We start from the raw sequence: 54,435 nt of genomic DNA, 5'->3' as shown, positions 1-54,435 counted from the left end.
GCGGTTCGCCCAGAACGCGAAAAGCGCGGCTGTGCGCCCCGCCCGGGGTCGATTCTTCCTGCCAGCGCCACAATTCGTCCTGGCGCACCACCTCACCATCGGCCTCGTTGCGGCCATGGCAGGTCGATCCCGCACAGCTGCCCACGCCCATATGCGTGCCGCGCGCGGCAGCGCTCGCCGCCTGCGCCTCAAGCCGCTCAGCGGCTGCGAAATTCGCGATGAAGAAAGCGCCGATCGCCACGGCAAGACAGGTCACGCCCGCAATCGCGGCACGGATTCCACCCAAGCGTTGAACGGCCAAGAGCCATGTATTGTGCATCGTCGCTTTTACCCCCGGCTCCATGCGGAACCGGCCCCCGATAGACTAACGATGCGACCCCTTAGTCTTGTCTTGCGGTCTCTTATCGCCGGTTCGTCCAGCAGTTTCAAGGCAATCCTTCAGGCGCCGCCGCAAAAATCTGTGGCCATCGGCAAGCCTCGCTCTCCCCCCGCACTGCTTGTCGCAGCGCAGCATCTTTGCCATGGTGATCCGCAGATCAGGGAGGACGTGAATGACGCTCGGCTTGGGATTCGCAAATGGCGCATGGCTCGGGCATCTGTCGTTCATGATCCTGGCGATCGCGCTGATCGCTCCGCCCATGCCGTGGATGCGAGTCGGCATCGTGCTCTCTGCCCTGGCCGGGCTCGGCTACGCGCTGGGGTTTGCCAATGATCTGGGCCTGGCGCTGTGGTTCCTCGTGCTTCTGGTCATCGGCGCATCGATGCTGCTGCGCTATCTGATGGCGGAGCGCGGTTCGCGCTTTTCTGCCGAGGAAGAGGCGCTGCGGGCGAGCTTCATGGGCGACATGACCCGCGCTGGCGCCCGCCATCTGATGGACCAGGGCAACTGGATCACCGGCCGGGCCGGCGAAGTGCTGATCAACGAGGGCGAGGCGATCAGCCATTTGTTCTATCTCCATGACGGCCAGGCAGAGATCACGCTGCACGGCGCACATGTCGGCAGCGTCACCAGCGGCGACCTGATCGGCGATGCGACCGCATTGAGCGGAGAGCCTGCGACCGGCACGGTCATGCTTGCCACCGATAGCCGGTTCTGGTGCGTCTCCGCGCCCAAGCTGCGCCAGTATCTCGAGCTTCACCCGGACGCGCGCACGGTGATCGAGCGCCAGATCAACCAGGCGCTCGAGGGCAAGCTGCGGGCTGCGAATGCGGCGCTGGCGGGGGGCTAAAACGCCGCTCCGGTCGCAGAATAGCTGTCGTCACCCCCGCGAACGCGGGGGTCCCGCTAAGCCGCAAGCCGCTCGCCGAAGCGGGATTCCCGCGTTCGCGAGAATGACGGGAAATGCGGGATGAAACTGGGGCCTATTGCTGCGGTTCGAGCACCTGGCCGATCACGTGGACCATGCCGTTGCTGGCAGCCAGATCCGCCTGCTGGATCGAGCCGACATCGCCGCTGGCATCGGACAGCCGCACCTGATCGAGCTCGATCGAGGCGTTGATCTTCTCGCCCTGCAACGTGGTCAGCTCGATGCTGCCGCCCTTGTCGCCAATCTGCTTGCGCAGGTCCGCAGCCGTGAGGCGACCGGGGATGATGTGATAGTTGAGCATCGCTGCCAGCCTCGCCTTGTTTTCGGGCAGCAGCAGGTCGGCAAGCGCATCGACACCCAGCTTGTCGAACGCCCCGTTGTCGGGAGCAAAGAGCGTCATCGGCTTGTCTGCCGCCAGCGCCGCGCTCAGCTCGGCCGCCTTGATCGCACGAGCAAGCGTCGAAAGGTCTGGATTGCGCAGCACGACCTCATCGACGCGAAGGATAGCATCAGGCTCGTCTGCAGCCGCTTCCTTGACCTCGAGGCTGGCAGGATCGACCCGCTTGACCGGATCGCCACCGCCATCATGGCTGCCACAGCCCGCGACCATCAGGGTGAGCGCGGAAAGGGATGCTGTGGCAATCAAACGCATGTCGTTCTCCAGAATATCGCGTGCGGTCAGGCGTCGTCCGTCTTGTCCATGAAGACGAAGTCGCGCTCCATGCTGAGCATATGGGCACCGCCATCGACGAAAAGCAACTGGCCGGTGATCGCAGGCTCCTGCGCCAGATAACGCACCGCGCGCGCAATGTCTCCCGGCGCGGACAGACGATGGAGCGGCATGCGCGCGGCGAGCCGCTGCATCTGCGCATCGTCATAATCGCTGGTGGCGAGCGTCAGCCCTGGCGCCACGCCATTGACCCGCGCCTTTGCGCCGAAAGCCCGCGCCAGCGTGCGGATCGATTCGGCCAGCGCCTGCTTGGACAGCGTGTAGCTCAACTGGTCGCCATTGGGGTTGCGCACGCGCTGGTCGATGATCTGGACGATCGCCGGGGTCACGCCCTCGCCCGCTGCCGCAACCACCGCGCGGGTCAGCAGCATGGGCGCGAACAGGTTCACCGCGAAATGATCGGCCAGCATCTGCGCCGACATGCTCTGCCAGTCGTCATATTCGAACAGCGAGGCATTGTTGACCAGCAGGTCGGGCGCGCGGCCGAAATGCGCGATCACCCGCTCGACAAGCCGTTGCGAGGCATCGCAATCGGCCAGATCGGCGGAGAAACCGTGCCACTCGGTTTCCTGCTCTGCCAGGGTCTCGGCGAGCTCGGGTTCCGGCGTCAGGTCGCTGCGACCGTGCAGCGCCAGCGCATAGCCCGCGCGCGCCAGCTCCATCGCGATGGCCGCACCCACCCGGCGAAAGCCGCCGGTGACGAGCGCCAGCGGGGCCGGGTTGCCGCTCACCGGCGGGTCCGGGTGAGCGTGATGCCGATCGATTCGCCCGCTTCGGCGATCGCCAGCTTGATGATCTTGACCTTCAGCCGCCGGATGCGCGGGTCCTGCAGGAACAGCGTCTCGATGACATGATCGGCCACCGCCTCGATCAGCGTGAAATGCACGCCTTCGGGCAGGGCCGTCGAGGCGGCGTGCTTGAGGTCCATGTAATTCTTTGACGCGCTGAGCGGCGTGTTGGGCGCATAATGGTCCTCGGCGAGCATCTCCGCCCAGATGGTGAAGCGCAGCGGCTGGGGCAGCTTGGTCTCTTCCGAATAGATGCCGGTCAGAACGTTGACGTCGAAATCGGCGACCTCGAGGATCAGGCTATCGGGTTGGGTGTCGGTCAAATGCTGGGCCTGTTCTAGTATATCTTCATCGTCACCCCCGCGAACGCGGGGGTCCCGCTTGTTTCTTTCCGTCGCAGCAGAAGCGGGATTCCCGCGTTCGCGGGAATGGCGAGGGGAATTTCACCTTTCCCGCGCGTTGGCAAATTGCGCAGCGCAGCGCAAGTGTTTCAACCGTTGGACCAGCGCGCGAAGATCGCCGTCGGCAGCAACCGCCCGCCCGATTGCTCGCGCACCGCCAGTTCGCCGATCTCGATCCGGCCCGGCAGATCAGCGAAATGCGCCGCTAGCAGCTCGCCCAGCGCCAGCGCCGACATGCGCACCGCATAGACCGTCAAGAACAGGCACGACGAGCGCTCATCGAGCAGCCTGCGGCAATCGGCGATCAGCGCGGGCAGATGCTCTTCCAGCTTCCATACCTCGCCTTCGGGTCCGCGCCCGAATTTGGGTGGGTCGAGCAGGATCGCGTCATAGCGCTTGCCCCGGCGCACCTCGCGCGCGGCGAACTTGACGCAATCATCGACCAACCACCGCACCGGCAGGTCTTCCATGCCCGAAAGCGCGGCATTGGCGCGCGCCGCCGCGACCGATTTCTTCGATGCATCGACATGGGTGAGCTCCGCCCCGGCCGCCGCCATCGCCAGCGTGCCCACGCCGGTATAGCCGAAAAGGTTGAGCGCCCTGGCCCGCTCCTCGCCCTTATGGGCAGCGATATGCCCGCGCAGCCAGCGCCACACCGGGTCCATGTCCGGGAAGAAACCCAGATGCCGGAACGGGGTGTTGAGCGCGGTCAGCCGCACCTCTTCCCAGGCGAGCGGCCAGCCCTCGCGCGGAACACTGGCTTCCAGCTGCCAGCGCCCGCCGCCATCCTCGTCCGATCCGGGGATGAACGCGCCATCGGCGTCCCAATCGGCAAGGCTGGTCGGCCACATCGCCTGCGGCTCTGGCCGGATGAAGCGGTACGGCCCGTAAGCCTCGAACTTGCGCCCGCCGCCGCTGTCGATCAGCGTATAGTCGGCGCGCGGCTCGCCGATCATCAGCAGCGGTTGCGGGTCAAGCTCGGCCATGCGCGCGCGTCAGCCCTTGGCCGGGACCGCGCGCTCGGCGATATAGTCGCGCACCGTGATATAGTCGCCGGGCAGCTTGTCGAATTTCTCGGCACGCTCGAACAGGTCGCCGACCCGCGCGGGCAGGCGCGGGCGCAGGCCGGTCGCACGCTCCACCGCATCGCGGAACTTGCTGGGGTGCGCGGTGGCGAGCGTGACGCAGGGGATCGCGCGGTCGATCGTGCCGGCATCCTGCAGGCGGTGGGCAGCGCCCAGGCCGATCGCGGTGTGCGGATCGATCATCTGCCCGGCCTCGTCCCAGGCGCGGCGCATGGCGATGCCCATTTCCTCCGGGTCAATTCGCGCGCTCGAGAACAAGGCCTCGGCACCCGCGCGCATCTCGGGCGAGAGCTGCATCGCCTTGCTGGCTTCAAAGCCCTTCATCCGTGCGGCGGTCAGCGCGCCGTCGCGGCCTTCGAGATCGAACAGCAACCGCTCGAAATTCGAGCTGACCTGGATGTCCATCGAAGGGGCGGCGGTCGGCGTGACGCTGCCGGCGGAATAATCGCCCACGCTGATCGCACGGTGGAGGATGTCGTTGACATTGGTCGCGACGATCAGCCGCGCAACCGGCAGACCCATCTGGGCAGCCACATAGCCCGCGAACACATCGCCGAAATTGCCGGTCGGTACCGAAAAGGCGACCGGGCGGTGCGGGGCGCCCAGCTGCAAAGCGGCGGCGAAATAATAGACGATCTGCGCCATCAGCCGCGCCCAGTTGATCGAATTGACCGCCGATAGCGTGAACCGTCCGGCAAAATCCGGATCACCGAACATGCGCTTCACCATTGCCTGGGCATCGTCGAAGCTGCCATCGATCGCGATATTGTGCACGTTCGGTGCCAGCACCGTGGTCATCTGCCGCCGCTGCACGTCGGACACGCGGCCATCGGGGTGGAGCATGAAGATATCGACATTCTCGCGCCCCGCCACCGCGTCGATGGCCGCAGAGCCGGTATCGCCCGAGGTCGCGCCGACAATGGTCAGATGCGTGTCGCGGTTCGACAGGAAACGTTCGAACAGATGGCCGAGCAGCTGCAGCGCGACGTCCTTGAACGCCCGCGTGGGACCATGGAACAGTTCGAGCAGCCAGTTGCTCTCATCGACCTGGGCGAGCGGGGTGACCGCCTTGTGCGAAAAGCGCCCATAGGCCGCTTCGCACAGGCCGCGCAGCTCGTCCTCGGTCAGGCTGCCAGCGACAAAGGGCGTCATGATCCGCACCGCCAGCTCGACATAGGACAGCCCGGCCATGGCTGCGATCTCGGCATGCGTGAATTTGGGCCAGGCACGCGGCACGTACAGCCCGCCATCGCTTGCCAAACCTGCCAGCGTCACGCCCTCGAAATCGAGCGTCGCGGCTTCCCCCCTGGTGCTGATATAGTCCATGGGGTGGACCCGTTAGCGGTCCCTGCCCTTGCGCGCAACCTGCACGTTATGGCAGCCAGGCGATGATCAGTCCTCTTCCGGGCTCTCGTAGAACATCAGCACCGCCGGACCCTCGGGCGTTTCGATCAGGCCGTGCTCGACGAAACCGGCGTTGATATAGGCGTTGCGCGCCCGCTGATTTTCCGGATCAGGATCGATGCACAGCACGCGAACCCCTTGCGCATTGAGCTGCTTGGCCAGCATCGCCAGCAGCTTCGCGCCATGCCCCTTGCCGATCAGCGACGGCACGCCGATGAAGCAATCGACCGCACGCGCCCCCTGCGGCAGGTCCTGCAGGTGCTTTTGCGGCCAGGCATGAACCTCGAAATGCTGGATATAGGCGATCGGATGGCCATCGAGCATGCCGATCAGCTGGACCATGTCCGGATTGTCCATATCCTCCATGATCAGCGCAAGCTCGTGCTTGGGATCGCCCCACCATTGCTCGACCTCGGGGGTCTTGAGCCATTGCTCGATCAGCGGCAGGTCCGAATGGGTGACCCGGTGAAAGCCGTAATAATGTCCGCCCTGCATGGTCTCTCCTTGCGGCGTCATGCGGACGATGGGGATCGCGTCCGCCTTGCGACTGCCAGACCATATATAACGGCAGCAATGCCCGCGAATAAAAACCATTGTACGGCATAGGCCCAATGGTTGTTCGGAATATCCTCTGGCGAAGGCTTCTGAACGGCCTGCAGACCGGCGACCGGCGGTGCGGCGACGAGGCGGATCAGCGCGCTGCTGTCGGGCGCGATCATTCCGCTGACCTGCCCTCCCTTCCAGTCCGGGCTGTCAGGGCGCTGCGACCAGCCCGCTACCACCTGCGCCCCCGGCCCTTCGGCGCCGGTGCGGCACGAGGCGATATGCACCCAACCCGATGCGCCCGACGCGCTGCGCCCGCTTGAGGACCGCCAGTCCACCACTTCGAGGCAATTGACGCTGGAGGTGCGGTAGAGCGGCAGCGCTTGCGGATCAGGCACTGCCGGCCAGACGACCGGAGGCCTGTCCGCAGCGGTCCGGTACTCGGCAAGCAGCGCCTCTTTCCACGCCATGCGCTGGAGCTGCCAGACGCCGAGGCCGATCATGATGGCAATCGCGATGCCGACGATCAGCGTCGGCCAGAATGGCAGGCGCTTCATGGCCGGGTCTCGCCGCTGGTGTCGATGCGCCCTTCGCGCACCTCGGCGCGCGCCTCGTGGATCAGCATCGCCGCCTTGGACACCCGCAAGGACAGGATCACCAGCGCGAAGGTCAGCGGCACCCAGAGCAGGATATGCACCCAGAAGGGCGGGCTCGCCTGGACCTGCAGAACCACGGCAAAGGCGGAGACCAATGCGCCGATGACGAGAATCAGGAACGCTGCGGGGCCATCGCCGACATTATAGGAGGTGAAATCCTGCCCGCAGGCGCGACAGCGCGGGGCGTAGCGAACCCACCCGGCAAACAGCGTGCGCGCGCCGCAGGACGGGCACTCGCCGGTGAGCGCGGCCTGGATCAGCGGCGTTTGCGAGGCCGTGCCCTCAGGCACGTCCCATACACCAGGGGTCGGGGTTCCAGTCCACCGGCGGCGTCGCCAAGCCCGGATGCGGGAACTGGTGCTTGAAGGTGAAGGCGTGCGGACTGGGACCGAAACGGTCGATCCGCCACAATGCGGCCAGCCCTTCATCGACGCTGGGAACATGCCCGGCGGGCACCCACCAGAGCGCCTGATAGGCGCTGTCCATGCGCTCGATCCATTCGCGCCGCCGCGCCATCACCGGCGTGTGCGCGCTACGATAGACGAATTCGAACAGGCTCGCCGGATCGCGCCAGACCGACATGTTGACCACGAAACGCAGATCGGGGGTCGGTTGCAGGTCCACGGCATTGCCGCTGTCGCTCTGCAACCGCCAGATATAGCCGTCCGACTGTTCGGCAATGGCATTGATGCCGTCGAGCATCCCCATGAAACCGGCGACCGCCGGGTCATCGGGATGCGCGATCAGCCTGGCGACATTGATCTGGGCGATATGCCAGCCGGGCTGATCGGTCATCTCGTCCACTCGCGATTATCAGTGGGTTGCAGCGCCCCAGCCACCCCAGACATAGATGACCAGGAAGAGGAACAGCCACACCACGTCGACAAAGTGCCAGTACCAGGCAGCGGCTTCGAAACCGAAATGCTGCTTGGGGGTGAAGTGGCCCTTATAGGCGCGGACCAGGCAGACGATCAGGAAGATCGTGCCGACCAGCACGTGGAAACCGTGGAAACCGGTCGCCATGTAGAAGGACGAACCATAGTTCAGGTCCTTGAACGGGAACGGTGCGACCGAATATTCATAGGCCTGCACGCAGCTGAACACGACGCCCAGGATGATCGTGAGCCACAGGCCCTTGATCAGGCCGTCGCGGTCGCCGTTGATCAGCGAGTGGTGCGCCCAGGTTACCGTGGTGCCCGAGCAGAGCAGGATCAGCGTGTTGAGCAGCGGGAGTTCGAAGGCGTTGAGCACTTCGACGCCCTTAGGCGGCCACACGCCGCCGATCACGTCTGCGGTCGAGGGGAAGAGCGAGAAATCGAACCACGCCCAGAACCAGCCGACGAAGAACATCACTTCGGAGGCAATGAACAGGATCATGCCATAGCGCAGGTGAAGCTGCACCACCGGGGTGTGGTCGCCGGCATGGGCTTCCTTCACCACCTGCGCCCACCAGCCATACATCGTGCCGATCACACCGGCGGTGCCGGCGTAAAAGACGATGCCGGAGGTATCCATGCTGTGCATCCACAGGATGGCGCCCACCGCCATGACGAGTGCCGCCATCGATCCGGCGAACGGCCAGATGCTGGGGGGAAGAATATGATAATCGTGGTTCTTTGTTCCGGCCATCTCTCTGGTCCCCGTCGTCCCTTAACGTCTTGAACTAAGCCCTTAACTGCCCTTTTTCGCCTGGTCCAGCGGGTAAAAGGTGTAGCTGAGGGTAATCTCTTCGATATCCTTGGTGTCCGGATCGGTCAGGATCGCGGGATCCACATAATAGATCACCGGCATCCGCACCGTCTGCCCAGGCTCCAGCGTCTGCTCGGTAAAGCAGAAGCACTGCACCTTGGCGAAATAGCGGCCGGCCTGGGTCGGCGTGACGTTGAACGTCGCGGTCCCGGTCACCGGCTTGCTGGAAAGGTTGGTCGCGGTGAACGCGGCCATGTCGCGCGCGCCGATCGTGATCTTCTCGGTCGTGTTCTCGGGCTTGAAGCGCCAGGGCAATGCCGACGACACGTTCGAATCGAAACGGATGGTGATCGGCTTGTTGGTCACCGCAATCTTGTCGGCGGCCGCTTCGCTGACCTTCATCGTCGTACCGCCAAAGCCCGTCGCCTCGCAGAAGATGCGATAGAGCGGCACGGCTGCATAGCCGAGGCCCAGCATCCCGATGGCAAGGCCCAAAGCGATGATGCCTGCGCGCCGGTTGCGGCGTGCAACATCGGGGCTGATCGCGGCGCTGCTCATCCCCACACCCCGATCTTCACGATGGTGATGACATAGAAGAGCACGCACAGGGCGACCAGGATTCCCGCCATGAACAGCGCACGGCTGCGCTGGCGCGCCCGCAATTGCGCGAGCACTTCCGGATCGTTGAAATCAGGCGCGGGGCGATCGGTCATGCCGCAATCGCCGGAACCACCGCGCGGTCAACGACCACGGCGGCGAAGATCAGGAACAGATAGACGATCGAATAGGCGAACAGCTGCTTTTCGGGCTTGAGCGCATCGCCCTCGCCTGCGGTGCGAAAACCGACACGCGCGGCGAGCGCGACGAAGATCGCCGACAGCACGAAGGCGCCGATGCCATAGGTCCAGCCGACCAGGCCGAGCGCGGCGGGCGCCATCACCGTCGCCAGCAGCACCAGCGAATAGCCGAACACCTGATGCCGCGTCGATTTTTCGCCCGCGACATTGGGCATCATCGGAATGCCAACGCGCGCATAGTCCATCTTCACGAACAGCGCGAGCGCCCAGAAATGCGGCGGCGTCCAGAAGAAGATGATCGAGAACAGCAGGATCGGCAGCATGGTGACATCGCCGGTCACCGCCGCCCAGCCGATTACCGGCGGGAATGCCCCTGCCCCACCACCGATCACGATGTTCTGCGGCGTATTGGGCTTGAGCCAGATCGTGTAGATCACGGCATAATAGAAGACCGAGAAGGCAAGGATCGCAGCCGCCAGCCAGTTGACCGCCAGCCCCATGATCACGACCGAAAAGCCCGAAAGCGCCAGGCCGAACTGCAGCGCCGCCTCGCGGTCCATGCGGCCGGCGGGGATCGGACGGTTGGCGGTGCGCTTCATCAGCGCATCGAGATCGGATTCGTAATATTGGTTGAGCGCGGCAGCCCCGCCTGCCCCCATCGCGATGCAGAGGATCGCGACAAAGCCGATGACCGGGTGGATGCTGCCGGGCGCTGCGAGCAGACCGCACAGCCCGGTGAACACCACCAGGCGGATCACGCCCGGCTTGGTCAGCGCCCAGAAATCGCGCCAGTGCGCAGGCATGAGCACACCCGGCTGGGCGGTCATGGCGGCGCTCTGGCCCTGAACTGGCGATACAGCTTCGGTCATGCTCATGTCACTACCCATATGGCAAACCCCTCGCCGTCAGGCCGAGGGGTGCCGGGCCGGATGGGACGCTGTCCCGGTCCGGCCCTGTCAGCGGTGCAACGCTGCTGCGGTCACTTGATGACGGGCAGCGTTTCGAACTGGTGGAACGGCGGCGGGCTGGACAGGGTCCATTCCAGCGTCGTGGCACCTTCGCCCCAGTAGTTGCCCTCGGCACGACGGCCAGCAACCAGCGCATAGGCGATGTTGATGAAGAAGATCAGCATGCCGGCGGCCATGATGGCGTAACCCAGCGAGGCGATCTCGTTCCAATAGGCAAAGGCTTCCGGATAGTCGGGGTAGCGACGCGGCATGCCCTGACGGCCCAGGAAGTGCATCGGGAAGAACAGCACGTTCACGCCGATGAAGAACACCCAGAAGTGCAGGTGGCCGAGCGCTTCGCTATAGTGACGGCCGCTCATCTTCGGGAACCAGTAGTAGAAACCGGCGAAGATCGAGAACACCGCACCCAGCGAGAGCACATAGTGGAAGTGCGCGACCACATAATAGGTGTCGTGCAGGTTGTCGTCGACGCCGCCATTGGCGAGCACGACGCCGGTCACGCCACCAACCGTGAACATGAAGATGAAGCCGAGCGCCCAGACCATCGGGGTCTTGAAGGTGAGCGAACCGCCCCACATCGTCGCGATCCACGAGAAGATCTTGATGCCGGTGGGCACCGCGATGACCATGGTGGCAGCGGTGAAGTACATCTTCATGTTGACCGACAGACCGACGGTGAACATGTGGTGCGCCCACACCACGAAGCCGACGACGCCGATGGCGACCATGGCATAAGCCATGCCGAGATAACCGAACACGGGCTTCTTCGAGAAGGTGGCGATGATGTGGCTGATCATGCCGAAACCAGGCAGGATCATGATGTACACTTCGGGGTGACCGAAGAACCAGAACAGGTGCTGGTACAGGACCGGGTCACCACCGCCAGCGGCGTTGAAGAAGGCCGAGCCGAAATTGCGGTCGGTGAGCAGCATGGTGATGGCAGCGGCCAGAACCGGCAGCGAGAGAAGCAGCAGGAACGCAGTGACCAGCATCGACCACACGAACAGCGGCATCTTGTTGAGCGTCATGCCCGGAGCGCGCATGTTGAAGATCGTGGTGATGAAGTTGATCGCACCCAGGATCGACGAAGCACCGGCAAGGTGCAGCGACAGGATCGCAAGGTCGACGGCCGGTCCGACCGAACCGCTGGTCGAAAGCGGCGCATAGACCGTCCAGCCGGTGCCCGCACCCAGACCCGAACCACCGGGCACGAAGGTCGAGCCGAGCAGCAGCAGGAAGGCCGGGATGAGCAGCCAGAACGAGATGTTGTTCATGCGCGGGAACGCCATGTCCGGCGCGCCGATCATGATCGGAACGAACCAGTTGCCGAAGCCGCCGACCATGGCGGGCATGACCATGAAGAACACCATGATCAGGCCGTGCGCCGTGATCAGCACGTTCCACATGTGATAGGCCTGATCCAGGGTCGCTTCGCTGCCCTGCATCATGGTGGCCCAGCCCTGCAGATACTGCACGCCGGGTTCGGCGAGCTCCATGCGCATCAGGCCGGAAATGGCACCGCCGATGATCCCCGCGACGATCGCGAAGATCAGGTACAGCGTACCGATGTCCTTGTGGTTGGTCGACATAAACCAGCGCTGGAAAAACGCGGGCTTGTGATCGTCATGTGCATGATCATGGTCATGCAGATCGGCCGGGTTGGCGGCAATCGTGGTCATGGTCTTGCCCTGTCCTTACTGAGCGGCAGCGGGAGCGGCGGCGGCTGCGGCCGCGCCCTGCGCTGCGGAAGTGGTGGTGGCGGCTGCAGGCGCAGCGGCGGGAACGGCGGCCGGAACAGCAGCGGCGGCAACTTCGTCACCCTTGACGGTGCCACCCTGCGAACGGACCCATGCATCGAACTTGGCGCGCGGGAGCGCCTCGACGGCGATCGGCATGAAGCCGTGGCGGGCGCCGCACAGTTCCGAACACTGGCCGTAATAGACGCCGGGCTCCTTGATGGTCAGCATCTTCTCGTTCGAACGACCGGGGACGGCGTCCATCTTGAACCAGAGCGACGGCACCGCGAAGCTGTGGATCACGTCCGATGCGGTGGTGATGATGCGGATCGGCTCGCCGGCGGGAACGACCATGCGGTTGTCGACTGCAAGCTGGTGCGGCTCACCGCGCTTGGCGGCTTCGGCTTCATCCAGCATGTTCGACACGACTTCGAAATCGCCATTGTCGGGATAGCTGTAACCCCAGTACCACTGATAGCCGGTGACCTTGACGGTGACGGCATCGGCGGGGGCCGGCTTGTACTGCTTGGCGAGCAGGTCGATCGACGGGACCGCGACACCGACCAGGATCAGCACCGGAACGAGCGTCCAGATGACTTCGATCGCGGTGTTGTGCGTGACCTTCGACGCCACCGGATTGGCAGCGGCGCGATAGCGCACGATGATCCAGACGAGCAGCGCGAGCACCAGCATCGAGATCGCGACGATGATCGGCAACAGCACCGACGTGTCGAGCCAGTGCGCATATTCGCCCAGTTCGGAATACTGGTCCTGGAAATCGATGCCCTTATCGACGGGCATGCCCTTGCCGGCAGTGGGCGCCATCGGCGTGTAGCTCGAATCGAGCGCCGGGGCGGCAGCAGCGTCGGCAGGTGCCGCTTCAGCTGCAGCAGCGGGCGCGGTTGCAGCCGGAGCAGCAACGGCGGGCGCGGCTTGTGCGCTCGGAGCGGGAGCGGTGACCGGCGGTGCGGGCGGGGTTTGCGCCAGCGCCATGGGCGCGGACACGAGAACAAGGGCTGCGAAACCAAAAGATTTCGTCCAAGATGCGAACGCCATTCGTAGACTGTCCCTGTATGGGCAGGGCATCCGTCCACGTCCCGTTGTGCCGGATCACTGCCGTGTTTTGCGTCAAAGCTATGGCTGCCTATACGCAGGCTTGCCGCCAGTCTCAAGCCAATCTAGGGATATTTTTTAATCGCCGGTTCAGCTTGCCACCCCCTCCCCCGGCGACGCTACGTAAAGGGTAAATCGCGATGCAGGATGAAGAAATTCTCGCCGAGTTCCGCGCGAGCCAGGCTTTGCTGGAGGGGCATTTCATTCTCTCGTCGGGCTTGCACAGCGCGCACTATCTGCAGTGCGCGCGCGTTCTGATGGACCCGATGCGCGCCTCGCGCCTGGCGAGCGCGCTTGCGGCCCGCATGCCGCGCGATGTCCGCGCGCAAATCGACCTCGTCGTCTCGCCCGCCATGGGCGGCCTTATAATAGGGCATGAAATGGGCCGCGCGCTGGGCGTAGAGGCGATGTTCGTCGAGCGCCCCACCGGCACGTTCGAGCTGCGCCGCGGATTCGCGATCAAGCCGGGCCAGAAGGTGCTGCTGATGGAAGATGTCGTCACCACCGGCCTGTCCTCGCGGGAGGCGATCGCGGCCGTCAACGCGGCGGGCGGCGAAGTCATCGCAGCCGGCGCGCTGGTCGATCGCTCCGCCGGAGAAGTCTCGCTAGGCGTGCCTTTCTTCCCGCTGATTTCGCTCAACTTTCCGAGTTACCCTGCCGACTCGCTGCCGCCCGAGCTGGCAGCCGTGCCCGCGATGAAACCCGGCAGCCGAAAGGAACCCGAAGCGGCATGATCCGCGTGAGCCTGGCTCCGCTCGCCGCGCTGCTGATCGGCGCGGGCGCGCCCTCGCCGGTCGTCGATCAGGCCGCCGTCAATGCCGCGCTCGATCCGGTCAAGGCCCCTGGCACGGTGCTGATCGCGCGCGGCGACACGATCGTGTACGAGCGCGCCTTTGGCCTGGTTGATCCGGCTGGCACCGCCGAGCACCAGTTCGGCAAGGTCTGGCGCTGGGCATCGGTGACCAAGCAGATCACCGCAACCATCGCGATGCAGGAGGCCGCTGCGGGCCGGCTCGATCTGGACGCACCGATCATCACCTATCTGCCCGACAGCAAGGCGCCCAATGCCGCAAGCATCACCTCGCGGATGCTGATGCAGCACATATCGGGCCTGCCGCGCACCGATGAAGGCCCTGTCGGGACGGATGACTGGCCGACCTTCTACATGGTTGATCGATCCAGCCCCGAAACCGGCCGTGCCTGGTGCGAGGGACCGACGACGCGCAAGCCTGCCGACGAGTTCTTCTACGGCGACTGCGACTTCATCATGATGGCCGCCGTCATCGAGGCGACCAGCGGCAAACCTTATGCCGCGCTGATCGAGGAACGCATCGCTAAGCCGCTCGGCCTCAAAAGCGTCGGCCTGTTCCCGCGCTTTGAGCCCAGCATGCCCGGCTTTGGCGACGGCAAGCCCGAATCGACGGCTTTCCGGCTCGAGAATTTCGGCGGCGCGGGCGCGCTTTACGGCACGACGCGCGACCTCTTCGCCTTCGATCGCGCGCTGATGACCGGCAAGCTCATCCCCGAGGCAAAGCGCACTGAGATGTGGGACGGCAAGCCGCAATATGGCTATGCCGCGCTCGGCCAGTGGTCGTTCAGCGTCCCGCTCAAGAATTGCGGCGACAGCCCCGTGCGCATCATCGAACGCCGCGGTTTCATCGGCGGCGTTGCGCTGCGCAACATCATCCTGCCCGATCAGGACATGGTGATCATCATGACATCGAACCGCGCCGAGGCCGAAGCGGCCTTTGGCGAAATCTGGCAGCAGGCCGGCATCACGCATGACGTGATGCGTGCCGCCCTGTGCGCCACCGGAGCCCCGCAATGAGCAACCATATCCGCCTGGGCGTGAACATCGATCACGTCGCCACCATCCGCAACGCGCGCGGCGGCGATCATCCCGATCCGATGCGCGCGGTGCGCATCGTCCAGCAAGCCGGCGGCGACGGCATCACCGTGCACCTGCGCGAGGACCGGCGGCATATCCGCGACAGCGATCTCGACGCGATCATGGCGGGGTCGACACTGCCGATCAATCTCGAGATGGCGGCGACCGAGGAGATGCTCGCCATCGCGCTGCGCCACAAGCCGCATGCCGCGTGCATCGTCCCCGAAAAGCGCGAGGAGCGCACCACCGAGGGCGGGCTCGATGCCGCCGGGCTGCACAACACGCTGATGCCGATCGTCTCGCGGCTGAGCGAGGCGGGCATCCGCGTCAGCCTGTTCATCGAGCCCGAGGCGCGGCAGATCGAGGCGGCGATGCGGCTCGGCGCGCCGGTGGTCGAGCTGCACACCGGGCGCTATGCGCATCTGTGGCTCGACGACGATCGCGACGGGGTTCAGGCGGAACTCAAGCGCATCGCCGATGCCGCCGCACTCGCATCGAAGAACGGCATCGAACCGCATGCCGGACATGGCCTCACCTTCGAGAACGTCCAGCCCATCGCTGCGATCCCCCAGCTCGCCGAGCTCAATATCGGCCATTATCTGATCGGTGAGGCGATCTTCGATGGTCTGGAAGCCAGCATCCGCAAGATGCGGCAGCTGATGGATGAAGCGCGGTGATAGGCGTGTCGTACTCACGCCACCCCTCTCCCTTTACGCGAGAGGGAGCGAGACTTGGCCGCGAGCGGCCTAGTCGCAGCGGGAGAGGGCGTGTCCCCTTTTGCCCTCTCCCCTTCAGGGGAGAGGGTTGGGAGAGGGGCCAGCGCAACCGTCGCCTTTCCCCCCTCCCTTCGCCGCTGCGCGGCTCTTCCCTCCCCCCTGAAGGGGAGAGGGCTATATGATCATCGGCCTCGGCTCAGACCTTTGCAATATCGAGCGGATCCAGAATTCGCTCGACCGGTTCGGCACGCGGTTCGAAAAGCGCGTGTTCACCGAGGTCGAGCAGGCCAAGGCCAACCGCCGCCCGTTCACCAAGGCGGGCACGCTGGCAAAGCGCTTTGCCGCCAAGGAGGCTTTTTCGAAGGCGGTGGGAACAGGGTTCAAGGCTGGTGTGTTCATGAAGGACATCGGCGTCGTCAATGCCCCTTCCGGCGCGCCGACACTGCATCTCACCGGGGGCGCGAAGGCACGGCTGGACAGCATGATCCCTCAGGGCCATTCCGCCTTCATTCATCTCACGCTCACCGACGATCATCCATGGGCTCAGGCCTTCGTCATTATCGAGGCGCGGCCCGTTGACTGACAGCCCCTCGCCCCGTCCGGACCCGAAAGACCCCGAAATGGCACCAGATTCTTCCGAAGTTGCAATGGAAGCCAAGGACGCGCGCGCCAGCGAGACCGAAAAGCCGGTCAACTGGTTCGAGGAAATTCGCGGGCTGTTCCTGCTGCTGCTCGCGGTGCTGGCCTTCCACTCGCTGGTGGCAAAGCCCTTCTATATCCCCACCATGTCGATGATGCCCAATCTGCTGGTCGGCGACCGGCTGGTGGTGACCAAATATCCCTATGGCTGGTCCTGGGTCTCGGTCTCGTTCCACCTGCTGCCGCCGATGAAGGGGCGGATCATGGGCAAGACCCCCGAATATGGCGATATCGTCATCGCCACCCCGCCCGGCGCGCAGAGCGACTATATCAAGCGCGTCATCGGCCGCCCCGGCGACACGATCGAGGTCCGCCAGGGCCGCGTTATCCTGAACGGCGAGGAAATTCCGCGCGCGGTGCAGCCGAACCTGATGCTGCCGGTCGACGTGAACTCGCCCTGCAACGCCAGCGACTTTCCGATGCTCAAGGCGCGCGGCGCCGATGGCCGCTATTATTGCGAGCTGCCGATCATCCGCGAGACGCTGCCCAATGGCGTGTCGTACAACACCATCGACCTGGGTCCCGATTATCCGCTCGACAATTACGGACCGTACAAGGTGCCTGCCGGGCACGTGTTCCTGATGGGCGACAATCGCGATCGCAGCGCCGACAGCCGTGCGAGCCTCGAGGAGCTGGGCCTCGGCGGCGCGGTGCCGCTGGAAAATATCGGCGGCCGCGCGGAAATCGTCACCTTCTCGCTCGACGGCAGCACCAGCTGGAACCCGGCGAGCTGGTGGGAATCGCTGCGCGGCGACCGCGCGGGGACGAGCCTGCGCCCGGATAAGGATTGAGCTACCCACCGATGCGCGGCTCCACACCCTCCCCCTCGATGGGGGAGGAGCGAGACTTGGTTGCTTGCAACCTAGTCGTAGCGGTGGGGGTGATGGTACGGCTGGGCGCGGCGGTCGATGGCTCAAGCCAAGGCCTGATCCGGGACGATCACCCCCACCCCACCCTCCCCCATCGAGGGGGAGGGCTTTAGCGTCGCCCTAGCCCGGCTTCCGCTTCGCCAGCAGCATCTCGGCGATCTTGTACGTGCGCTCGTTGTCGACATCGACCGCATACGCCCCTTCAGTCAGCAGCAGCGCGCGCACCTTCACCTTGAAGCGGCGCGAGATCGCGGCCATCGCGCCATCGACGCTCCACCAGCCGAGCCGGAAGCGGATGAGGTTGAGGATGCCGAACGCCTGCGCGATCCGCCCCTTGGTCTTGATGAACTGCCCCCCTGCCCGGAACGCCTCGGCCGCGCGGAACGAGGCCGCGTCGCGCAGCCAATAGGCGTTGCAGTTCGAGATTGCCATGTCGCTGAATTCGTAGAAGCGCCGCTGCGCTTCGGGATGTTCGGCGAGAATGCTCGATTTCTCGGCGATCGCGATGACCGCGCCAGCGCCTTCGCGCATGCCGAAATCGTGGATCGAGCGGATTTCCTCAGCGGTCACCAGCACATTGTCGCCGGTGGTGATCAGCATCGGGAACGGGCTCCCCGCTTCCTCGATGACCGCTTCGATGCTCTCGACAATACCTTCGCGCGACACGCTCATGCGCAGCCGTCCGCTGGCTGTCAGCTTCTGCACTGCAGGCAGGTCGGCGACCACCGCCCGATCATGGATCGACACCCAGATCGGGCTGTCCGGCCAGGCGTCTTCCACGCCTTCCAGCACCCATTGCAGCAGCGCCTTGCCCTGGATCGGCACGTTACACTTGTGCGTGACGCCGGCGGCCTCGGCCAGCGGGTCGAGCTTTCCATCGCGCTTGCCGGCGAGGATCACGATTGTCGGCGATGTCATCAACTACCCTTTATGCGATCATCCGGCCCCGGGCGGCCTATAGGGCGGCAAGGCGGCGCGAACAACCCGCTGCGCCCTCTTCCCTTTGCCGTTGCACACGCTAAGGACGCAATCGGATGAACTTTCGCTGAAGGACCGAAAATGGGGGAAACGCTGAACATCGCGCTGGTCGGGCTGGGTACCGTGGGCGCGGGCGTCATCCGTCTGGTCGAAGAGAATGCGGCGCTGATCGCGCGGCGTGCGGGCAAGCCGATCCGTATCTGCGGCATCACCGCGCGCGACCGTGCCAAAGATCGCGGCGTCGACCTGTCGCCCTATGAATGGGTCGACGACATGGGCGAATTCGCCACCCGCGACGATATCGACGTGGTGGTCGAGCTGATCGGCGGCGCGGACGGCCCGGCGCTCACCCTCGCCAAGGAATGCCTGAGCGGCGGCAAGGCCTTCGTCACCGCGAACAAGGCGATGGTCGCGCATCACGGGCTGGACCTGGCCGAGCGCGCCGAAAAGGCCGGACTCGCCTTCAAGTACGAAGCTGCGGTCGCGGGCGGCATTCCGGTCATCAAGGGCCTGCGCGAAGGTGCGGCGGCCAATCGCCTCAGCCGCGTCTATGGCATCCTGAACGGCACCTGCAATTTCATCCTCTCGGCCATGGAAAAGACCGGGCAGGATTTTGCCGAGGTGCTCGCCGAAGCGCAGGCGCGCGGCTTTGCCGAGGCCGATCCCAGCTTCGACATCGATGGCGTCGATGCCGCGCACAAGCTGTCGATCCTCGCTGCGCTGGCCTTTGGCACCGAGCTCGATTTCGACGGCATCGAGCGCAGCGGCATCCGCAAGATCCTGTCTGCCGATATCGCCCAGGCCGCCGCGCTCGGCTATCGCATCCGGCTGATCGGCATGGCCGAGCTCGATGGAAGCAATGGCGATGCGCAGTTGTTCCAGCGCGTCCACCCCTATCTTGTGCCGATGCACCATCCGCTGGCGCATGTCGAAGGGTCGACCAACGCGGTGGTCGCCGAGGGCAATTTCTCCGGGCGCCTGCTGTTCCAGGGCGCCGGCGCGGGCGATGGCCCGACCGCCAGCGCGGTCGTTGCCGATCTGATCGACATCGCGCGCGGCGAGATCGGCCCCGCCTTTTCGATGCCGGTGCGCGAGCTCGACAAGGTCGCGCGCGCCGAAACCGGGCATCGCACCGGCAAATGCTATCTGCGCTTCGAGGTCGCCGACCGGCCCGGCGTGCTCGCCGAGATCACGGCCGCGATGCGCGATGCGGGCGTCTCGATCGAAAGCCTGATCCAGAAGGGCCGCAGCCCCGATGGCAGCGTGCTCGTCGCCATGGTCACGCATGAAGGCCCCGAAAGTGCGGTCGCGGCAACCTTGTCCGCGCTCAAGGGTTCCCCCAGCTTGCACGCCGATCCGCTGGTCGTGCACATTCTCGGAGACTGACCGATGCCTTCAGGCCTTGCCGCGCTGCTTGACGATGTCGCCGCGCTGACCCGTCTTGCTGCGGTATCGATCGACGATGTCGGCGCAGCGGCAGCCAAGGCAGGCACCAAGGCTGCAGGCGTGGTGGTCGATGATGCCGCGGTTACCCCGCAATATGTCACCGATTTCACCCCCGATCGCGAGCTGCCGGTGATCTGGCGGATCGCCAAGGGATCACTGTTCAACAAGTTCGTCATATTGCTGCCTATCGGGCTGATATTGAGCGCTTTTCTGCCCTGGGCGATCACCCCGATCCTGATGGCGGGCGGCGCGTTCCTGTGTTTCGAGGGCGCGGAAAAGATCATCCACAAGCTCAGCCACAGCCAAGATACCGCCGAGGTGGTCGAGCAGGTGCAGGACATGTTTGCGCTGGAAGACGAACGGGTGAAGGGCGCAGTGCGCACCGACCTCATCCTGTCTGCCGAGATCATGGCCATCGCGCTCGCCGAGGTCGCCGACCGGTCGATCGCGATGCAGGCGGGCGTGCTCGCGGTGGTCGGTCTGCTGATCACCGCTGCGGTCTATGGCGCGGTCGGCCTGATCGTAAAGATGGACGATTTCGGCCTCCACCTCGCGAAAAAACCCTCGGCGGCCGCCCAGGGCTTCGGCCGGGGGCTGGTCAAGGCCATGCCGATCGTCATGTCGGCGCTCGGCATCATCGGCACGGCTGCGATGGTCTGGGTTGGCGGACAGATCATCATTCACGGGCTTGCGGTGTTCGGCGTCGCCGGGCCTGAGCATCTGATCCACGACATCGCCGTCGCGGCGGGCGAAGCCGTGCCTGCGGTCAGCGGACTGGTCGAATGGCTGGTCGGCGCGATCGGTGCAGGCATCATCGGTCTGGTGATCGGCGGCGTGATTGCGGCGGTCTACAACGCGGTCAAGGGCAAGGGCGCGCACTGAGGCGATGATTGACCCTCCCCCTTGCTGGGGGAGGCAGCGGAGACTTGGCAGCTTGCTGCCTATGTCGCAGCGGTGGGGGTGACGGTAAGGCTTCGTGCTGCCAATCGCCCGAAATTCAATCCGGAGAGATCACCCCCGCCCAACCCTCCCCCATCAAGGGGGAGGGCTTACCGATTACTTTCCCGCGCGTACACGTTCACCGTCACATCCCCGAGCGGCGCATCGCCGATGGCCGCGAAGCCCAGCTTGGCCGCCACATGCTCGGACGCGCCATGGCCGGGCTCGATGATGCAGCGCACCTCGCCGCCGCCCAGCGCGCTGTCATTCCACGCCATCACCGCGTTCATCGCCTCGCTGACGAGGCCTTGCCCCCAATGGTCCGGCGCGATCGCCCAGCCAGCCTCGGGATAACCGTCCAGCAGATCGATGCCGCGCTCGAAATTGGCAAGGCCCCCTACCCCCACCAGCGCGTCGCTCTGCCTGTCCGTGAACAGCCAGTAACCATAGCCGGTCAGCGCCCACAGCCCGTGCATGCCGATGAAGCGCGTCCAGCTCTCGTTGCGGGTGCGCGGCTTGCCGCCGATATAGGCGGTGACGCGCTCGTCGGCCCACATTGTGGCATAAGCATCGAAATCCGCCATGACCGGCGCGCGGAGGCGCAACCGCTTGGTCTCGATTACCGGAATATCGGTCATTGCGGCGCCCCCTCGTCGGCCTCGCGCGCCTTTTCGGCCGCCTCGGCTTCGCGCGCCTTTTGCAGATATTCCTCGTCGACCTCAGGAAGCTTGGAAAAGTCGATCATATAGGCCTTGGGCGGTGGGCACGGCGGAACGATGCAGCCCAGCCCCATCGTCGCCTTGCCCTTGAAGATGCCATCACCCGCGACATCGGGCGCGGGCGGCGGACCGCCGGTCGCGAGACGTCCCTCGGTATCGGCCGGAACGCGGAATTTCGCCCCGGCATCCGCCTCTCCGCAGACCACGATATCCTTGCCGGCAGCGCTCGGTGCGCAGCGCTTGGCGCGCTCTTCCTTGCCGGTCCATTCGTCGGCCTTGCGAATCAGCTGCTTTACCTTGGCTTCGACCGGATCGGGCTCGCGCTTCTCCGGCTCGGGCAGACGCGTGTCGTCCTGCGCCTCCTGCGCGAGCGCCACCGGCGCAAAAACCACCGAAATGGCGAGCGCGGCGGCCACCAACAGCATTCTCGACAATGCAATAATGCTCCCTTATGGACCGGGCGCAACGCACCAGGCCTGGAACGCAACTGGTGCCCCACAAAAGAAGGATGACCCGCCTGCCATGTCCAGCGCAAGCCTGAAAGCGACGCCCCCCTCACAAACCCCGCAGCTCGACCGCGTGCTCGTGCTCGAAATGGTCCGCGTGACCGAGGCTGCCGCGATCGCCGCATCGAACCTGATCGGCCGCGGTGACGAAAAGGCGGCGGACGCAGCGGCGGTGGAAGCGATGCGCGCAGCGCTCAACGGGCTGGACATCGACGGCACCGTGGTGATCGGCGAAGGCGAGCGTGACGAGGCGCCGATGCTGTATATCGGCGAGAAGGTGGGTCTGGGCAACGAAGGCGCACCGCGCATCGACATCGCGCTCGATCCGCTCGAAGGCACCACCATCACCGCCAAGGCAGGTCCGAATGCGCTCGCGGTGCTGGCGATCGCCGAAAACGGCTGCCTGCTCAATGCGCCCGACGTTTACATGGACAAGATTGCGGTCGGCCCCGGCTATCCCGAAGGCGTGATCGACCTCAACAAGAGCCCGACAGAGAACGTTCAGGCCGTCGCCGCCGCCAAGGGCGTGCAGCCCAACGAGATCATCGTGTGCGTGCTCGACCGTCCGCGCCATGCCGATCTGATCGCCGAACTGCGTGGGCTGGGCTGCGGCATCATGCTGATCCCCGATGGCGATGTGGCAGGCGTGATCGCCACCACCAACCCCGATACCACGATCGACCTGTATATGGGTTCGGGCGGCGCTCCCGAAGGCGTGCTGGCGGCAGCAGCGCTGCGCTGCGTCGGTGGCCAGTTCAAGGGCCGTCTGCTGTTCCGCAACGACGACGAGCGCGCCCGCGCACGCAAATGGGGGATCGAAGACCTGAACGCGGTCTATGACCTTACCGACCTTGCCAAGGGCGATTGCATTTTCGCTGCGACCGGCGTGACCGATGGTTCGCTGCTGCAGGGCGTCAAGCGTCGCCGCGACGGCATCATGACCACCGAAACCGTGGTGATGCGCTCGGCCAGCGGCACCGTGCGCTGGGTCAAGGGCGAGCACCGCATCGCCCGGTAATCGGGAAAGACGGCTGGTGCAGGGATCGTTCAGCCCTGCGCCAGCCGCCCCGCGAGCCGCGCGACCAGTGCGGCGCGAACAGCCTCGGCGTCCCCCGGCGCCAGATTATCCGCCTGCTCATAGCCGGCGCGACGCAGCAGTGCCTGAACCAGCATCCTGCGATCCTGCGTCATGTCGCGTGCCAGCTCTTCGGCTAGCGCATCGACGATCCACAAGGCGGCACGGTTCATCACATCATCCTGGGTGCCGCGTGCCGATGTCACGGCGGGACGTTCGAGCAATTCCAACATCGTTCCGCCTTGCGCGGAGCCAGCCTGCGTCCCAAGCCGAGTGACGCGGATATCCAGCATTTGTGACGAACGTCAGGCCGCCCGGATATCGCGTTCGGGCTGTGATACGGTATCATCCGCTACTTTATTATCGGCGATAAACGGTCGCAGCTCGTCGGTCAGATGGCGTGCAAAACGCCGCCCCATCGGGGCTTCGGCTCCGCTGGCGAGCAACGCGAGCAAGGCTCCGCTGGGCTTGCGGCGATAGCCCTTGATGGCCGATCGTCGGCACAGTGCCGACCGGTGGATCCGGACGAAATCCTCGGCAATCAGCTGCGATTCGATTGCCGCCAAAGTGGAGCGAACGAGCCCGCTATGCCCGCCCGCATGGATGCGGACATAATTGCCTTCCGCCTCGATCCATTCGACCTTGGCGTGAGCGATATGGATGGTCTGCCGCCCGGTCTTGACCCAGAAGCCCTGATCAGGCGCATCGGCCCGGGCTGTCGCCGCCCTCGGATCCAGCGCCGCCTGTCGCTCCACTTCGGCCAGCGCGATGCCATAGCGCAGCGCCAGCCAGGCGGCGAGGCCGGTGCCGAAATACCCGCTCCAGAGCAGAATCCAGCGCAAGTTAAACGCAGCCATATTGGCCGTGTCGTGCAGCACCCAGATATCCATGGCCATGGCCAGGACGAACAGGACCACCAGCCCCGGCAGGCCGACCAGCGCCATGCGTCGCAGCATCTTCAGACCCGGTCGCGCCCCGGCCCGCCCGTGAATCGACAGCCAGAAGACCAGTGCGCCAGCGACAATCAGCACGATCCGCTTGGGATTGTAGAGATCGAAAACCTCATCGGGATTGAGCGAAGCCCGAAAGGCGGAGACGCAGAATGTGGAGACGCAAAAGATCAGCGCAGCCAGCGCTGCGCTGCGCGGCGGCCACCACGGCCCGGGGCTGTCCGATCGATGAGGCAGCATCAACTTCATTCTGGCAGCAGTCCCAGGCTTGTCCTAATGCGGGTTCGAACACGTATGGGCGGTGCTCCGCCCCATCCGCAGCGCGCGGTATCAGCCAGGGGATTTAGCGGGATGGTCTTTTCGATCAACGACTTCGATATGGGACGGTTCGTGTCCGCAACCTTGGCCGAAGACCTGGGCCCTAATTCCCGCGACGTGACGTCGGAAAGCGTGATCCCTGCCGAGGCGCGGTTCGACGGCGTCATGGACGCACGGCACCCAATTGTGGTTGCAGGCCTGCCGATCGCGGAGGCGTTTTTCCGCGCGCTCGATCCCGATTGCACGGTGGAGCTTCTGGTGGACGAGGGCGCGGTGATCGAGGCGGGCACCGACCTCCTCAGCGTTTCGGGCAAGGCACGCGCACTGCTCACCGCCGAACGTTCGGCGCTCAACACCGTCCAGCATCTGAGCGGCATCGCGACACTGACGCGGGCCTATGTCGATGCGATCGCGGGCACCGGCGCGGTGCTGCTCGATACCCGCAAGACGATCCCGGGGCTCCGCAGCCTCGAGAAATACGCGACCCGCATGGGAGGCGCGAAGAACCACCGCATGGGCCTGTGGGATGCGGCGATGATCAAGGACAATCATGTCGCGGTGGCAGGCGATATCGGCGAGGCGGTGCGCCGCGCGGTCGCCGCCGGGATCGACCAGATCATCGTCGAGGTCGATCATGTCGAACAGATCGAACCCGCGCTCGCCGCCGGTGCCACCCATCTGCTGCTCGATAACATGTCCCCCGCGACGCTGCGCGGCGCGGTGACACTGGTCGGCGGTCGGGTGCCGTGCGAAGCCTCGGGCGGGGTGACATTGGAGACGATCCGCGCGATTGCCGAGACCGGGGTCGATTATATCTCGGTCGGCCGCATCACCCAGTCCGCGCCCGCCGCCGATATCGGGCTGGATTTCAAAGCGGCCTGATGCGCCGCGTCGTCGCCCTGTTTGCCTTGGGCACCGCGCTGGCGCCCATGCCGCTGCTCGCCCAGGCCTATCAGTGCCGCATGCCCGAAAAGCTCTCGCCGCTGCCGCAGGAAAAACGCGGGCGCGATGCGGTGAAGCGCGTGGTCCCGGTCGCGGGCTATACGCTGGCGCTCAGCTGGTCGCCGGAATTCTGCCGGGGACGCGAGGATGACAAGGCGCAGACGCTGCAATGCAGCCGCCGCTTCGGCGAATTCGGCTTCGTGCTGCACGGGCTTTGGCCAGAAGGCAAAACCGCCGCCTATCCGCAATATTGCGCCACGCCGCCCTCACCGGTGCCGCTGTCGGTGGTCCGCCAGAACCTCTGCTCCATGCCCTCGCAGCGGCTCATCCAGCATCAGTGGGACAAGCACGGCAGCTGCATGGCGCGCGATCCCGCACGCTATTTCCTGACCGCGCGAAAGCTGTACCAGTCGGTGAAGTTGCCCGATATGGAGCGGCTATCGCGTCGTCCGCTGACCCAGGGGATGATGCGGCGCGAGATCGCGAGGCTGAACCCGGGAATGCCGGCAACCGCCATCGCGCTCAAGGCGAACGGCCGCGGCTGGCTGCAGGAGGTGCGGCTGTGCCTGGGGATGGATTACCGCCCGCGCGCCTGCCCGGCTTATGTCCGCCAGTCGCGTGGCGATACGCCCTTGAAGATCTGGCGCGGGCTCTAGTTCGGCCGCACCAGCACCTCGTCCGCCTGCAGCGCCGTGCGCCCCCAGACCAGCACGAACACGCACAGCCCGATGATGATCGCGAACGATTCGAGCGGCGCGATATTGTACAGCCACACGCCGATCGCAGGCGCGATGATATAGGCCGCGCCGTTGACCGAGGCGACGATGCCCGCCACCTGCCCCTGCTCCGCCCTTGTCACCGCGAGCGAGGAACCCGCGGTAAAGCCCGGGCGGAAAAGGCCAAATCCCAGCGAGGCAATGGCAAAGCCCAGGGTGATGGCATTGAGGCTTTCCGAAAAGGCGACCATCGTGCACCCGCTCGCAGCCAGCGCCATGCCCCAGAGCGTCGAGGTGCGCGGCCCCATCTTGAGATAGGGGATCAGCCCCCATTGCGCGAGCAATGTCGCGAACGCGCCCGCCATCAGCACCAGGCCGGTCGGGCCAGCCGCCAGCTCGGGCGTGGCGCGCAGATCGAGCCGGTCGAGCAGCATGAAGCCGACCAGCCCCAGGATCATCGCATTGGCATGGCCGCCCACAAGCCCCGCGATCAGCCATGGCCGCAGCCGCGCATCGCGCCAGGACAGGCGCTCGACCACGGGAGCGACCGGCTCGGGCTCGGCATCATGCTCGTCGGCATCATAGACCTCGCCCGCCGATCCCGAGCTCATCGGCTCGGACACCAGCCGTCCGCGCGCGGCATAGCTCGGCGTATCGTCGGGCAGCCGCAGCTTCAATGTCACCAGCACCAGCAGGCCGAAGGCCGCAAAGACGAAGAACGGGCTGGGCAAGCCGAGAAAGGGCAGGATGATCAGCGGCGCAAGCGCGGGGCCGATCACCGTGCCGAGCCCGAACGAGGAGGAGATCATCGAGAGCGCCTGCGTGCGCTCCGCACGGCTGGTGCGCGCGGCGACATAGGCCTGCACCGCAGGCGGCCCCGCCGAGCCCAACCCGCCATAAAGACTGCGGAACAGCGCGAAGATCAGCATCGTCGCGAGCGCCGAGAGATAGCCGTGCAGCCCCGCGATCAGCGTCAGCCCGCACAGCGCGAACGAGGATATGAAGCCGAGCAGCCCAAGGTTCATCAACGCCTTGCGCCCGCGTCGGTCGGACATCCGCGCCCAGCGCGGGGCGCAGACCATCCACAACAGCGCCGACCAGCTATAGGCCAGGCTCACCCAGAAATCGGCGACGCCCAGCCGCGTGCCGATCGCAGGCATCACCGATTGCATCGCGGTATTGCCCGCCGCCGTTACCAGCATGACCGTGAACAGCAACGCCATACGGTCCGCGGGCAGTTTCTGCGTGGCTTCGAGCGCCGGTTCGGGGGGCTGGTGCACGTTCATGGCCAGGCATAACCCCGTTCGATGCGGGCGACATGCAGCGTGTAATGCGCGTACCAGCGATCCCGCCCCGCCTCGCGCGCGGCGCGATGCTCGGGATTGTCGCGCCAGGCCTTGGCGCTCGCATCGTCCGCCCAGTAGCTCACGGTAATGCCGAATCCGCCCTGCACCCCGGCATGGTCCATGCCCAGATAGCCCCGCTGGCGCGCGGCAAGCGCGTCCATCGCATCAGCCATCATGCCATAGCCCTCGGCATCGCGGCCGCTATGCTGCGCAGCAAAGATCACGGCGATCGCGCCGTTGGCATGAATCCGGGAATCCGCTTTTCCGCTCATGCGCGCTGGTCTAGGCGCTCGGCGTCCGCTTGCAAAGTACTGCTATGCAACACTGACACACATGATTGCTTAACCCTCTGGAATCTGCAATTGTGGCACTTCGTTGACAGCCATTTCGAGGGGTTTTGCATGCATTCTACGGACCTGGTCCAGCTGCCGTTGCGGCAGCGGCTAAAAGCGCGCGCGGAGCGGGTTTTCGGGGCCTGGGGCGTGTTTGCCAGGGAATTCTTCAAGCACCCACGCATGGTGGGATCGATCGTTCCCTCGTCCGACCGCACCATCCGCAAGATGCTGGGCCCGGTCGACTGGCAGAGCGTGCAGCTGTTCGTCGAATACGGCCCCGGCGTCGGCACCTTCTGCCGCGCGGTGCTCGACCGTCTGCCGCGCAACGCGACCTATATCGCGATCGACACCAACCCGGATTTCATCCGCTATCTGCGCAAGACCATTCCCGACAGCCGCTTCATCGCGGTGCACGGGTCGGCAGCGGACGTCGAGGCGATCATCGCCGCGCACGGTTTCGACCATGCCGATTACGTGCTGTCGGGCCTGCCGCTCTCGACCCTGCCCGACGGCGTGGCCGATGCGATCGCGCAAGGGACCTATCGCGCGCTGCGCCCCGGCGGCGCGTTCCTGGTCTATCAGTTTACCCGCTTCACCAACCAGCTGATCCGTCCCTATTTCGACCGTGTCGATCGCGGCTTCGAAAGCTGGAACGTGCCCCCCTGCTACCTGTTCTGGGGCTGGAAGGCCGGCGGCGAAGCCACGCAGACGCCCACCTATCATTGACTCGGGAGCCTGCAGCCGCTAGGGGCCGCCTTTCCCTCATATTCGCACAGAGTCTGGAGCCCGTTCATGGCGCGCGTTACCGTTGAAGATTGCATCGACAAGGTCACCAACCGGTTCGACCTGGTTCTGCTCGCCGCGCAGCGCGCGCGCGAGATCAGCGGCGGTGCCGAACTGACCATCGACCGCGACCGCGACAAGAACCCCGTCGTCGCGCTGCGAGAGATCGCCGACGAGACGATCCTGCCGGAAGACCTCAAGGAAAGCCTGACCCAGTCGATGCAGAAGGTCCAGGTCGACGACGATGACGATGCCGACGAAATCGGCTCGCTGAGCCTGTCCGCCGAGGCTCTCCGCCTGACGGCCTCGGCCCCGGCGCGCACCAGCAGCATGGGCGGCGATTTCGACGCCTGATTGCTTGGTTTAAAGTTACAAAAAGCCGCGCGAGCCGGATGGTTCGCGCGGCTTTTTTGTTGGTCAAAAAACCGACCACTCCACATGCTTCCAGCCGTCACCCTGAACTTGTTTCAGGGTCCATTTGTCCCCACGCAGCTTTGGTGGCTGGGGCACGATGGATCCTGAAACGATTTCAGGATGACGAGGGGTGGACTGCGCGCCCCGGCCCCGCGCCACCCAGCACCACGCCCGCTCAGCCTGAGCCTGTCGAAGGCCCCGCGCCCTCACCAGCGGAATTACGTAACCCCCTCGATAGCCTCGAAATCAAATCCCAATCACCCCTAATCAGCGCTTCCTTCTTCGCCCGCGACCAACCCTTGATCTGCCACTCCACCCCAAACGCATCCTCACGCGTGGGGAAATCCTCCGACCAGACCAATTCAACAGGCCGTCTTTTCGCGGTATAGCCCCCGCAGGCACCGCTGGCATGCTGGGACATCCGGTGTTCGAGGTCGTCAGTATGACCGGCATAATAGCTGCCGTCCCTGCACAGCAAAAGCTAAGCGTAAAAAGGCATAGCCCAGAATAGCGGTTTCGCGGGGCCTTCGACAGGCTCAGGCTGAGCGGGGGTGGGGCGGCTTTGGAACCGTGGAAGAAAAAGCCTGCCGTTCCGCAAACGACCCCATTGCGGCCATTTGCCATCAATGCGAACGTCAGAAAATGAGTAGTCGCGCGAAGTTCATTTCACTGCTTGTTGCTGCGCTGATCGCCGGGGCGTTTCTGGGCTGGTGGCTGCGGGAGCAGCGAGACATTGACGCTTGCCTTGATGCAGGTGGCGGTTGGGAAACACCGGGCGGCTACTGTCTCGGTGCTAAGTTTGGTTCGCCAGAATACTAGCGGCAGCTTCCCACCCAATCTCAGACATTCACGCGGGGCGAGGCTTCCTCCAAAAGCAGACATCGCCCTGGAGCAGTGCTGACAGTCCGTAGATCAATACGCGGCACTACCCGCCGCACTCACCCCCACCCAACCCTCCCCCATCGGGGGGGAGGGTCATCAGGGCAGCATCAATATCACCGCGTCAGCTTCTTGTAGCTCATCCGCGTCGGGCGGTCGGCCTCGTCGCCGAGACGACGGCGCTTGTCTTCTTCATAGCTTTCGAAATTGCCTTCGAACCATTCGACATGGCTGTTGCCTTCAAACGCCAGGATGTGCGTGCACAGGCGGTCGAGGAAGAAGCGGTCGTGGCTGATGACCACGGCGCAACCGGCAAAGCTCTCCAGCGCCTCTTCGAGCGCGCGCAGCGTTTCGACGTCGAGGTCGTTGGTCGGTTCGTCGAGCAGCAGCACGTTGCCGCCCTCTTTCAGCATCTTGGCCATGTGGACGCGGTTGCGTTCACCGCCCGAGAGCTGGCCGACCTTCTTCTGCTGGTCCTGGCCCTTGAAGTTGAACGCACCGACATAGGCGCGGGTGGGCACGTCGTGCTTGCCGAGCTTGAAGAAATCGAGCCCGTCGGACACCTCTTCCCACACGTTCTTGTTGGGGTCCAGGTCATCGCGGCTCTGGTCGACATAGCCGAGCTTGACCGTGTCGCCGATCGCGATGGTGCCGCTATCGGGCTGTTCCTTGCCGGTGATCAGCTTGAACAGCGTCGACTTGCCCGCGCCGTTCGGCCCGATCACACCGACGATGCCGCCCGGCGGCAGTGTGAACGAGAGGTCCTCGAACAGCAGCTTGTCGCCATAGGCCTTGGTCAGGCCATGCGCCTCGATCACCTTGCCGCCCAGGCGCTCGGGGGTCTGGATGACGATCTGCGCCTTGCCGGGGGCGCGGTTTTCCTGCGCCTCGACCAGCTCGTCGAACGCCTTGATACGCGCCTTGGACTTGGTCTGGCGCGCCTTGGGGCTCTGCCGGATCCACGCCAGCTCGTCCTGGATCGCCTTCTGGCGGCCCTCGTCCTCGCGCGCTTCCTGCTCGAGACGCTTGGCCTTCTTGTCGAGATAGGTCGAGTAATTGCCCTCGTAGACAAAATACTTGCCGCGATCGAGCTCGAGGATCCAGTTCACCACATTGTCGAGGAAATAGCGATCGTGGGTGACGAGGATGACATTGCCCGGATAATCGACCAGATGCTTTTCCAGCCAGGCGACGCTTTCGGCGTCGAGATGGTTGGTCGGTTCGTCGAGCAGCAGGATGCTGGGCTTTTCGAGTAGCAGGCGGCATAGCGCGACGCGGCGGCGTTCACCCCCCGACAGGTTGGTGACATCGGCATCGCCCGGCGGACAACGCAAAGCCTCCATCGCGATTTCGAGCTGGTTGTCGAGCGTCCAGCCATCGACCGCGTCGATCTTTTCCTGGAGCGTGCCCATTTCTTCCATCAGCGCGTCGAAATCGGCGTCTTCCGGCGGATCGGCCATCAGCGCGCTGATCTCGTCGAAGCGCTCGACCAGATCGGCAACGGGGCGCACGCCGTCCATCACGTTCTGCTTGACGGTCTTGTTGGGGTCGAGCTCGGGCTCCTGCGCCAGATAGCCGACGGTGATCCCCTCGCCGGGCCAGGCTTCGCCGGTGAAATCCTTGTCGATCCCGGCCATCACCTTCATCAGAGTCGACTTGCCCGATCCGTTAGGGCCGACAATGCCGATCTTGGCATCGGGATAGAATTGCAGGTGGATGCCGTTGAGCACCGGCTTGTTCGCGCCGGGAAAGGTCTTGGTCAGACCCTTCATCACGAAGGAATATTGAGCAGCCATGCGGGAGTACGCCTCTATGCGGGTATGTTGGTTTGCCCCGCGCCTTAGCCGCGAGCGCGCTTTGCGGCAAGTCGCCATTGGCAAAGCCGGGACGTGGGATTAAGCCATGCGGCCATGACGAAACGCACCCTGCTGGCCCTGGCCGCCCTCGCCCTCCCCTTCCCCCTTCTTGCCCAGAATTCTCCGGCGCACGATCCGGCTGCGATCCAGCAAATGGCGCTGTCCGACGGCACCGCCTATTCGATCGTCGAAGACCTCACCACCGAGATCGGCCCGCGCCTCGCCGGGACCGAGCGCGAGGCGGCGGCGCGCGCCTGGGCGGTCGAACGCCTGAAGGCCATGGGTTTCAGCAACGTGCGCATCGAGCCGTTCGACATGAAGACCTGGGTGCGCGGCATCGAGACGGCTGAGATCACCGGGCCGTTCACCGGCAAGATGCACATCAGCGCGCTCGGCAATTCGGCGAGCACCGGCGACAAGGGGCTGGAGGCGGAGGTCGTCTATTTCCGCACGCTCGCCGATCTGCAGGCGGCACCGGCGGGGAGCCTCAAGGGCAAGATCGCGTTCGTCAGCCACAAGATGACGCGGACGCAGAGCGGCGCGAGCTATGGCCAGTTCGGCGGCGTGCGGCGCGCCGGCCCCGGCCTGGCCGCGCAAAAGGGCGCAGCCGCGATCGTCATCCGCTCGGTCGGCACCGATTATCACCGCAACCCGCATACCGGCGGCACCAATTTCCCCGAAGGCGTGACGCCGATCCCTGCGGCCGCGCTGTCGATCCCCGATGCCGAGAATCTCGAACGGATGATCGCGCGCGCATCGAAATCCGGCCAGGCGGTCAAGATGAAGCTCGTCCTCACCCCGCGCCAGATCGGCACCACCCAATCGGGCAATGTCATCGCCGAGGTGCCGGGCAGCGATCCGCAAGCGGGCGTGATCCTGGTCGGCGGGCATCTCGATAGCTGGGATCTTGGCACCGGCGCGATCGATGACGGCGCGGGCGTCGCGATCACCGCGGCGGCGGCGAAGCTGATCATGGATGCAGGCCAGCCGAAACGCACCATCCGTGTCGTGTGGTTCGGCGCGGAAGAGGTCGGGCTGTTCGGCGGCATGGCCTATGCCAAGGCGCATGGCGCGGCGGACCATGTGCTCGCGATGGAATCGGATTTCGGCGCGGACCGCATCTGGCAGGTCGATTTCAAGCTGCCGCAAGGCACCGATGACCTAAAAATGCGCATCGCCAATGCGCTGGCACCGCTGGGCATCGGCCGCAGCAATGATGTCGCGGGCGGCGGCCCCGATGTCGGCCCGACCGTGGCGCTGGGCGTCAACGCCATCGACCTGCAACAGGACGGCACCGACTATTTCGACCTGCACCACACGCCCGACGACACGCTCGACAAGATCGATCCCAAGGCGTTGCAGCAGAATGTCGCCGCCTGGGCGACGGTGCTGAGCATCGTCGCGAACGATCCGGCAGATTTGTTGCCGAAGGGCAAGGCGGGGGACTGAGCGCGGACCTCGATCCCAGCCCAACCGTCACCCTGAACTTGTTTCAGGGCCCATTCCTCCCCACGCGGCTTCGGCTTTTGGGGCAGGATGGATCCTGAAACAAGTTCAGCATGACGGGTGAAGGGAAACCCGGGGCGTTGACTCCACCCCCCCCCGTTACATCTCGCGACAACATTTCTTGAAAATGAGCGGCACATTCGCAACCCGTTCAGCCAAGGGCGCGTATTCCTGAACATGTCCAGAGCAGCCCCCCTCTGCTCAGGCCATGACAGGAGTAAGAACCATGAAAACCCTCTCGAAAGCCCTGATCGGGACCCTGATGCTGGCCACCACGCTGCCGGTCGCAACCGCCCCCGCCTTTGCCCAGTCGCGCGGCGAGGTGAACCGGTCCGAACGCGAGCTTCGCCGCGAGCAGCGCGAACTCCAGCGCGATCGCCGCGATCTGCAGGAAGCCCGCCGCTATGGCGACCGCCGCGATGTCCGCGAAGAGCAGCGTGATCTGCGCGACCAGCGTCGCGACGTGCGCGATGCCCGCCGCGAATATCGCGAGGACCTGCGCGACTATCGCGACTATCGCGCCAGCAATCGCCAGGCATTTCGCGGTCCCGCTTTCCGGTCGAACTTCCGCTATCAGCAGTTCCGCCCGGGCGTCCGCATCGCGCCGAATTATTACGGCCAGCGCTATGTCGTGAACAACTATCGCAACTATCGCCTGCCGAACCCCGGCGCGCGGCAGACCTGGGTGCGGCACTATAACGACATGCTGCTCGTCAACACGCGCACCGGCACGGTCGTCCGCGTGATCCCGAATTTCTACTGGTAACTGTCCTTTCGCCAGTAGGAAGCAAGTCCGCCCATCGTCCCTGGGGACGGTGGGCGGGCCCATTTCTGGGACAGCAACTGGGCGTCAGGGTTCGCCTGCGCCCCAGATCTGGTCCTGCCGGACCCAGCCCGCGCGCTTGTCGACGGCAAATTCGCACCAGCCACCCTCGCAATCGCCGAGTTCCCCGACCACGCCCGGCTCGGCGCGCCACAACAGCCTGGCATTGTCGCGCGGGGCAGACCGGATCGCGATGACCGGCCCGGTCACGATCGCGGTGCGCTTGCGGCTCAGCATGTTCGAATGCATCCAGCCGCTCCAGCCCGACGGATCGACGATCTGGCGCCAGGCGCCGTAGCGCTTCACGACCTTCACCGGCAGATGCTTGCGCCGGAACACCCACTCGATCTGATAGGTTCCCATCGGGCCAGCGCGCGCAAAGGCCTCGTCCTTCTGGACCGACGCCCAATAGGGTACCTCGACCTCTGCCTGCGCGATTGCAGCATCATGACCAGCCGACAGCGACACGGCTGCCAGACCGGCCAGTATCAGTCCCGAAAACCATGGTGCACGCATCAAATATTCCCCCGTCGGCCAGACTATAGCATCGCACCCGACGATCCTTCACCCCGAATCGCTTAAGCCAAAAAACCCGTGCCAAGCAAGTGCCGCAGCTTGACCTTTGGGGCGGTTGAGGCATAGCACAGATATGCCATCCAGCCCCTCTTCCAGGCCATCTGCGCCGCCGCACGAACCGGGCAGCCGCCCGCGCGTGATCGTCACGCGAAAGCTCGCCCCCGCCGTCGAAGAGCGCATGGCCGAACTGTTCGATGTCAAGCTCAACGCCGACGATCATGCCTTTACCCGCGACGAACTGGCCGCTGCCATGGCGACCTGCGACGTGCTGGTGCCGACGGTCACCGATGCGCTCGATGCCGATTTGATCTCAGGCGCTGGCGACAGGCTGAAGCTACTCGCCAATTTCGGTGCGGGCGTGGATCATATCGACCTGAAAGCCGCCCGCGCACGCGGCATCATCATCACCAACACGCCCGGCGTGTTCACCGACGATACCGCCGACATGACCATGGCGCTGATCCTCTCGGTCCCGCGCCGCCTCGCCGAGGGCGAGAAGCTGGTGCGTTCGGGCCAGTGGGAAGGCTGGAGCCCCTCGGGCATGCTCGGCCACCGCATCGGCGGCAAGCAGCTGGGCATTGTCGGCATGGGCCGGATCGGCCAGGCAGTCGCGCATCGTGCGCGCGGCTTCGGGCTCAATGTCGTCTATCAAAACCGCCGCCGCCTGCCCGAAAGCCTCGAGCAGATGCTCGGCGCGAGTTTCGAGCCCGATCTCGACGCGCTGATCGCCGGATCGGACATCATTACCCTGCACTGCCCGCGCAGCCCCGAGACGCGCGGCATCATCGACGCGCGCCGCATCGGCCTGATGAAGCCGAGCGCCTATCTGATCAACAGCGCGCGTGGCGAGCTGGTCGACGAGGCCGCGCTGATCGACGCGCTCGAGTCCGGCCGGATCGCGGGCGCCGGGCTCGATGTCTATCCGCGCGAGCCACAGGTCGACGAACGGCTGCTCGCGCTGAAGAATGTCGTGCTGCTGCCGCATGTCGGAAGCGCTACCTTCGAGGGCCGCGAGGTTGCCGGGCACAAGGTCATCGCCAATATTCGCTTCTGGTTTGATGGGCACAGGCCCCCCGACCAGGTCCTCGAAGGCTGGATGTAACGCCAGTCAGCTCCGACGGCCCGGCTCCATTCGCCGCAGAAATGCGCGCGCGTTAATCGATTATTTGCCAAACTGCGGCATGACGCGGCAGATATGCTGTCCCGATTGTGGACAGCAGGTATTTGGGAAAGTCGAGAGCATGATCGCAAGGCTGGCGCGCATTTTCACCCTTGCTACGGCAGCGCTCGCCGCGCCCGCATGGGCCGCCCCCGCGATGGTCGATCCCGCAACGCTCGATGTTTCCAATTCGGGCGATACCGCCTTCATGCTGATCTGCGGCGCGCTGCTGATGCTGTTCGCGGTGCCCGGCGTGCTGCTGATGCAGGCTGGGCGCGGCACCGCGCGCGCCGCGCAGGGTGTGTTCCTGCAGGGTACCGCGATCGCCGCGCTTGTCTCGCTGCTCTGGGTCGTGGTCGGCTATACCCTGGCCTTTGGCGATCCCAGCGGCGGCGTGATCGGCGGCGGCAATGCCTGGATGCTGATCGCGCTCGGCAATGTCCGCTTCGGCACCGCCGTGCCCGAAAGCGCGTTCGTGCTGTTCCAGATCGCGGGAGCGATGCTCGCCGCGCTGCTCGTCGCAGGTGCCTGGGCCGGACGTGGCCGCTTCGGCTGGGCGCTGGCGTTCGGCGGGCTGTGGAGCCTGATCGTCTATGCCCCCGTCGCGCACTGGATCTGGGGCGGCGGCTGGCTCTACGGATTTGGCGTGCTTGATTATGCCGGCGGCATCGCGCTGCATTTCTGCGCAGGAATTTCCGCCTTGGTGGCCGCTCTGGTCATCGGACGGCGCACCGGCTGGCCGGGCGCTGCTGCAGCGACGCACAATCCCGTGATGGTACTCGCAGGCGGCGCGCTGTTGCTCGTCGGTAATTTCGCGCTGAACGGAGGCTGGACGCTGGCCGCGACCGACGATGCCAGCAGCGCGATCATCAACGCGCATGTCGCCGCATGCGTGAGCGCGCTCGCCTGGCTGCTGATCGAGAAGCTGCGCACCCGCACCGTCAGCGCGATGGGCGCGGTGAGCGGGCTGCTCGCAGGCCTCGCCGCGATCGCTCCGGCTTCGGGCCTGGTCTCGCCGGGTGCCGCGATACTGATCGGCGTGATTGCCGCCCCCGCCTGCTATTTCGGCCTGCGCTTTGTCACCGAGACGCTGGCGATCGACGACAGCAACCACGCCTTCGCGCTGCACGGCATCGGCGGCCTGGTCGGCGCGCTGCTGGTCGCGATCTTCATCAGCGATGCTTTCGGCGGCGTCGGCTATGGCGAGGGCGGAAGCATGATCGGCCAGCTGGTCGCGCAGCTGGTCGGACTGGCGGGTGTGGCCATGTGGTCGATCCTCGCGACGCTGATCATCAGCTATGGCGTCGCGATGGCCATCCCGATGCGCATCTCGCCTGCGGAAGAGGCAGGCGAAGCGCTTGCCCCGCCCGCACCAGCCGCAGAAGCCGCTCCGCCCGCGGCAGAGCAGATCGCCGCACCGCAGGGCTGAGCCCCGGCGCGGCGCGGACGTTTATTCCTCGCCCATCCGAAGCGCGGCGATAAAGGCTTCCTGCGGGATGCTGACCGAGCCGTATTCGCGCATCCGCTTCTTGCCCTCTTTCTGCTTTTCCAGCAGCTTCTTCTTGCGGCTGATGTCGCCGCCATAGCATTTGGCGGTCACGTCCTTGCGCATCGCGGCGATGGTCTCGCGCGCGATCACCTTGCCGCCGATCGCCGCCTGGATCGGGATCTTGAACAGGTGGCGCGGGATCAGGTCCTTCAGCCGCTCGCACATGCCGCGTCCGCGCGTCTCGGCGCTACCGCGGTGGACGATCATGCTCAGCGCATCGACGGGCTCTGCATTGACCATGATCGACATCTTGACGAGATCGCCCTCGCGATAGCCGATCTGGTGATAGTCGAAACTGGCATAGCCGCGTGAGATCGACTTGAGCCTATCGTAGAAATCGAACACCACCTCGTTGAGCGGCAGCTCGTAGGTCACCTGCGCACGCCCGCCGACATAGGTCAGGTTCTTCTGCAGCCCGCGCCGGTCCTGGCAGAGCTTGAGGATGCTGCCGAGATATTCGTCGGGGCAATAGATCACCGCCTCGATCCACGGCTCCTGGATCTCGTCGATCTTGGTGGGATCGGGCATGTCCGCCGGATTGTGCAGCTCGATCTCGCCGTTACCGTGGGTCAGCTTGATCTTGTACACCACCGACGGCGCGGTGGTGATGAGGTCGAGATCGTATTCGCGCGTGAGCCGCTCCTGGATGATCTCGAGGTGCAGCAGGCCGAGGAACCCGCAGCGGAAGCCGAAGCCGAGCGCCGCGCTCGATTCCATCTCGAAGCTGAACGAGGCATCGTTGAGGCGCAGCTTGCTGATGCTGTCACGCAGCTTGTCAAAGTCATTGGCATCGACCGGGAACAGCCCGCAGAACACCACCGGCTGCACTTCCTTGAAGCCGGGCAGCGGCGCGGGCGCAGGGTTCTTGACCGTGGTGATGGTATCGCCGACGCGGGTCTGGCTGATGTCCTTGATCTGCGCGGTGATGAAACCGATCTCGCCCGCCGCCAGCTCGGGCAGGTTCTCGATCTTGGGCCGCATGCAGCCGACCCGGTCGACCAGATGCTCGGTGCCGCCGGCCATGAACTTGATCTGCTGGCCCTTCCTGATCACGCCGTTGACGACGCGCACGAGGATGACCACGCCGAGATACGGATCGTACCAGCTGTCGACCAGCATCGCCTCGAGCGGCGCATCGCGGTCGCCCTTGGGCGCGGGGATCTTCTGGACGATCTGCTCGAGAATCTCCTCGATGCCGATGCCCGACTTGGCGCTCGCCAGCACCGCTTCGGAGGCGTCGAGGCCGATAATGTCCTCGATCTCCTTCTTCACCTTTTCCGGCTCGGCGGCGGGCAGATCGATCTTGTTGATGACGGGAAGGATCTCGTGATCGTGCTCGATCGACTGATAGACGTTCGCCAGCGTCTGCGCCTCGACGCCCTGCGCCGCATCGACGACGAGCAGTGCGCCCTCGCACGCGGCGAGCGAGCGCGAGACTTCATAGGCAAAGTCGACATGGCCCGGCGTGTCCATCAGGTTCAGTTCGTAAAGCTGACCGTCCTTGGCCGTGTAGTTCAGCCGGACCGTCTGCGCCTTGATGGTGATCCCGCGCTCTTTCTCGATATCCATATTGTCGAGCACCTGCGCCGACATCTCGCGTTCGGAAAGCCCGCCTGTCCATTGGATCAGCCGGTCGGCAAGCGTCGATTTGCCGTGATCGATATGCGCGATGATGGAGAAATTGCGGATGTGCTTGAGGTCGGTCATGGCGCGCGATTAGCAGGGGTGCGCGCGACTGTCAGCAGGGAATAAGGGCCCCGCAAAATCGACATGGATCAAGAACCAAATCCGCTCTGGCGCGTAGGCGGCGCATGACCAAGACCTGGCTTATCGTGAACGAAGCGAGTGGCAGCTATGACGCCGCCGTGATCGCCGAGATCGTCACCTGGTTCGCCGAGAGCGATCAGCCCGTGGACTGCATCGTCCGTTGCCCCGACGAGGACCTTCCAACCCCTGACAAGCTTGACCGCGAAGGTGTTGAAACACTGGCCATCTACGCGGGCGACGGGACCACCAACAGCGCGCTGAAGCAGGCGGCGGGATGGGATGGCGACGTGCTTATCCTGCCCGGCGGCACGATGAACCTGCTCGCCCGGGCGCTGCATGGCGATCAGCCCTGCCGATCGATCATCGCCGAGGCGGGGCGCAACCGGCGTACGAAGAAACTCAACACCGTCGAGATCGGCGAGAGCACCGCCTATGTCGGCGTCATCGCCGGGCCGACGACCAGTCTTGCCCATGTGCGCGAGAACGCACGCCATGCCCGGCTGTCCGAACTGGTTCTGGAAGCCATTCCCACCGCGATCACCGAAACGCTGGGCGGCCCGCAAGTCGGCATTGAAGGTCATGACGGGCGCTTCCCCGCGATCTTCGCTGCCCCGCGCGAAAACGCGATGGAACTGTGCGGGTTCACCGCATCGACCATCGGCGAGGTGCTCAGCCATGCCAGCGCCTGGCTGAACGGCGATTTCCGCGATGGCCCGCGTGTGAACTTGGGCGGCGCAGAAACCGCAAGGCTGGTCAGCGAGGCCGACGAGATCGGGCTGCTGATCGATGGCGAGGCGGCCGAAGCGAAGCCCGGCGACGTGCTGCGGCTGGCCGAGGCCCCGCACAATTTCATCGAAACCCGCGCGCCTGCTGCCCCATGACGCTATTGTTCCACGCCAGCGACCTGCATTTCGGTGCCGAGGACAGCGCCGCACTCGCCTGGTTCAAACAGGTCGTCGCCGACGAGCAGCCCGATATCGTCATCATCACCGGCGATCTGACGATGCGCGCACGCTCGGCCGAGTTCGCCGCCGCGCAGGCCTGGCTCGCCGATCTGGGTCGGCCCGTGCTGATCGAGCCGGGCAATCACGACCTGCCCTATTTCAACCCGGTCCGCCGGATCTGGCGGCCCTATGGCCGCGTGATGCGGCTGCAGGAGCAGTTGCACGAGGGCGTCACGCTCGACCACGTCCACCTGGTGTCGCTGCGCACCACCGCGAGGGTGCAATGGCGGTTTAACTGGTCCAAGGGCCGGGTCGGCAAGCGCGCGCTGCATCAGGCGCTCCAGGCGCTGGGTGATCCGGGCCATGACGCCAAGCTGCGCATCGTGCTGGCGCACCATCCGTTGATCGAGGCTGAAACGCAGAGCAGCGGACGCACCACCGGCGGTCGTGCCGCACTCGAGGCGATAGCGGCTGCAGGCGCGGACGCAGTGCTGTCCGGCCATGTGCATGACCCGTTCGACCTGAATGTCGACACGCAGGCAGGTCCGATCCGTCTGATCGGGGCTGGCACATTGTCCGAGCGGGTCCGCGCGACCCGGCCGTCATTCAACCGGCTGACGGTGGCGGATGGAAAGCTCGACGCCCAGGTCTGCGCGATGGACTGACCCTGCGGATTAACACCGCTTAATCTTACGGTTTCTTACAATTCGCGGGCTCGCTGCTACCCTATCCTCGGGACAAGGGGGGATTCGCGCGATGAGAAGGAAACCGTTCAATCCGTTCGAGGCGGCGATCTGGAAGCGGCTGGCGGAAACCATGCTGGTCGAACCCGCGCAGATGGCAATCTCACCGCAGCAGGTGGTCGACAATCTCCAGGGCATTTTCGGCAATATCGAGGGCAACACGCCGCGCGATACCGCGCTGTCGGTCATCGCGACCTGGGTCGTGCTAGGTGGCCCCTTCTGGCATTGCGCGCCGCGCAGTTTCCGCATCTGGCGGATCGAGCGGCGGCTGAAGAACAGCCGCATCGACCTGTTCCAGGACATGGCGCGCATTCGGGGCATCGTCTATGCGGGCTACTACGGCCACTGGATCGATCAGGATGACGCGAACATCAGCGACGCGGCGGCGGAAGATGCCAACCGCGCCAACCCGGTGTTCAACGCGATCGGCTTCACCCTGCCCCGCCACCGCATCCGCGCGGGTACGCCCGATGACCCCGAAATCGCCGAATATACCGGCAACGACCTGCCCTATACCGTGTTCGTCGGCGAGGATGCGATCCCCGACAATGTCGAGGTCGTCGTTATCGGATCGGGCGCGGGCGGCGCGGTCGCGGCGTCGAACCTCGCCGATCAGGGCTATGAGGTGCTGGTGGTCGAGGCGGGCCCCTATCTGCCCAGCGCGCGCATGACGCCCAACGAGGCGCATATGTCCTCTTCGCTGTTCAAGGACGGCGCGATCCAGACGACGCGCAACCGCGACATCATCGTCTTCCAGGGCCGCACGGTGGGCGGCTCGACCGTCGTCAACAACGGCATCTGCCTGCGCCTAGCGCGCGAGGGCGAGACGCACCCCGATGCGCATGACGTGCTCGCGCATTGGCGCAGCATCGGCGCGCCGGTCGACGAGGATGCGCTGGAAGCGGCCTATGCCCATGTCGAGACGCGGCTAGGCGTGCACGAGATCGACCGCAGGCTCGGGCGCAACAACGGCACGCGGCTGCTCGCCGGATGGGATGCCTATGCCGCAGGATCGCACGATCCGCTGGACAACCGTGCGGTCACCGGCTGGTTCCGCAAGAACTGGGGTCAGAAGACCGAGCCCAATGCCTGCGTGTCGTGCGGCTATTGCAACACCGGCTGCCCCTATGGCCGCAAGAAGGCGATGCCCGAGAGCTTTCTGCGCCACGCGACGCTGCACGCCCCGCGCAAGGCGCGCATCCTGGCGCGTGCGGCGGTGTCGCATATCGGCTGGAACGGGTGCGACGATCAGGGACGAAAGATTGCGTCCTCGGTTCAGGTCATGCTACCCGATGGGCGCGCGAAGACGATCCGCGTGAGCAAGGGCGTGGTCGTCGCGGCGGGCACGATCGCATCGAGCAACATCCTCTCGGCAAGCGGCATCGAGGGCACCGGCAAGGGCATCTCGCTCAACATCGCCTGCCCGGTCCCGGCGCTGATGCCCGATCCGGTCAACGCCTGGGACGAGGACCAGATGGCGACCTTTGTCGGCCGCGCCGATTTCCTGATCGAGAGCCATTTCCAGCCGCCGATGAGCATGGCCTCTTTGGTGCCCGGCTGGTTCGACGAGCATTTCCGGCGGATGCTGAACTATAACCGGCTTGCCTCGGCGGGCGTGCTGTTCCCGGCGGATCGGCGCGGCACGATCAAGAAGGGCAAGCTCGGCTTCGAGCTCGAGCAGAGCGACCTCGCCGTGCTGCGCCGCGCGCTGGCGACGCTGACCAAGGTGCATTTCCGTGGCGGCGCGGAGGAGGTCTATCCCGCGCTGCTCCACGGCGAGACGCTGAGCAAGGGCATGAGCGATGCCGAGATCGACCGGTTCTTCGAGGAGCATATCGAGGAGCCCGACGATGTCGTGCTCTCCTCGAGCCATCCGCATGGCGGCAACGCGATCCATGCCGATCCGCGCAAGGGCGTGGTCGATCTCGACCAGCGCGTGCATGGCGTGGCCAATGTGTTGGTCACCGATGCGAGCGTGATGCCGAGCTGCATCCGCGTCAACGCGCAGCTGACGACGATGGCGATGTCCGACCGGGTGACCCACGGGAAGCGGGTGTTCGGCTGATCGGCCCTGGCGCGTCAGAGCCCCTGGCGCTTCTTGGTCGCGAGGCTCGCGTTCGCCTCCCACGGCGCGTCGGGCCAGTGATGGCGCGGATAGCGGCCGCGCATGTCCTTGGCCACATCGCGCCAGCTGCCGCGCCAGAAGCCGGGCAGATCGCGCGTCGTCTGGATCGGGCGTCCCGCCGGTGAGGTAAGCGACAGGACCAGCGGGATGCGGTTCCGCCCGACGACCGGATGCTCGTCGAGACCATAGAGCGCCTGCACGCGTAGCTCGACCGTGGGGCCGGCACTCGCCGCATAATCGATCGCGTGGCGCGTGCCTGCGGGGCTCGCGAATTCGGCGGGCGCGGTCCGCTCGATCGCCTGCATCGCATCCCATCCTGCCAGCCCCTGCAGGGCGTTATGCAGATCGCCAGGGCTGACACCGCTCAGCGCACGCTTGCCGATCAACAGTGGCGCCAACCAGTCCTCGAGCGTCGCCAGCAGCTGCGCCTCGTCCAGCGCCTCGACCCCGGCGAACGCGGCGCGCTGGCGCAGCGCAAGCGCCTTGTCGCTCCAGTCGAGCAGCGTCAGGCCGTGGTCGCGCAAGCCCGTGAGCAGCGCGGCCAGCACAGCATCGGCATCGGGCGCGGGATCGGGCGCGCTCGCCAGCCGGATCGCGCCCAGCCGCCGCTCGAGCCGCGCCTCGACCCGCCTGCTGTCGGCAACGAAATCGCAGCGGCTGATGCGTTCGATCCGATCGGCGAGATGCGTTTCGACATCCGCCGGGTCGAGCGCAAGGGCGCTCAGGATGCGCGCATCGGCCGCCTTGCCCTGTACCTCGCCGATCGCCAACCATGGCGCGGTGATCAGCGGCGAGGCCGGATCGAGCCGGAAGCTGCGCCCGCCCGCGCTCGCCCAGGTCTCGCCCGAACCATCGCGGCGCTTCGCCACCCGGTCGGGATAGGCAAAGGCGAGCAAGATGGCAGGCGGCAGATCGCGCGCTGCGACCGCGCTGACCTGTCGCTCGGCCAGCTTCGCCCAACGCTCGGCGAGCTTGCGCGACTTGGCGGCGCGCTCGCCCCGGTCGCTGCGCCAGCGGGTGAGCCGCACATCGAGATCATCCCCCTGCCCGCCCAGCCCGCGCTCCTGTAACAACAGCGCGATTTCCGCCGCTTGCATCGCGCACCCGGCCTGTGCACCCTTCAGCAGCATCGCGGCCAGATGCGGAGGCAGCGGCAGCGCACCAATCGATCGGCCCAGCGCCGTGATCGCGCCGCCCGTATCGACCGCACCCAGCACGATCAGCCGCTTGCGCGCCTCGGCCAGCAAGGGCGCAGGCGGCGGATCGAGCCAGTTGAGCCGCACCGGATCGCTCTCCCCCCAGGCCGCGCATTGCAGCACCAGCGGCGCAAGATCGCTGTCGAGGATTTCGGGCGGATCGAAGCGCGGAAGCCCCCCGGTGGCAGCCTCTTCCCACAGGCGATAGGCGACGCCCGGCCCCTGGCGCGCGGCGCGGCCCGCACGTTGCGTAGCGGCAGCCTGGCTCGCGCGTTCGGTCACCAACCGGGTGGTCGCCGCGAGCGCATCGTAGCGCGCCCGCCGCGCCAGCCCGCTATCGACGACGATCCGCACGCCATCGATAGTCAGGCTGGTCTCGGCGATGCTGGTGGCCAGGATGACCTTGCGCCGCCCATCGGGATCGCGGCGGATCGCGGCGCGCTGCTCCACCGGGGTCAGCGTGCCGTGCAGCGGCAGCACGGCGATCGCGCTGCCCAGAGTCTCCAGCCGCTCGGAGGTGCGCGTGATTTCCGCGACGCCGGGCAAGAAGGTGAGCACATCGCCTTGCGCCTCGTCGCGCAGCGCGGTGCGGATCGCCTGCGCCATCGCATCCTCGATTCGCTGCTCGCCGCGCCGCCCGAGATAGCGCAGGTCGAGCCGGTGCGAGCGGCCTTCGCTTTCGATCACCGGCGCGCCCTGCATCAGCGCAGCAAAGCGCGCGCCATCGAGCGTTGCCGACATGGCGAGCAGCCGCAGATCGGGCCGGAACGCACCCTGCGCCTCAAGCGCGAGGGCGAGGCCGAAATCGCTGTCCAGGCTGCGCTCATGCACCTCGTCGAACAACACGGCGGATACGCCCATCAGTTCGGGATCGGCCTGGATGCGGTTGACGAAAATCCCCTCGGTCAGCACCAGCACGCGCGTCGCGGCGCTCGTCTTGCTGTCCATGCGAGTCGAATAACCGATGGTCTGGCCCACCGGTTCGCCCATGAGCTCTGCCATGCGCTCGGCAGCAGCGCGCGCGGCGAGGCGACGGGGCGAGAGCAGCAGAACCTGCCCTGTGCACCACGGCTGGTCGAGCAGTGCCAGGGCGACGGTGGTGGTCTTCCCCGCGCCCGGCGGTGCAACGAGCACGGCGTTGGGACCGCTGCCAAGCGCGAGCAGCAAATCTGGCAGCACGGAATATATGGGCAGTTCAGCCATAGCGCGCCGCCTTATATGTTTGTCCTGCGACCCTCAACCGGCTGGCCAGCCCAGGGGTCAGGCGTAAACCCCCAGCCCGAAACGCTGCCGGAGCGCCCAGCGACCGACCATGAGCACGGACACGACCGCCAACCCGGCGGCCAGCCCGATCCACACACCGACACCGTCCCAGCCCAGCCGGAACGCGAAGAACCACGCGGTGCCCATGCCGACCACCCAGTAACCGAACGCGGCAAACAGCATCGGCCAGCGCGTGTCCTGCAGCCCGCGCAGCACCCCTGCCCCGACCGCCTGAACGGCATCGACCAGCTGGAAGATCGCGGCGACCAGCAGGAAGCTCAGCGCCAGCGCAAGAGCGGGTGCGGCGCTGGCATCACCGGGATCGATGAATAGCCCCACCAGCGCGCCCGGAATCAGTGCCATGATCGCCGACATGCCGCATGCCGCCAGCACACCGAGCCCCAGCGCCGCCCAGCCCGCGCGCGCCGCAGCCTGGGCGTCGCGCGCACCATGGTGCAGGCCTACACGCACCGTCGCAGCCTGCGACAGGCTGAACGGAACCATGAAGGCGAAAGAGGCGATCTGGATCGCCACGGCATGCGCGGCGAGCGAATCGCGGCTGATCAGCCCCATGAGGAAGGCAGCCGAGCTGAAGATCGCGACCTCGAAGGCAAAGGTCACCGCGATCGGCAAGCCCAGCTTGAACAGCGCGCGATAGCGCCCCCAATCGGCCACCCAGAAGCGTCCGAACAACCGGTAACGGCGAAAGGCGCGCACGCGTGTCACGACCAGAGCCATCACCGCAAACAGGGTGCAATTGGCGATCAGATTGGCGATTGCCGCGCCCTTCAGGCCCATTTCGGGAAAGCCGAGATTGCCGAAGACCAGTGCCCAGCACGCGACAAGGTTCATCGCCACACCGCACAAAGTGACGAACACGCCCCAGATCGGCCGCTCGAGCGCCGAGACATACATGCGCAGCACGAATTGCAGCAGCCAGGGGAGCAGGCCCCACATGGCAATGCGCATGAATTGCCCGGCGTCACGCGCAAGGTCCGGCTGCTGCCCCATCAGCAGGAACAGCGCTTCGGCATTCCATAACAGCGCCCAGATCGGCAGGCAGACCGTCAGCGCGACCCACATGCCCTGGCGCACCGTGCGGCGGATATCGCGCACCGAATGCTTGCGCCGTCCGCGCTCGGCCGCGATCATCGGCGAAGCGGCGGTCATCAGCCCCATGCCGAAGGTGCCGCAGGCGAAATACAGGTTCACCGCCAGCGCCGCCGCCGCCAGCGCCTGCACGTCATAACGCCCGAGGATGATAACCTCGGTCGTATGGATCGCCATCTGCGCCAGATTGCCAAGCACCAGCGGCCCCGCGAGCAGCAGCAGCGCGCGGATTTCGGTGGAGAGGCCATCCGTTCGCGGCTTGGCTGATGGCATATAAGATGGATCGACGGTCGGCACCGCGATAGCTTTCCCGTCCTGTCCGGAATTCAAATTCTGGCCGATTAACGCTGGCTCTGGCGCTGCCAGTAATAGCCGCCAACCAGCGCGGCAATGGTAATCACATTGCCGACGATAGCGATGGCGAGAAACAGGTCCTGCATCATGGTACGAATTTCTCACATTTTCTGAGCACTTGCAACTGTCGCGCAGCCAGTGCCCGGCCCTCTGCCTCGGTGAGATAGGGCGTCGGCCTCTCGTCTGCCAGAAATACATAGGCCTGCTGGCAGACCATCGCCTGTCTGCTGGCAGCATTCCCCTCGCCCGATCCGAGATAGCCGAAAATCGCCGCTCCGATCACGCCCAGCAAGGTTGTCACCGCCCCGAACAAAGCGATCGGGTTCCACGAATTTCCGGAATGCGAACTGCGCTCGAGACCCCGTTTCAGCTGATCAAGTTGCGCGCGCAGCTCGTTGTTCTGCACCTCAAGTTCTTCCAGCCGTCGTCCCTGCGGGTCTCGGGCCGGGGTGTCGTTCACGACCTAATATCCGCGCGCGATCGCGAATTCGACGGTTTCGATCAGCGCCGCCTTGGCCTTGCTGTTCGGGAAGCCGGCGATCGCATCGATGGCGCGCTGGCCGAAATGGCGGGCGCGGTCGAGCGTCAGGTCGATCGCATTGTGCTGGCGCAGCAGCTGGGTCGCATGCGCCAGATCCTCGTCCGAGGTACGATGGCCGATGATGGCGGCTTCCCAGAACTTGCGCTCTTCCGGCGAACCGTGCGCATAGGCGAGGATGACAGGCAGCGTCACCTTGCCGTCGCGAAAGTCGTCGCCCACGCCCTTGCCCATCGTCGCCGCGTCCGAGACATAGTCGATCGCGTCATCGACCAGCTGGAAGGCGATGCCCAAGTTGCGGCCATAGGCATCGAGCGCCAGTTCGACCTGCTCGTCACGCTCTGCGACCACCGCCGCGATGCGACAGGCGGCGGCGAACAGCGCGGCGGTCTTGGCCCCGATGATCGCAAGATAGCGCTCTTCGCTGGTCTCGATCTGGCGCTGCGCGGTCAACTGATCGACCTCGCCCTCGGCGATGATCGCCGATGCGCCCGACAGGATCTTGAGGACCTTGAGCGAGCCGTCCTCGACCATCAATTCGAACGAGCGGCTGAACAGGAAATCGCCGACCAGCACGGTGGCCGGGTTTCCGAACACCAGGTTGGCGGTCTTCTTGCCGCGGCGCAGGTCCGATCCATCGACGACATCGTCGTGCAGCAGCGTTGCAGTGTGAATGAACTCGACCGCTGCCGCCAGCTTGTGATGGCGGGTGCCGGGATAATCGAGCAACCGCGCGCAGGCGAGCGTCAGCATCGGCCGCATCCGCTTGCCACCGCCGGCAATCAGATGCCCGGCAAGCTCGGGAATCAGGGGAATTTGCGATTGCATCCGGTCCAGGATGACGCTGTTTACCGAATTGAGATCCTGCGCCACGAGCGCCATGATCGGATCGAGGCTGGGAGCGGTGGTGGACACGCCCGCGGGGCGGCCAATCGGATGAACAGTCGCGGTCATGGGTTGCGATGTGGCAATCCGCATGGCTTAAGGCAAGCGCAAAGCGCAACCGCTACCAAGGCATCGCGCGATTCTCGCGAGGGTATCAACATTATGGCGCAAGACCCGGTACTGGCCGCATTCAGGCAGAGCATCGACAATATCGACGCGGCACTGATCTTCATGCTGGCCGAGCGCTTCAAGATCACCAAGGCTGTCGGAGAATACAAGGCGAAGACCGATCTGCCGCCTGCCGATCCGCGCCGCGAGGAAGAGCAGATCGCGCGGATGAAGCGGCTTGCGGTCGATGCCGATCTGGACCCTGATTTTTCGGAAAAGTTTCTGCGTTTCGTGATCGACGAGGTCATCCGCCACCACGAAAAGCTGCGCGATCAGGCCTGACGGTTCAGCGAATCGCCTCGCGGTCCTTGGGCGTCATCAGCACGCAGCCCCAGCCTTCGCGATATTCCGCGCTTTCTGCGGCCATCAGCGGCACCGTGGCATCGATCCGCTTGGCGTCCGCTGCTTCGCTCAGGCTCACAACCTCCATGCCCGGCTCCAGATCCTTCTCGCAATCGCCGAGCTCCCGCCCGCCGATATAGCGGCACGAACAGACGACGCGCGCCGAATAGGCAGCGCCCGTCTGGCTATACGCTTTGAGGGCGGGCCAGTACCAGGCCAGCGCCGCGAGCGCGATCGCCAGCAGCGCCAGCGCCACCCATTTCAGCCTGCCTTGCCTGCCCGGCATCGCGCCCATTTTCCCAGTTGCCATCGGTCCCCGCCTGATTGATGGAGGCGGGCATGAAGCACCGCATCCTCCTCGCCCTTGCCGCAACCGGCCTTCTCGGCGCAACCGCTTTCGGACTTTATGGCATCGAAGGCCGGGCTGCGGACAGCGGCGAGACGATGATCGCCGACGTGCCCGGCGTGCCCACCGCTGCGCTGAATGCCGAGATCGACAAGCTGTTCAGCGAGGACGAATTTGCCGAGACCCGCGCGCTCGTCATCATGCGCGGCGGCGAGATCGTGGCGGAACGCTATGCGCCGGGTTACGATCGCGGCACCCGCTTCATCAGCTGGTCGATGGCCAAGAGCGTCACCGCGGTGCTGGTCGGGCTGATGGTCGCGGACGGACGGCTGGCGCTCGATGCCCCTGCCCCGGTGCCCGACTGGCAGCGCCCCGGCGACCCGCGCGGCGCGATCACGCTCAGGCACCTGCTCCACATGTCCTCGGGCCTGCAGCATACCGAAGCGGGCGACCCGCCCTATGAATCGGACGAGGTGCGGATGCTGTTCCTCGACGGCCGCGACAACATGGTCCGCTATGCCGAGGGCCAGCCGCTCGAGGCGGAGCCAGGATCGAAATTCGAATATTCGACGAACACCAGCGTCATCCTGTCCGACATCATCACCCGCCAGCTGACCGACAGCAAGGACCCGGACGTGCGCCGCCGCGCGATGCTGGAATATATGCGCGGGCGACTGATCGAACCGCTGGGGATGACCTCGATGGTGCCCGAATTCGACGCCTCGGGTACGCTGATCGGCGGATCGATCATCCAGGCCAATGCGCGCGACTGGGCCAAGTTCGGCGAGTTCCTGCGCAACAAGGGCTCGATTGCGGGCAACCAGTTCCTCACCCGCGGCTGGGTCGATTTCATGCTCACCAGCTCACCGAACGACCCGGCTTATGGCGGGCATATCTGGCTTAACAAGCCGCGTGCGGCCGGCCTTAAAAAGGTGCTCTATCCCGATCTGCTGCCGGGCGACGTGTTCGCCGCGCAGGGGCATCTCGGCCAGTTCGTCATCGTCAGCCCGAGCCAGAAGCTCACGCTGGTCCGGCTCGGCAAGACCCAGGACGATGTGCTCGATCCGGTCAAGGAGCAGCTCGGGCGCATTCTGGCGCTTTTCCCAAGGGACTAGGCCGGGACCGAAGCTTCTGTCAGTCTGGTCCACGCCGATTCTCAGGGGGACTGCCAATGACCTTGCTTCGAATTTCCGCTGCCTTGCCGCTGCTGTTCGCCGCGCCTGCACTGGCACAGGACGGCGCGGGCTATGCAGCCGCGCAAACGGCCGAGGCCGCGCCGTTCGTGCCGGCGGATTTCCCGGTTCCGACGCTGATCGAAGGGCCGGGCTTCAAGCTCGTCCCGCTGGGCCCAGATCTCGTGAAAATCGATTTTGACGCGTACATGTCGTCGATCGAGCATCTGCAGAAGACCTTCACCCGATCGACTGCCTGGCCGCATCCCGGGATCAGCGATGCCGATGCGATGAAGGACATGCTCACCGAACAGGGCCGGTTCCAGCGCCGTGAATCCTTCGCCTATGCGGTGCTCACGCCCGACGGCAAGCGCGAGCGCGGCTGCGTCTATGTCTATCCCAGCCCCGTTCCCGGCTATGACGCAATGGTCACTTTATGGGTGACCAAGGCCGAATATGACGCCGGGTTCGATGCGAAGCTTTATGCCTGGGTGCAGCAATGGATCGCAAAGGACTGGCCGCTGCGCAGCATTGCCTATCCGGGGCGTGCGATCGAATGGGGGACATGGGACGCGCTGGAGGCGGCGAGCAAGGCGAAAGAAGGATGAAGCCCTCTCCCCTCCCGCAAGCGGGAGGGGAGACATACAAGCTTACCGCAGCCGGAACGTGCCCGTCACCACGGTGAAACACTTGCCCGCCAGCACCGCGCGGTCGCCGTCGAGTGTGCAGTGGAGAAGACCGCCCCGCTGGCTCGCCTGAAAGGCGGTGAAGCTGCTGCGCCCAAGCCGCGCCGCCCAGAACGGGGTGAGCACCGCATGCGACGATCCGGTCACGCTGTCCTCGTCGATGCCGACGCCGGGCACGAACACGCGGCTCAGCACATCGGTATCCTTGCCGGGCGCGGTGCAGATGAACTGATGGTTGCCCAGCGCGGCCAGCGCCTTGAAATCGGGCTCGAGCGCAAGAACGTCGTCGGCGTGATCGAACAGCAGCACATTGTAGCGCCCGACATGCACATGACATTCGCTCGGCAATCCGCCGAGCAGCGCGGTCCAGTCGGGCAAGACCGCCGGTTCGGGCGGCAGCGCGGGCAGCGACAGCGAGAGCCTATCGCCATCGCGGCTGACGCTGAGCACCCCTGCCTTGCGCGTCAGAAAGCGCACGGTATCGCCCGAAAAGCCCTGTTCGAAGACATAATGGCCCGAGGCGAGCGTCGCATGGCCGCACATCGCGACCTCGGCCACAGGGGTGAACCAACGGAGTTCGTAATCCGCCTCGGCGCTGTCGATCGGAACGATGAACGCGGTCTCGGCGAAATTGTTTTCCTCGCCGATCGACTGCAGCACAGCATCGTCTGGCCAGGCGGCCAGCGGCATGACCGCCGCCTGGTTGCCGGTGAAAGGACGGTCGGCAAAGGCGTCGATATGGCAATAGGGAACGGTGTCGGGCAGATCAGTCATGGCAAACATCCTTACGGGTAGAGCAGGCCTTCGTCCCAGCCGCTCTCGGTGCGGGTGAACACGCGGCGGTGGTGCAGCCGGTGGTCGCGATCCTCCCAGAACTCGATCCGCTGCGGCGTCACCCGGAAGCCAGACCAATGCGGCGGCCGAGGCACGGGCTTGTCGGCGAACAGCTTCTCCACTTCGGCAAAGCGCTGCTCGAAGATGCTCCGCTCGGGCAGCGGCCGCGACTGGTCCGACGCCCAGGCCCCCAGCTGCGAATCGCGCGAGCGGGTGGCGAAATAGGCATCGGCGGTGGCGTCGTCGACCGGCGTCACCGGCCCCTCGATGCGGATCTGGCGGCGCAGCGACTTCCAGTGGAACAGCAGGGCGGCATGCGGATTGGCAAGCAGCTCGCCGCCCTTGCGGCCTTCGTAATTGGTGTAGAAGATGAACCCATCCGGCCCATGGCCTTTCAGCAGCACCATGCGCACCGAAGGCCGCCCCTCGGCATCGGCGGTGGCGAGCGCCATCGCATTGCTGTCGTTGATCTCGGTCTCGCGCGCCTTGATGTACCAGTCATCAAACAGCGCAAAGGGGTCGTCGGCCATGTCCATCCTGTCTTGTCGGTCACGGGCTCGCTTGACTGCCTTAGCCATATAAGACAGTGGTGAGTCCGTCGGCGCGGTTTATGGCGCATGGGCCGCGCGTTGAACAGGATTTTGCTGAAGGGAGCGCGCGCCGATGTGGGAGCAGATTTTCGGGATCGCCAATCTTGTCGCCATGGTCGCCTGGGCGGTGCTGATCCTCGCTCCGCGCCGCGATATCGTGATGCGCGCGCTATTCTTCGGCCCCGTGTTCCTGCTGTCCTTGGGCTATGCGACTGGTCTCACCCTGGTGATGACCGGGGTGGTTCCGACCGACGGCGGTGCGGATTTTTCGACGATTGAGGGCGTGCGCAGCATCTTTGCCAGCGATGCCGGAGTTACCATAGGCTGGGTGCATTACCTCACCTTCGACCTGTTCGTCGGCCTGTGGATCGCGCGCAACGCCGATGCGCATGGGCTCAGCACGCTGAAAGGGCGGCTGATCCAGGCGCCGATCCTGTTCTTCACCTTTGCCGCCGGACCGTTCGGCCTGGCGCTTTACATCGTGCTGCGGATGATTTTATGGCGCGGCCCCTCCGACCGCCGCATCCCGGCTTGAAAAATGCCCTGCCCCTACCCCAGATATTGTTGTAAATCGGCAACAATGGATAACCTGACCAACAATGGCGACCACATTCATGGCTGATCCCTATGCAATTCTCGGCGTGTCCAAGGGCGCGAGCGAGAAGGACATCAAGAGCGCGTACCGCAAGCTCGCCAAGGAGCTGCACCCGGATTACAACAAGGACAATCCGGCTGCAGCCGCGCGCTTTTCCGAGGTGACGCGCGCCTATGACCTGCTTTCCGACAAGGACAAGCGCGCGCGCTTCGACCGGGGCGAAATCGATATCGACGGCAACCCCGCCGCACCCTTCGGCTTTGGCGGCGGCGGCTTTCGCCAGCAGAGCCGGTCGAGCGACAATGCAGGCTTTTCCGGCTTCGGCAATGACGGCATCGATTTTGCCGATATCTTCGACGGCCTGTTCGGCGGCTTCGGCGGCGGGGCGCGCGGCAGCAGCTCGGGCCCCTATGGCGGCGCGCGCCAGAATGCGCCCAAGGGTGCCAATGTCGCCTACAAGATGGCGGTCGACTTCACCGACGCCGCAACCTTGAAGCCGCAGCGGATCACGCTGGCCGATGGCAAGACGATCGACCTCAAGCTGCCAAACGGCGTCGAGACCGGCACCAACATGCGCCTGTCGGGCAAGGGCCAGCCCGGCCCCGGGGGCCCCGGCGACGGCATCGTGACGATCGAGGTGCGCCCGCACCGCTTCTTCCGCCGCGATGGCGACAATGTGCGGCTCGACCTGCCGATCACGCTGAAAGAGGCGGTCGCAGGCGGCGAGGTGCGCGTGCCCACCGTCGATGGCGCCGTGATGATGAAGATCAAGCCGGGCAGCCAGTCGGGCCAGCAGATGCGCCTCAAGGGCAAGGGCTTTCACGGCAAGAACGGCGTGCGCGGAGACCAGATCATCGAACTGCAGATCCGCCTGCCCGAAGGCGGCGATGCTGCGCTAACCCAGTTCGTCGAAGGCTGGAGCGCGAATTACGATCCGCGTGCGGGGCTGACCGGCTGAGTCCGGCACGACTTGATGGCGCTGACCGATCTTCTGCGGCCGGACAAGCGGCAACAATTTCTGGCCACGTCGCGCGCGATCGTCGCTGAAGTTGCGGGCAACGTCATGACCCATGGGGGGGTCGTGGCGGGCAATTTCGCCTATCTCGCGCTGCTGAGCATCTTTCCTTTTTTCATTGTCGCAGCAGCGCTGGGCGGTGTGTTCGGCCGCAGCGAATATGGCGCGGAAGCGGTGCAGGGCTTTTTGGCCGCGGTGCCGCCGAGCGTCGCCTCGGTCCTCGCCGCGCCGATGGAAGCGGCGATGTATGCGCGCACCGGCGCGCTGCTCTGGCTCGCCGTTTTAGTCGGGCTCTGGACCACCGCGAGCCTGATCGAGTCGATCCGCGCCGTCATCCGCCGCGCCTATGGGACGGAGAGCAACAAGCCCTTCTGGAAGCTGCGACTGGGGTCGATGGCGCTGATCATCCTTGCGGTGATCGCGACCATGCTGGCACTGAGCGTCCAGGTGGTGCTCGCGGGCGCGGCAGAAGTCATCGCCAACAGCCTGTATTTCCCCGGAGAACCGCTCGCGCTGGTGGTGCTGAGCCAGCTGTTCACCTTCGCCGTGCTGCTGCTG

Annotated in this window: 61 protein-coding genes (2 of these 61 only partly in view); 27 read left to right on the top strand and 34 right to left on the bottom strand. The window is 65.3% G+C overall.

Annotated elements, in window-relative coordinates; all coding sequences use genetic code 11:
- A protein-coding gene (locus OPU69_RS02990; RefSeq protein ID WP_498509281.1) for a multiheme c-type cytochrome crosses the window boundary here: on the bottom strand, nt 1-286 show its 5' portion. Its footprint begins 1,100 nt before the window's first position; the window shows 286 of its 1,386 coding nt (coding positions 1-286); the start codon lies at nt 284-286; its stop codon lies beyond the left edge, outside the window.
- A 265-nt stretch (nt 287-551) separates the two neighbouring features.
- Here OPU69_RS02990 and OPU69_RS02985 point away from each other — a divergent pair, with 265 nt between their 5' ends.
- Nucleotides 552-1,229 (top strand): Crp/Fnr family transcriptional regulator, encoded by a 678-nt coding sequence (locus OPU69_RS02985; protein WP_060980144.1) that lies wholly within the window; start codon nt 552-554, stop codon nt 1,227-1,229.
- A 133-nt stretch (nt 1,230-1,362) separates the two neighbouring features.
- Here OPU69_RS02985 and OPU69_RS02980 read toward each other — a convergent pair whose 3' ends face one another.
- The 15 genes from OPU69_RS02980 to coxB form a co-directional block, all read right to left on the bottom strand.
- The gene (locus OPU69_RS02980; protein ID WP_066117452.1) at nt 1,363-1,959 is read right to left on the bottom strand and encodes a fasciclin domain-containing protein; all 597 of its coding nucleotides are present in this window, start codon (nt 1,957-1,959) and stop codon (nt 1,363-1,365) included.
- Between the two features lie 26 nt (nt 1,960-1,985).
- Nucleotides 1,986-2,768 (bottom strand): SDR family oxidoreductase, encoded by a 783-nt coding sequence (locus tag OPU69_RS02975; protein WP_498509279.1) that lies wholly within the window; start codon nt 2,766-2,768, stop codon nt 1,986-1,988.
- Nucleotides 2,765-3,148: a dihydroneopterin aldolase gene (locus OPU69_RS02970; protein ID WP_498509277.1), complete on the bottom strand. Its 384-nt coding sequence runs from the start codon at nt 3,146-3,148 to the stop codon at nt 2,765-2,767. The genes OPU69_RS02975 and OPU69_RS02970 overlap by 4 nt, the downstream gene beginning before the upstream one ends.
- A 167-nt stretch (nt 3,149-3,315) precedes the next feature.
- Nucleotides 3,316-4,212, bottom strand: a complete 897-nt coding sequence (locus tag OPU69_RS02965; RefSeq protein ID WP_498509276.1) for a class I SAM-dependent methyltransferase — start codon at nt 4,210-4,212, stop codon at nt 3,316-3,318.
- Nucleotides 4,213-4,221: 9 nt separating this feature from the next.
- Entirely contained in the window at nt 4,222-5,637 is a 1,416-nt protein-coding gene (gene thrC / locus OPU69_RS02960) for a threonine synthase (RefSeq protein ID WP_498509275.1), read from the bottom strand.
- Nucleotides 5,638-5,703: 66 nt separating this feature from the next.
- Complete coding sequence (locus OPU69_RS02955; RefSeq protein WP_498509274.1) at nt 5,704-6,231, bottom strand: GNAT family N-acetyltransferase; 528 nt, start codon at nt 6,229-6,231, stop codon at nt 5,704-5,706.
- Nucleotides 6,228-6,815 carry an SURF1 family cytochrome oxidase biogenesis protein gene (locus OPU69_RS02950; RefSeq protein WP_498509272.1) on the bottom strand — a complete coding sequence of 196 codons (588 nt, stop codon included), beginning with the start codon at nt 6,813-6,815 and terminating at the stop codon, nt 6,228-6,230. Before OPU69_RS02950 ends, OPU69_RS02955 begins: the two co-directional genes overlap by 4 nt.
- On the bottom strand, nt 6,812-7,204 hold the full coding sequence (locus OPU69_RS02945) for a DUF983 domain-containing protein (RefSeq protein ID WP_498509271.1): 393 nt from the start codon (nt 7,202-7,204) through the stop codon (nt 6,812-6,814). Before OPU69_RS02945 ends, OPU69_RS02950 begins: the two co-directional genes overlap by 4 nt.
- Entirely contained in the window at nt 7,197-7,709 is a 513-nt protein-coding gene (locus tag OPU69_RS02940) for a DUF3291 domain-containing protein (RefSeq protein WP_498509270.1), read from the bottom strand. Before OPU69_RS02940 ends, OPU69_RS02945 begins: the two co-directional genes overlap by 8 nt.
- 18 nt (nt 7,710-7,727) lie before the next feature.
- Entirely contained in the window at nt 7,728-8,543 is an 816-nt protein-coding gene (locus tag OPU69_RS02935) for a cytochrome c oxidase subunit 3 (RefSeq protein ID WP_060980153.1), read from the bottom strand.
- Between the two features lie 42 nt (nt 8,544-8,585).
- On the bottom strand, nt 8,586-9,161 hold the full coding sequence (locus OPU69_RS02930) for a cytochrome c oxidase assembly protein (protein ID WP_498509269.1): 576 nt from the start codon (nt 9,159-9,161) through the stop codon (nt 8,586-8,588).
- A complete protein-coding gene (locus OPU69_RS02925) occupies nt 9,158-9,316 on the bottom strand; it encodes a cytochrome c oxidase system small membrane protein (RefSeq protein ID WP_498509268.1) in 159 nt (52 codons plus the stop codon). The genes OPU69_RS02930 and OPU69_RS02925 overlap by 4 nt, the downstream gene beginning before the upstream one ends.
- Nucleotides 9,313-10,227: a heme o synthase gene (locus OPU69_RS02920; protein WP_498509318.1), complete on the bottom strand. Its 915-nt coding sequence runs from the start codon at nt 10,225-10,227 to the stop codon at nt 9,313-9,315. Before OPU69_RS02920 ends, OPU69_RS02925 begins: the two co-directional genes overlap by 4 nt.
- Nucleotides 10,228-10,379: 152 nt before the next feature.
- Complete coding sequence (gene ctaD / locus OPU69_RS02915) at nt 10,380-12,047, bottom strand: cytochrome c oxidase subunit I (protein ID WP_060980155.1); 1,668 nt, start codon at nt 12,045-12,047, stop codon at nt 10,380-10,382.
- A 15-nt stretch (nt 12,048-12,062) separates the two neighbouring features.
- A complete protein-coding gene (coxB, locus tag OPU69_RS02910; RefSeq protein WP_498509266.1) occupies nt 12,063-13,160 on the bottom strand; it encodes a cytochrome c oxidase subunit II in 1,098 nt (365 codons plus the stop codon).
- A 197-nt stretch (nt 13,161-13,357) separates the two neighbouring features.
- Between coxB and pyrE the strand changes: the two genes are divergently transcribed.
- The 5 genes from pyrE (at nt 13,358) to lepB (ending at nt 17,311) form a co-directional block, all read left to right on the top strand.
- On the top strand, nt 13,358-13,951 hold the full coding sequence (gene pyrE / locus OPU69_RS02905) for an orotate phosphoribosyltransferase (RefSeq protein WP_060980157.1): 594 nt from the start codon (nt 13,358-13,360) through the stop codon (nt 13,949-13,951).
- Nucleotides 13,948-15,045: a serine hydrolase domain-containing protein gene (locus OPU69_RS02900; protein WP_498509265.1), complete on the top strand. Its 1,098-nt coding sequence runs from the start codon at nt 13,948-13,950 to the stop codon at nt 15,043-15,045. Before pyrE ends, OPU69_RS02900 begins: the two co-directional genes overlap by 4 nt.
- Nucleotides 15,042-15,782 carry a pyridoxine 5'-phosphate synthase gene (locus OPU69_RS02895; protein WP_498509263.1) on the top strand — a complete coding sequence of 247 codons (741 nt, stop codon included), beginning with the start codon at nt 15,042-15,044 and terminating at the stop codon, nt 15,780-15,782. Before OPU69_RS02900 ends, OPU69_RS02895 begins: the two co-directional genes overlap by 4 nt.
- A 217-nt stretch (nt 15,783-15,999) precedes the next feature.
- Nucleotides 16,000-16,404 (top strand): holo-ACP synthase, encoded by a 405-nt coding sequence (gene acpS, locus OPU69_RS02890; protein ID WP_060980160.1) that lies wholly within the window; start codon nt 16,000-16,002, stop codon nt 16,402-16,404.
- Between the two features lie 37 nt (nt 16,405-16,441).
- Entirely contained in the window at nt 16,442-17,311 is an 870-nt protein-coding gene (gene lepB, locus OPU69_RS02885) for a signal peptidase I (protein ID WP_498509262.1), read from the top strand.
- 198 nt (nt 17,312-17,509) lie between these two features.
- On the opposite strand, the gene OPU69_RS02880 is transcribed toward lepB, so the two are convergent.
- On the bottom strand, nt 17,510-18,307 hold the full coding sequence (locus OPU69_RS02880; RefSeq protein WP_498509261.1) for an NTP transferase domain-containing protein: 798 nt from the start codon (nt 18,305-18,307) through the stop codon (nt 17,510-17,512).
- A 141-nt stretch (nt 18,308-18,448) separates the two neighbouring features.
- Between OPU69_RS02880 and OPU69_RS02875 the strand changes: the two genes are divergently transcribed.
- Nucleotides 18,449-19,753, top strand: coding sequence for a homoserine dehydrogenase (locus OPU69_RS02875; RefSeq protein ID WP_060980164.1), 1,305 nt, complete (start codon nt 18,449-18,451; stop codon nt 19,751-19,753).
- Between the two features lie 3 nt (nt 19,754-19,756).
- Nucleotides 19,757-20,695 (top strand): DUF808 domain-containing protein, encoded by a 939-nt coding sequence (locus tag OPU69_RS02870; protein WP_498509259.1) that lies wholly within the window; start codon nt 19,757-19,759, stop codon nt 20,693-20,695.
- Between the two features lie 167 nt (nt 20,696-20,862).
- Here the strand turns inward: OPU69_RS02870 and OPU69_RS02865 are convergent, their stop codons facing one another.
- Nucleotides 20,863-21,390 carry a GNAT family N-acetyltransferase gene (locus OPU69_RS02865; RefSeq protein ID WP_498509258.1) on the bottom strand — a complete coding sequence of 176 codons (528 nt, stop codon included), beginning with the start codon at nt 21,388-21,390 and terminating at the stop codon, nt 20,863-20,865.
- Nucleotides 21,387-21,896, bottom strand: coding sequence for a hypothetical protein (locus OPU69_RS02860; protein WP_498509257.1), 510 nt, complete (start codon nt 21,894-21,896; stop codon nt 21,387-21,389). The genes OPU69_RS02865 and OPU69_RS02860 overlap by 4 nt, the downstream gene beginning before the upstream one ends.
- A gap of 97 nt (nt 21,897-21,993) precedes the next feature.
- On the opposite strand from OPU69_RS02860, the gene glpX reads away from it, so the two are divergent.
- Nucleotides 21,994-22,995 (top strand): class II fructose-bisphosphatase, encoded by a 1,002-nt coding sequence (gene glpX, locus OPU69_RS02855; protein ID WP_498509256.1) that lies wholly within the window; start codon nt 21,994-21,996, stop codon nt 22,993-22,995.
- Between the two features lie 29 nt (nt 22,996-23,024).
- Here the strand turns inward: glpX and OPU69_RS02850 are convergent, their stop codons facing one another.
- The gene (locus OPU69_RS02850; protein ID WP_060978087.1) at nt 23,025-23,285 is read right to left on the bottom strand and encodes a hypothetical protein; all 261 of its coding nucleotides are present in this window, start codon (nt 23,283-23,285) and stop codon (nt 23,025-23,027) included.
- 72 nt (nt 23,286-23,357) lie between these two features.
- Nucleotides 23,358-24,242, bottom strand: a complete 885-nt coding sequence (locus tag OPU69_RS02845; RefSeq protein ID WP_197421687.1) for a LytR/AlgR family response regulator transcription factor — start codon at nt 24,240-24,242, stop codon at nt 23,358-23,360.
- Between the two features lie 111 nt (nt 24,243-24,353).
- Here OPU69_RS02845 and nadC point away from each other — a divergent pair, with 111 nt between their 5' ends.
- Nucleotides 24,354-25,202 carry a carboxylating nicotinate-nucleotide diphosphorylase gene (nadC, locus tag OPU69_RS02840; protein WP_498509254.1) on the top strand — a complete coding sequence of 283 codons (849 nt, stop codon included), beginning with the start codon at nt 24,354-24,356 and terminating at the stop codon, nt 25,200-25,202.
- On the top strand, nt 25,202-25,918 hold the full coding sequence (locus tag OPU69_RS02835; protein ID WP_498509253.1) for a ribonuclease T2 family protein: 717 nt from the start codon (nt 25,202-25,204) through the stop codon (nt 25,916-25,918). Before nadC ends, OPU69_RS02835 begins: the two co-directional genes overlap by 1 nt.
- Here OPU69_RS02835 and OPU69_RS02830 read toward each other — a convergent pair.
- Nucleotides 25,915-27,264, bottom strand: coding sequence for an MFS transporter (locus OPU69_RS02830; RefSeq protein ID WP_060978091.1), 1,350 nt, complete (start codon nt 27,262-27,264; stop codon nt 25,915-25,917). The genes OPU69_RS02835 and OPU69_RS02830 overlap by 4 nt on opposite strands.
- Nucleotides 27,261-27,596 carry an antibiotic biosynthesis monooxygenase family protein gene (locus OPU69_RS02825; RefSeq protein WP_498509252.1) on the bottom strand — a complete coding sequence of 112 codons (336 nt, stop codon included), beginning with the start codon at nt 27,594-27,596 and terminating at the stop codon, nt 27,261-27,263. The genes OPU69_RS02830 and OPU69_RS02825 overlap by 4 nt, the downstream gene beginning before the upstream one ends.
- A gap of 129 nt (nt 27,597-27,725) precedes the next feature.
- On the opposite strand from OPU69_RS02825, the gene OPU69_RS02820 reads away from it, so the two are divergent.
- Together OPU69_RS02820 and rpoZ are read left to right on the top strand one after the other, a co-directional pair.
- Nucleotides 27,726-28,385 carry a class I SAM-dependent methyltransferase gene (locus OPU69_RS02820; RefSeq protein WP_060978093.1) on the top strand — a complete coding sequence of 220 codons (660 nt, stop codon included), beginning with the start codon at nt 27,726-27,728 and terminating at the stop codon, nt 28,383-28,385.
- 66 nt (nt 28,386-28,451) lie between these two features.
- Complete coding sequence (gene rpoZ, locus OPU69_RS02815) at nt 28,452-28,796, top strand: DNA-directed RNA polymerase subunit omega (protein ID WP_023837137.1); 345 nt, start codon at nt 28,452-28,454, stop codon at nt 28,794-28,796.
- A 235-nt stretch (nt 28,797-29,031) separates the two neighbouring features.
- Here rpoZ and OPU69_RS02810 read toward each other — a convergent pair whose 3' ends face one another.
- Complete coding sequence (locus OPU69_RS02810; RefSeq protein WP_498509250.1) at nt 29,032-29,334, bottom strand: GIY-YIG nuclease family protein; 303 nt, start codon at nt 29,332-29,334, stop codon at nt 29,032-29,034.
- Nucleotides 29,335-29,426: 92 nt separating this feature from the next.
- Here OPU69_RS02810 and OPU69_RS02805 point away from each other — a divergent pair, with 92 nt between their 5' ends.
- Nucleotides 29,427-29,675: a hypothetical protein gene (locus OPU69_RS02805; protein WP_498509249.1), complete on the top strand. Its 249-nt coding sequence runs from the start codon at nt 29,427-29,429 to the stop codon at nt 29,673-29,675.
- 176 nt (nt 29,676-29,851) lie between these two features.
- Here the strand turns inward: OPU69_RS02805 and ettA are convergent, their stop codons facing one another.
- Entirely contained in the window at nt 29,852-31,531 is a 1,680-nt protein-coding gene (gene ettA, locus OPU69_RS02800) for an energy-dependent translational throttle protein EttA (RefSeq protein ID WP_060977817.1), read from the bottom strand.
- A 114-nt stretch (nt 31,532-31,645) separates the two neighbouring features.
- Here ettA and OPU69_RS02795 point away from each other — a divergent pair, with 114 nt between their 5' ends.
- Nucleotides 31,646-33,040, top strand: a complete 1,395-nt coding sequence (locus tag OPU69_RS02795) for a M20/M25/M40 family metallo-hydrolase (RefSeq protein WP_498509248.1) — start codon at nt 31,646-31,648, stop codon at nt 33,038-33,040.
- A gap of 283 nt (nt 33,041-33,323) precedes the next feature.
- Nucleotides 33,324-33,863 (top strand): RcnB family protein, encoded by a 540-nt coding sequence (locus tag OPU69_RS02790; RefSeq protein ID WP_060977819.1) that lies wholly within the window; start codon nt 33,324-33,326, stop codon nt 33,861-33,863.
- An 84-nt stretch (nt 33,864-33,947) separates the two neighbouring features.
- Here the strand turns inward: OPU69_RS02790 and OPU69_RS02785 are convergent, their stop codons facing one another.
- On the bottom strand, nt 33,948-34,436 hold the full coding sequence (locus OPU69_RS02785; protein ID WP_498509247.1) for an SH3 domain-containing protein: 489 nt from the start codon (nt 34,434-34,436) through the stop codon (nt 33,948-33,950).
- 133 nt (nt 34,437-34,569) lie between these two features.
- Here OPU69_RS02785 and OPU69_RS02780 point away from each other — a divergent pair, with 133 nt between their 5' ends.
- Both OPU69_RS02780 and OPU69_RS02775 read left to right on the top strand, forming a co-directional pair.
- A complete protein-coding gene (locus OPU69_RS02780; protein WP_498509246.1) occupies nt 34,570-35,598 on the top strand; it encodes a 2-hydroxyacid dehydrogenase in 1,029 nt (342 codons plus the stop codon).
- A gap of 139 nt (nt 35,599-35,737) precedes the next feature.
- Complete coding sequence (locus OPU69_RS02775; RefSeq protein WP_498509245.1) at nt 35,738-37,084, top strand: ammonium transporter; 1,347 nt, start codon at nt 35,738-35,740, stop codon at nt 37,082-37,084.
- Between the two features lie 21 nt (nt 37,085-37,105).
- On the opposite strand, the gene lepA is transcribed toward OPU69_RS02775, so the two are convergent.
- Nucleotides 37,106-38,911 carry a translation elongation factor 4 gene (lepA, locus tag OPU69_RS02770; RefSeq protein WP_498509244.1) on the bottom strand — a complete coding sequence of 602 codons (1,806 nt, stop codon included), beginning with the start codon at nt 38,909-38,911 and terminating at the stop codon, nt 37,106-37,108.
- A gap of 104 nt (nt 38,912-39,015) precedes the next feature.
- Here lepA and OPU69_RS02765 point away from each other — a divergent pair, with 104 nt between their 5' ends.
- The 3 genes from OPU69_RS02765 (at nt 39,016) to OPU69_RS02755 (ending at nt 42,723) form a co-directional block, all read left to right on the top strand.
- Nucleotides 39,016-39,852 carry a diacylglycerol kinase family protein gene (locus tag OPU69_RS02765; RefSeq protein WP_498509243.1) on the top strand — a complete coding sequence of 279 codons (837 nt, stop codon included), beginning with the start codon at nt 39,016-39,018 and terminating at the stop codon, nt 39,850-39,852.
- Nucleotides 39,849-40,580 carry a metallophosphoesterase family protein gene (locus OPU69_RS02760; protein WP_060977825.1) on the top strand — a complete coding sequence of 244 codons (732 nt, stop codon included), beginning with the start codon at nt 39,849-39,851 and terminating at the stop codon, nt 40,578-40,580. The genes OPU69_RS02765 and OPU69_RS02760 overlap by 4 nt, the downstream gene beginning before the upstream one ends.
- A gap of 91 nt (nt 40,581-40,671) precedes the next feature.
- Nucleotides 40,672-42,723, top strand: coding sequence for a GMC family oxidoreductase N-terminal domain-containing protein (locus OPU69_RS02755; protein WP_498509241.1), 2,052 nt, complete (start codon nt 40,672-40,674; stop codon nt 42,721-42,723).
- Between the two features lie 14 nt (nt 42,724-42,737).
- Here the strand turns inward: OPU69_RS02755 and hrpB are convergent, their stop codons facing one another.
- The 4 genes from hrpB to OPU69_RS02735 all read right to left on the bottom strand — a co-directional run bounded on the left by hrpB (nt 42,738) and on the right by OPU69_RS02735 (nt 48,198).
- On the bottom strand, nt 42,738-45,182 hold the full coding sequence (gene hrpB, locus OPU69_RS02750; protein WP_498509240.1) for an ATP-dependent helicase HrpB: 2,445 nt from the start codon (nt 45,180-45,182) through the stop codon (nt 42,738-42,740).
- Nucleotides 45,183-45,239: 57 nt separating this feature from the next.
- Complete coding sequence (locus OPU69_RS02745; RefSeq protein WP_498509239.1) at nt 45,240-46,625, bottom strand: MATE family efflux transporter; 1,386 nt, start codon at nt 46,623-46,625, stop codon at nt 45,240-45,242.
- A gap of 166 nt (nt 46,626-46,791) precedes the next feature.
- Nucleotides 46,792-47,166, bottom strand: coding sequence for a hypothetical protein (locus OPU69_RS02740; protein WP_498509238.1), 375 nt, complete (start codon nt 47,164-47,166; stop codon nt 46,792-46,794).
- A 3-nt stretch (nt 47,167-47,169) separates the two neighbouring features.
- Nucleotides 47,170-48,198 carry a polyprenyl synthetase family protein gene (locus OPU69_RS02735; RefSeq protein ID WP_498509237.1) on the bottom strand — a complete coding sequence of 343 codons (1,029 nt, stop codon included), beginning with the start codon at nt 48,196-48,198 and terminating at the stop codon, nt 47,170-47,172.
- A 93-nt stretch (nt 48,199-48,291) separates the two neighbouring features.
- Here OPU69_RS02735 and OPU69_RS02730 point away from each other — a divergent pair, with 93 nt between their 5' ends.
- Complete coding sequence (locus OPU69_RS02730; RefSeq protein WP_060977072.1) at nt 48,292-48,579, top strand: chorismate mutase; 288 nt, start codon at nt 48,292-48,294, stop codon at nt 48,577-48,579.
- Between the two features lie 4 nt (nt 48,580-48,583).
- Here the strand turns inward: OPU69_RS02730 and OPU69_RS02725 are convergent, their stop codons facing one another.
- A complete protein-coding gene (locus OPU69_RS02725; RefSeq protein WP_498509236.1) occupies nt 48,584-48,949 on the bottom strand; it encodes a hypothetical protein in 366 nt (121 codons plus the stop codon).
- A gap of 29 nt (nt 48,950-48,978) precedes the next feature.
- Between OPU69_RS02725 and OPU69_RS02720 the strand changes: the two genes are divergently transcribed.
- A complete protein-coding gene (locus OPU69_RS02720; RefSeq protein WP_060977080.1) occupies nt 48,979-50,100 on the top strand; it encodes a serine hydrolase domain-containing protein in 1,122 nt (373 codons plus the stop codon).
- 56 nt (nt 50,101-50,156) lie between these two features.
- Nucleotides 50,157-50,765, top strand: coding sequence for a hypothetical protein (locus tag OPU69_RS02715; RefSeq protein ID WP_060977070.1), 609 nt, complete (start codon nt 50,157-50,159; stop codon nt 50,763-50,765).
- A gap of 42 nt (nt 50,766-50,807) precedes the next feature.
- Here OPU69_RS02715 and OPU69_RS02710 read toward each other — a convergent pair whose 3' ends face one another.
- Nucleotides 50,808-51,617: a PhzF family phenazine biosynthesis protein gene (locus OPU69_RS02710; protein ID WP_060977079.1), complete on the bottom strand. Its 810-nt coding sequence runs from the start codon at nt 51,615-51,617 to the stop codon at nt 50,808-50,810.
- A gap of 11 nt (nt 51,618-51,628) precedes the next feature.
- Complete coding sequence (gene pdxH, locus OPU69_RS02705) at nt 51,629-52,255, bottom strand: pyridoxamine 5'-phosphate oxidase (RefSeq protein WP_498509235.1); 627 nt, start codon at nt 52,253-52,255, stop codon at nt 51,629-51,631.
- 85 nt (nt 52,256-52,340) lie between these two features.
- On the opposite strand from pdxH, the gene OPU69_RS02700 reads away from it, so the two are divergent.
- The 3 genes from OPU69_RS02700 to OPU69_RS02690 form a co-directional block, all read left to right on the top strand.
- Nucleotides 52,341-52,802 (top strand): ABA4-like family protein, encoded by a 462-nt coding sequence (locus tag OPU69_RS02700; protein ID WP_498509234.1) that lies wholly within the window; start codon nt 52,341-52,343, stop codon nt 52,800-52,802.
- Nucleotides 52,803-52,881: 79 nt separating this feature from the next.
- Nucleotides 52,882-53,820, top strand: coding sequence for a DnaJ C-terminal domain-containing protein (locus OPU69_RS02695; RefSeq protein WP_060977078.1), 939 nt, complete (start codon nt 52,882-52,884; stop codon nt 53,818-53,820).
- 15 nt (nt 53,821-53,835) lie between these two features.
- Nucleotides 53,836-54,435: the 5' portion of a YihY/virulence factor BrkB family protein gene (locus tag OPU69_RS02690; RefSeq protein ID WP_060977077.1), read on the top strand. It continues 294 nt past the right edge of the window; only the first 600 of its 894 coding nucleotides appear in the window; the start codon lies at nt 53,836-53,838; its stop codon lies off the right edge, out of view.

This window comes from Blastomonas sp. 34TW, assembly GCF_059803595.1.
Note: the sequence above shows the minus strand (reverse complement) of the source record. Positions and strands in the feature narration are given on the sequence as shown.

Bases quoted from the DNA above. Each gene is read 5' to 3' on its own strand.
- OPU69_RS02985 (WP_060980144.1), top strand. From the start codon at position 552: ATGACGCTCGGCTTGGGATTCGCAAATGGCGCATGGCTCGGGCATCTG.
- OPU69_RS02980 (WP_066117452.1), bottom strand. From the start codon at position 1,959: ATGCGTTTGATTGCCACAGCATCCCTTTCCGCGCTCACCCTGATGGTC.
- OPU69_RS02965 (WP_498509276.1), bottom strand. From the start codon at position 4,212: ATGGCCGAGCTTGACCCGCAACCGCTGCTGATGATCGGCGAGCCGCGC.
- thrC (WP_498509275.1), bottom strand. From the start codon at position 5,637: ATGGACTATATCAGCACCAGGGGGGAAGCCGCGACGCTCGATTTCGAG.
- OPU69_RS02955 (WP_498509274.1), bottom strand. From the start codon at position 6,231: ATGACGCCGCAAGGAGAGACCATGCAGGGCGGACATTATTACGGCTTT.
- OPU69_RS02950 (WP_498509272.1), bottom strand. From the start codon at position 6,815: ATGAAGCGCCTGCCATTCTGGCCGACGCTGATCGTCGGCATCGCGATT.
- OPU69_RS02940 (WP_498509270.1), bottom strand. From the start codon at position 7,709: ATGACCGATCAGCCCGGCTGGCATATCGCCCAGATCAATGTCGCCAGG.
- OPU69_RS02935 (WP_060980153.1), bottom strand. From the start codon at position 8,543: ATGGCCGGAACAAAGAACCACGATTATCATATTCTTCCCCCCAGCATC.
- OPU69_RS02930 (WP_498509269.1), bottom strand. From the start codon at position 9,161: ATGAGCAGCGCCGCGATCAGCCCCGATGTTGCACGCCGCAACCGGCGC.
- OPU69_RS02925 (WP_498509268.1), bottom strand. From the start codon at position 9,316: ATGACCGATCGCCCCGCGCCTGATTTCAACGATCCGGAAGTGCTCGCG.
- OPU69_RS02920 (WP_498509318.1), bottom strand. From the start codon at position 10,227: ATGACCGCCCAGCCGGGTGTGCTCATGCCTGCGCACTGGCGCGATTTC.
- ctaD (WP_060980155.1), bottom strand. From the start codon at position 12,047: ATGACCACGATTGCCGCCAACCCGGCCGATCTGCATGACCATGATCAT.
- coxB (WP_498509266.1), bottom strand. From the start codon at position 13,160: ATGGCGTTCGCATCTTGGACGAAATCTTTTGGTTTCGCAGCCCTTGTT.
- pyrE (WP_060980157.1), top strand. From the start codon at position 13,358: ATGCAGGATGAAGAAATTCTCGCCGAGTTCCGCGCGAGCCAGGCTTTG.
- OPU69_RS02900 (WP_498509265.1), top strand. From the start codon at position 13,948: ATGATCCGCGTGAGCCTGGCTCCGCTCGCCGCGCTGCTGATCGGCGCG.
- OPU69_RS02895 (WP_498509263.1), top strand. From the start codon at position 15,042: ATGAGCAACCATATCCGCCTGGGCGTGAACATCGATCACGTCGCCACC.
- acpS (WP_060980160.1), top strand. From the start codon at position 16,000: ATGATCATCGGCCTCGGCTCAGACCTTTGCAATATCGAGCGGATCCAG.
- lepB (WP_498509262.1), top strand. From the start codon at position 16,442: ATGGCACCAGATTCTTCCGAAGTTGCAATGGAAGCCAAGGACGCGCGC.
- OPU69_RS02880 (WP_498509261.1), bottom strand. From the start codon at position 18,307: ATGACATCGCCGACAATCGTGATCCTCGCCGGCAAGCGCGATGGAAAG.
- OPU69_RS02875 (WP_060980164.1), top strand. From the start codon at position 18,449: ATGGGGGAAACGCTGAACATCGCGCTGGTCGGGCTGGGTACCGTGGGC.
- OPU69_RS02870 (WP_498509259.1), top strand. From the start codon at position 19,757: ATGCCTTCAGGCCTTGCCGCGCTGCTTGACGATGTCGCCGCGCTGACC.
- OPU69_RS02865 (WP_498509258.1), bottom strand. From the start codon at position 21,390: ATGACCGATATTCCGGTAATCGAGACCAAGCGGTTGCGCCTCCGCGCG.
- OPU69_RS02860 (WP_498509257.1), bottom strand. From the start codon at position 21,896: ATGCTGTTGGTGGCCGCCGCGCTCGCCATTTCGGTGGTTTTTGCGCCG.
- glpX (WP_498509256.1), top strand. From the start codon at position 21,994: ATGTCCAGCGCAAGCCTGAAAGCGACGCCCCCCTCACAAACCCCGCAG.
- OPU69_RS02850 (WP_060978087.1), bottom strand. From the start codon at position 23,285: ATGTTGGAATTGCTCGAACGTCCCGCCGTGACATCGGCACGCGGCACC.
- OPU69_RS02845 (WP_197421687.1), bottom strand. From the start codon at position 24,242: ATGCTGCCTCATCGATCGGACAGCCCCGGGCCGTGGTGGCCGCCGCGC.
- nadC (WP_498509254.1), top strand. From the start codon at position 24,354: ATGGTCTTTTCGATCAACGACTTCGATATGGGACGGTTCGTGTCCGCA.
- OPU69_RS02835 (WP_498509253.1), top strand. From the start codon at position 25,202: ATGCGCCGCGTCGTCGCCCTGTTTGCCTTGGGCACCGCGCTGGCGCCC.
- OPU69_RS02830 (WP_060978091.1), bottom strand. From the start codon at position 27,264: ATGAACGTGCACCAGCCCCCCGAACCGGCGCTCGAAGCCACGCAGAAA.
- OPU69_RS02825 (WP_498509252.1), bottom strand. From the start codon at position 27,596: ATGAGCGGAAAAGCGGATTCCCGGATTCATGCCAACGGCGCGATCGCC.
- OPU69_RS02820 (WP_060978093.1), top strand. From the start codon at position 27,726: ATGCATTCTACGGACCTGGTCCAGCTGCCGTTGCGGCAGCGGCTAAAA.
- rpoZ (WP_023837137.1), top strand. From the start codon at position 28,452: ATGGCGCGCGTTACCGTTGAAGATTGCATCGACAAGGTCACCAACCGG.
- ettA (WP_060977817.1), bottom strand. From the start codon at position 31,531: ATGGCTGCTCAATATTCCTTCGTGATGAAGGGTCTGACCAAGACCTTT.
- OPU69_RS02795 (WP_498509248.1), top strand. From the start codon at position 31,646: ATGACGAAACGCACCCTGCTGGCCCTGGCCGCCCTCGCCCTCCCCTTC.
- OPU69_RS02790 (WP_060977819.1), top strand. From the start codon at position 33,324: ATGAAAACCCTCTCGAAAGCCCTGATCGGGACCCTGATGCTGGCCACC.
- OPU69_RS02785 (WP_498509247.1), bottom strand. From the start codon at position 34,436: ATGCGTGCACCATGGTTTTCGGGACTGATACTGGCCGGTCTGGCAGCC.
- OPU69_RS02780 (WP_498509246.1), top strand. From the start codon at position 34,570: ATGCCATCCAGCCCCTCTTCCAGGCCATCTGCGCCGCCGCACGAACCG.
- OPU69_RS02775 (WP_498509245.1), top strand. From the start codon at position 35,738: ATGATCGCAAGGCTGGCGCGCATTTTCACCCTTGCTACGGCAGCGCTC.
- lepA (WP_498509244.1), bottom strand. From the start codon at position 38,911: ATGACCGACCTCAAGCACATCCGCAATTTCTCCATCATCGCGCATATC.
- OPU69_RS02765 (WP_498509243.1), top strand. From the start codon at position 39,016: ATGACCAAGACCTGGCTTATCGTGAACGAAGCGAGTGGCAGCTATGAC.
- OPU69_RS02760 (WP_060977825.1), top strand. From the start codon at position 39,849: ATGACGCTATTGTTCCACGCCAGCGACCTGCATTTCGGTGCCGAGGAC.
- OPU69_RS02755 (WP_498509241.1), top strand. From the start codon at position 40,672: ATGAGAAGGAAACCGTTCAATCCGTTCGAGGCGGCGATCTGGAAGCGG.
- hrpB (WP_498509240.1), bottom strand. From the start codon at position 45,182: ATGGCTGAACTGCCCATATATTCCGTGCTGCCAGATTTGCTGCTCGCG.
- OPU69_RS02745 (WP_498509239.1), bottom strand. From the start codon at position 46,625: ATGCCATCAGCCAAGCCGCGAACGGATGGCCTCTCCACCGAAATCCGC.
- OPU69_RS02735 (WP_498509237.1), bottom strand. From the start codon at position 48,198: ATGACCGCGACTGTTCATCCGATTGGCCGCCCCGCGGGCGTGTCCACC.
- OPU69_RS02730 (WP_060977072.1), top strand. From the start codon at position 48,292: ATGGCGCAAGACCCGGTACTGGCCGCATTCAGGCAGAGCATCGACAAT.
- OPU69_RS02725 (WP_498509236.1), bottom strand. From the start codon at position 48,949: ATGGCAACTGGGAAAATGGGCGCGATGCCGGGCAGGCAAGGCAGGCTG.
- OPU69_RS02720 (WP_060977080.1), top strand. From the start codon at position 48,979: ATGAAGCACCGCATCCTCCTCGCCCTTGCCGCAACCGGCCTTCTCGGC.
- OPU69_RS02715 (WP_060977070.1), top strand. From the start codon at position 50,157: ATGACCTTGCTTCGAATTTCCGCTGCCTTGCCGCTGCTGTTCGCCGCG.
- OPU69_RS02710 (WP_060977079.1), bottom strand. From the start codon at position 51,617: ATGACTGATCTGCCCGACACCGTTCCCTATTGCCATATCGACGCCTTT.
- pdxH (WP_498509235.1), bottom strand. From the start codon at position 52,255: ATGGCTAAGGCAGTCAAGCGAGCCCGTGACCGACAAGACAGGATGGAC.
- OPU69_RS02700 (WP_498509234.1), top strand. From the start codon at position 52,341: ATGTGGGAGCAGATTTTCGGGATCGCCAATCTTGTCGCCATGGTCGCC.
- OPU69_RS02695 (WP_060977078.1), top strand. From the start codon at position 52,882: ATGGCTGATCCCTATGCAATTCTCGGCGTGTCCAAGGGCGCGAGCGAG.